This is a genomic window from Mesorhizobium sp. P3_A9, assembly GCF_056402975.1.
Genome location: NZ_JBFUGJ010000007.1, coordinates 1 through 57671, shown reverse-complemented (window position 1 = coordinate 57671; position 57671 = coordinate 1). Strand labels below are relative to the sequence as shown.

54 protein-coding genes (1 of these 54 running past the window's edge) are annotated in these 57671 nt (G+C 63.3%); 37 read left to right on the top strand and 17 right to left on the bottom strand.

Going from position 1 to position 57671, the window contains the following annotated elements:
* The 5 genes in view from AC1DX0_RS02760 to AC1DX0_RS02740 are tightly spaced (at most 18 nt apart) and all read left to right on the top strand, a layout consistent with a single transcriptional unit that may run on beyond the window.
* Positions 1-899, top strand: the 3' portion of a protein-coding gene (locus AC1DX0_RS02760; protein WP_477354209.1) for an ABC transporter substrate-binding protein. Its footprint begins 745 nt before the window's first position; 899 of the gene's 1644 nt are visible here — the last part of the coding sequence; the start codon falls outside the window, past its left edge; the stop codon is at positions 897-899.
* A gap of 18 nt (positions 900-917) precedes the next feature.
* Positions 918-1979, top strand: a complete 1062-nt coding sequence (locus tag AC1DX0_RS02755) for an ABC transporter permease (protein ID WP_477354206.1) — start codon at positions 918-920, stop codon at positions 1977-1979.
* Positions 1976-2896, top strand: coding sequence for a nickel transporter permease (gene nikC / locus AC1DX0_RS02750; RefSeq protein ID WP_477223050.1), 921 nt, complete (start codon positions 1976-1978; stop codon positions 2894-2896). Before AC1DX0_RS02755 ends, nikC begins: the two co-directional genes overlap by 4 nt.
* Positions 2893-3738, top strand: a complete 846-nt coding sequence (locus AC1DX0_RS02745; RefSeq protein WP_477223049.1) for an ABC transporter ATP-binding protein — start codon at positions 2893-2895, stop codon at positions 3736-3738. The genes nikC and AC1DX0_RS02745 overlap by 4 nt, the downstream gene beginning before the upstream one ends.
* Positions 3735-4484 carry an ABC transporter ATP-binding protein gene (locus tag AC1DX0_RS02740; RefSeq protein WP_477223048.1) on the top strand — a complete coding sequence of 250 codons (750 nt, stop codon included), beginning with the start codon at positions 3735-3737 and terminating at the stop codon, positions 4482-4484. Before AC1DX0_RS02745 ends, AC1DX0_RS02740 begins: the two co-directional genes overlap by 4 nt.
* 6 nt (positions 4485-4490) lie before the next feature.
* Here the strand turns inward: AC1DX0_RS02740 and AC1DX0_RS02735 are convergent, their stop codons facing one another.
* The 3 genes from AC1DX0_RS02735 to AC1DX0_RS02725 are packed head-to-tail and all read right to left on the bottom strand — an operon-like array spanning position 4491 to position 9804.
* Complete coding sequence (locus AC1DX0_RS02735) at positions 4491-7592, bottom strand: efflux RND transporter permease subunit (RefSeq protein WP_477354203.1); 3102 nt, start codon at positions 7590-7592, stop codon at positions 4491-4493.
* On the bottom strand, positions 7592-8668 hold the full coding sequence (locus tag AC1DX0_RS02730) for an efflux RND transporter periplasmic adaptor subunit (protein WP_477223046.1): 1077 nt from the start codon (positions 8666-8668) through the stop codon (positions 7592-7594). Before AC1DX0_RS02730 ends, AC1DX0_RS02735 begins: the two co-directional genes overlap by 1 nt.
* Entirely contained in the window at positions 8665-9804 is a 1140-nt protein-coding gene (locus tag AC1DX0_RS02725; RefSeq protein WP_477223045.1) for an efflux RND transporter periplasmic adaptor subunit, read from the bottom strand. Before AC1DX0_RS02725 ends, AC1DX0_RS02730 begins: the two co-directional genes overlap by 4 nt.
* Before the next feature lie 224 nt (positions 9805-10028).
* Between AC1DX0_RS02725 and AC1DX0_RS02720 the strand changes: the two genes are divergently transcribed.
* The gene (locus tag AC1DX0_RS02720) at positions 10029-11306 is read left to right on the top strand and encodes a 4-aminobutyrate--2-oxoglutarate transaminase (RefSeq protein ID WP_477223044.1); all 1278 of its coding nucleotides are present in this window, start codon (positions 10029-10031) and stop codon (positions 11304-11306) included.
* A 160-nt stretch (positions 11307-11466) separates the two neighbouring features.
* Here AC1DX0_RS02720 and AC1DX0_RS02715 read toward each other — a convergent pair whose 3' ends face one another.
* Positions 11467-12720 carry an NAD(P)/FAD-dependent oxidoreductase gene (locus AC1DX0_RS02715; protein ID WP_477223043.1) on the bottom strand — a complete coding sequence of 418 codons (1254 nt, stop codon included), beginning with the start codon at positions 12718-12720 and terminating at the stop codon, positions 11467-11469.
* Positions 12721-13153: 433 nt separating this feature from the next.
* Here AC1DX0_RS02715 and AC1DX0_RS02710 point away from each other — a divergent pair, with 433 nt between their 5' ends.
* The 18 genes from AC1DX0_RS02710 (at position 13154) to trmB (ending at position 30295) form a co-directional block, all read left to right on the top strand.
* Positions 13154-14443 carry an imelysin family protein gene (locus tag AC1DX0_RS02710; RefSeq protein ID WP_477354201.1) on the top strand — a complete coding sequence of 430 codons (1290 nt, stop codon included), beginning with the start codon at positions 13154-13156 and terminating at the stop codon, positions 14441-14443.
* Between the two features lie 113 nt (positions 14444-14556).
* Entirely contained in the window at positions 14557-14868 is a 312-nt protein-coding gene (locus AC1DX0_RS02705) for a (2Fe-2S)-binding protein (RefSeq protein ID WP_477354198.1), read from the top strand.
* Positions 14834-15319, top strand: a complete 486-nt coding sequence (gene bfr / locus AC1DX0_RS02700) for a bacterioferritin (protein ID WP_477223040.1) — start codon at positions 14834-14836, stop codon at positions 15317-15319. The genes AC1DX0_RS02705 and bfr overlap by 35 nt, the downstream gene beginning before the upstream one ends.
* 12 nt (positions 15320-15331) lie before the next feature.
* Positions 15332-16933, top strand: coding sequence for a di-heme oxidoreductase family protein (locus AC1DX0_RS02695; RefSeq protein ID WP_477223039.1), 1602 nt, complete (start codon positions 15332-15334; stop codon positions 16931-16933).
* Entirely contained in the window at positions 16933-18012 is a 1080-nt protein-coding gene (locus AC1DX0_RS02690; protein WP_477223038.1) for an imelysin family protein, read from the top strand. Before AC1DX0_RS02695 ends, AC1DX0_RS02690 begins: the two co-directional genes overlap by 1 nt.
* Positions 18013-18014: 2 nt before the next feature.
* A complete protein-coding gene (locus AC1DX0_RS02685; protein ID WP_477223037.1) occupies positions 18015-19118 on the top strand; it encodes a DUF1513 domain-containing protein in 1104 nt (367 codons plus the stop codon).
* A 94-nt stretch (positions 19119-19212) separates the two neighbouring features.
* A complete protein-coding gene (tsaB, locus tag AC1DX0_RS02680; RefSeq protein ID WP_477354195.1) occupies positions 19213-19890 on the top strand; it encodes a tRNA (adenosine(37)-N6)-threonylcarbamoyltransferase complex dimerization subunit type 1 TsaB in 678 nt (225 codons plus the stop codon).
* Positions 19890-20384: a GNAT family N-acetyltransferase gene (locus tag AC1DX0_RS02675; protein WP_477223035.1), complete on the top strand. Its 495-nt coding sequence runs from the start codon at positions 19890-19892 to the stop codon at positions 20382-20384. The genes tsaB and AC1DX0_RS02675 overlap by 1 nt, the downstream gene beginning before the upstream one ends.
* Before the next feature lie 28 nt (positions 20385-20412).
* Entirely contained in the window at positions 20413-21213 is an 801-nt protein-coding gene (olsA, locus tag AC1DX0_RS02670; protein ID WP_477223034.1) for a lyso-ornithine lipid O-acyltransferase, read from the top strand.
* 74 nt (positions 21214-21287) lie between these two features.
* Positions 21288-22697, top strand: a complete 1410-nt coding sequence (gene miaB / locus AC1DX0_RS02665; RefSeq protein ID WP_477223033.1) for a tRNA (N6-isopentenyl adenosine(37)-C2)-methylthiotransferase MiaB — start codon at positions 21288-21290, stop codon at positions 22695-22697.
* Between the two features lie 83 nt (positions 22698-22780).
* Positions 22781-23773 (top strand): PhoH family protein, encoded by a 993-nt coding sequence (locus AC1DX0_RS02660; protein WP_023766987.1) that lies wholly within the window; start codon positions 22781-22783, stop codon positions 23771-23773.
* An 18-nt stretch (positions 23774-23791) separates the two neighbouring features.
* Positions 23792-24292 (top strand): rRNA maturation RNase YbeY, encoded by a 501-nt coding sequence (gene ybeY / locus AC1DX0_RS02655; protein WP_477223032.1) that lies wholly within the window; start codon positions 23792-23794, stop codon positions 24290-24292.
* Between the two features lie 27 nt (positions 24293-24319).
* A complete protein-coding gene (locus AC1DX0_RS02650; protein ID WP_477223031.1) occupies positions 24320-25414 on the top strand; it encodes a hemolysin family protein in 1095 nt (364 codons plus the stop codon).
* A 16-nt stretch (positions 25415-25430) separates the two neighbouring features.
* Entirely contained in the window at positions 25431-25901 is a 471-nt protein-coding gene (locus AC1DX0_RS02645) for a VOC family protein (RefSeq protein ID WP_477223030.1), read from the top strand.
* A gap of 85 nt (positions 25902-25986) precedes the next feature.
* Positions 25987-27576, top strand: coding sequence for an apolipoprotein N-acyltransferase (gene lnt / locus AC1DX0_RS02640; protein ID WP_477223029.1), 1590 nt, complete (start codon positions 25987-25989; stop codon positions 27574-27576).
* 139 nt (positions 27577-27715) lie between these two features.
* Positions 27716-28135 carry a helix-turn-helix domain-containing protein gene (locus AC1DX0_RS02635; protein WP_027047724.1) on the top strand — a complete coding sequence of 140 codons (420 nt, stop codon included), beginning with the start codon at positions 27716-27718 and terminating at the stop codon, positions 28133-28135.
* A gap of 168 nt (positions 28136-28303) precedes the next feature.
* Positions 28304-29569 carry a methionine adenosyltransferase gene (gene metK, locus AC1DX0_RS02630; protein WP_477223028.1) on the top strand — a complete coding sequence of 422 codons (1266 nt, stop codon included), beginning with the start codon at positions 28304-28306 and terminating at the stop codon, positions 29567-29569.
* Positions 29570-29593: 24 nt separating this feature from the next.
* The gene (trmB, locus tag AC1DX0_RS02625; RefSeq protein ID WP_477354212.1) at positions 29594-30295 is read left to right on the top strand and encodes a tRNA (guanine(46)-N(7))-methyltransferase TrmB; all 702 of its coding nucleotides are present in this window, start codon (positions 29594-29596) and stop codon (positions 30293-30295) included.
* 29 nt (positions 30296-30324) lie between these two features.
* Here trmB and AC1DX0_RS02620 read toward each other — a convergent pair whose 3' ends face one another.
* A complete protein-coding gene (locus AC1DX0_RS02620; protein ID WP_477223027.1) occupies positions 30325-30489 on the bottom strand; it encodes a hypothetical protein in 165 nt (54 codons plus the stop codon).
* A gap of 290 nt (positions 30490-30779) precedes the next feature.
* Here AC1DX0_RS02620 and rimP point away from each other — a divergent pair, with 290 nt between their 5' ends.
* From rimP to AC1DX0_RS02570, 10 genes are all read left to right on the top strand, one after another.
* Positions 30780-31424: a ribosome maturation factor RimP gene (gene rimP, locus AC1DX0_RS02615; protein ID WP_477223171.1), complete on the top strand. Its 645-nt coding sequence runs from the start codon at positions 30780-30782 to the stop codon at positions 31422-31424.
* 48 nt (positions 31425-31472) lie between these two features.
* Complete coding sequence (nusA, locus tag AC1DX0_RS02610; protein WP_477223026.1) at positions 31473-33068, top strand: transcription termination factor NusA; 1596 nt, start codon at positions 31473-31475, stop codon at positions 33066-33068.
* 38 nt (positions 33069-33106) lie between these two features.
* The gene (locus AC1DX0_RS02605; protein WP_477223025.1) at positions 33107-33757 is read left to right on the top strand and encodes an RNA-binding protein; all 651 of its coding nucleotides are present in this window, start codon (positions 33107-33109) and stop codon (positions 33755-33757) included.
* On the top strand, positions 33754-36336 hold the full coding sequence (infB, locus tag AC1DX0_RS02600; protein ID WP_477223024.1) for a translation initiation factor IF-2: 2583 nt from the start codon (positions 33754-33756) through the stop codon (positions 36334-36336). The genes AC1DX0_RS02605 and infB overlap by 4 nt, the downstream gene beginning before the upstream one ends.
* Positions 36337-36446: 110 nt before the next feature.
* Complete coding sequence (gene rbfA / locus AC1DX0_RS02595; RefSeq protein ID WP_477223023.1) at positions 36447-36899, top strand: 30S ribosome-binding factor RbfA; 453 nt, start codon at positions 36447-36449, stop codon at positions 36897-36899.
* Entirely contained in the window at positions 36899-37876 is a 978-nt protein-coding gene (gene truB / locus AC1DX0_RS02590) for a tRNA pseudouridine(55) synthase TruB (protein ID WP_477223022.1), read from the top strand. Before rbfA ends, truB begins: the two co-directional genes overlap by 1 nt.
* Before the next feature lie 44 nt (positions 37877-37920).
* Positions 37921-39015: a magnesium/cobalt transporter CorA gene (gene corA, locus AC1DX0_RS02585; RefSeq protein WP_477354192.1), complete on the top strand. Its 1095-nt coding sequence runs from the start codon at positions 37921-37923 to the stop codon at positions 39013-39015.
* Between the two features lie 183 nt (positions 39016-39198).
* Complete coding sequence (gene rpsO / locus AC1DX0_RS02580) at positions 39199-39468, top strand: 30S ribosomal protein S15 (RefSeq protein WP_006202929.1); 270 nt, start codon at positions 39199-39201, stop codon at positions 39466-39468.
* 280 nt (positions 39469-39748) lie between these two features.
* Positions 39749-41896, top strand: a complete 2148-nt coding sequence (gene pnp, locus AC1DX0_RS02575; protein WP_477354189.1) for a polyribonucleotide nucleotidyltransferase — start codon at positions 39749-39751, stop codon at positions 41894-41896.
* A gap of 70 nt (positions 41897-41966) precedes the next feature.
* Entirely contained in the window at positions 41967-42977 is a 1011-nt protein-coding gene (locus AC1DX0_RS02570; RefSeq protein WP_477223019.1) for a methyltransferase, read from the top strand.
* Positions 42978-42994: 17 nt separating this feature from the next.
* On the opposite strand, the gene AC1DX0_RS02565 is transcribed toward AC1DX0_RS02570, so the two are convergent.
* The 4 genes from AC1DX0_RS02565 to fabA all read right to left on the bottom strand — a co-directional run bounded on the left by AC1DX0_RS02565 (position 42995) and on the right by fabA (position 47325).
* Positions 42995-44539, bottom strand: a complete 1545-nt coding sequence (locus AC1DX0_RS02565; protein ID WP_477354186.1) for a putative bifunctional diguanylate cyclase/phosphodiesterase — start codon at positions 44537-44539, stop codon at positions 42995-42997.
* 164 nt (positions 44540-44703) lie between these two features.
* Complete coding sequence (gene fabI / locus AC1DX0_RS02560; RefSeq protein ID WP_477223017.1) at positions 44704-45507, bottom strand: enoyl-ACP reductase FabI; 804 nt, start codon at positions 45505-45507, stop codon at positions 44704-44706.
* A 32-nt stretch (positions 45508-45539) separates the two neighbouring features.
* Entirely contained in the window at positions 45540-46760 is a 1221-nt protein-coding gene (gene fabB, locus AC1DX0_RS02555) for a beta-ketoacyl-ACP synthase I (RefSeq protein ID WP_477223016.1), read from the bottom strand.
* A gap of 49 nt (positions 46761-46809) precedes the next feature.
* A complete protein-coding gene (fabA, locus tag AC1DX0_RS02550; RefSeq protein ID WP_475453632.1) occupies positions 46810-47325 on the bottom strand; it encodes a 3-hydroxyacyl-[acyl-carrier-protein] dehydratase FabA in 516 nt (171 codons plus the stop codon).
* A 242-nt stretch (positions 47326-47567) separates the two neighbouring features.
* On the opposite strand from fabA, the gene irrA reads away from it, so the two are divergent.
* Positions 47568-48017 (top strand): iron response transcriptional regulator IrrA, encoded by a 450-nt coding sequence (gene irrA, locus AC1DX0_RS02545; protein ID WP_477223015.1) that lies wholly within the window; start codon positions 47568-47570, stop codon positions 48015-48017.
* Positions 48018-48027: 10 nt separating this feature from the next.
* Complete coding sequence (locus AC1DX0_RS02540) at positions 48028-48423, top strand: DUF4260 domain-containing protein (RefSeq protein ID WP_477223014.1); 396 nt, start codon at positions 48028-48030, stop codon at positions 48421-48423.
* Here the strand turns inward: AC1DX0_RS02540 and AC1DX0_RS02535 are convergent.
* On the bottom strand, positions 48396-48956 hold the full coding sequence (locus tag AC1DX0_RS02535; protein WP_477354183.1) for an SH3 domain-containing protein: 561 nt from the start codon (positions 48954-48956) through the stop codon (positions 48396-48398). The genes AC1DX0_RS02540 and AC1DX0_RS02535 overlap by 28 nt on opposite strands.
* A 148-nt stretch (positions 48957-49104) precedes the next feature.
* Here AC1DX0_RS02535 and AC1DX0_RS02530 point away from each other — a divergent pair, with 148 nt between their 5' ends.
* On the top strand, positions 49105-50106 hold the full coding sequence (locus tag AC1DX0_RS02530; RefSeq protein ID WP_477223012.1) for a 2-hydroxyacid dehydrogenase: 1002 nt from the start codon (positions 49105-49107) through the stop codon (positions 50104-50106).
* 37 nt (positions 50107-50143) lie between these two features.
* Here the strand turns inward: AC1DX0_RS02530 and AC1DX0_RS02525 are convergent, their stop codons facing one another.
* The 7 genes from AC1DX0_RS02525 to AC1DX0_RS02495 form a co-directional block, all read right to left on the bottom strand.
* Positions 50144-50620, bottom strand: coding sequence for a GNAT family N-acetyltransferase (locus AC1DX0_RS02525; RefSeq protein ID WP_477223011.1), 477 nt, complete (start codon positions 50618-50620; stop codon positions 50144-50146).
* A gap of 14 nt (positions 50621-50634) precedes the next feature.
* Positions 50635-51387: a molybdopterin-synthase adenylyltransferase MoeB gene (locus AC1DX0_RS02520; RefSeq protein ID WP_477223010.1), complete on the bottom strand. Its 753-nt coding sequence runs from the start codon at positions 51385-51387 to the stop codon at positions 50635-50637.
* Positions 51388-51418: 31 nt separating this feature from the next.
* On the bottom strand, positions 51419-52558 hold the full coding sequence (recF, locus tag AC1DX0_RS02515) for a DNA replication/repair protein RecF (protein ID WP_477223009.1): 1140 nt from the start codon (positions 52556-52558) through the stop codon (positions 51419-51421).
* A gap of 78 nt (positions 52559-52636) precedes the next feature.
* Positions 52637-53755 carry a DNA polymerase III subunit beta gene (dnaN, locus tag AC1DX0_RS02510; protein WP_477354180.1) on the bottom strand — a complete coding sequence of 373 codons (1119 nt, stop codon included), beginning with the start codon at positions 53753-53755 and terminating at the stop codon, positions 52637-52639.
* A gap of 386 nt (positions 53756-54141) precedes the next feature.
* Positions 54142-55686 carry a chromosomal replication initiator protein DnaA gene (gene dnaA, locus AC1DX0_RS02505; protein WP_477223008.1) on the bottom strand — a complete coding sequence of 515 codons (1545 nt, stop codon included), beginning with the start codon at positions 55684-55686 and terminating at the stop codon, positions 54142-54144.
* 857 nt (positions 55687-56543) lie between these two features.
* Positions 56544-56810: a 30S ribosomal protein S20 gene (gene rpsT / locus AC1DX0_RS02500; protein ID WP_027043520.1), complete on the bottom strand. Its 267-nt coding sequence runs from the start codon at positions 56808-56810 to the stop codon at positions 56544-56546.
* Between the two features lie 181 nt (positions 56811-56991).
* On the bottom strand, positions 56992-57671 hold a 680-nt coding region (locus tag AC1DX0_RS02495; protein ID WP_477354177.1), incomplete at its 5' end, for an enoyl-CoA hydratase.

Genomic DNA, 57671 nt, shown 5'->3' with positions numbered 1-57671 from the left:
AGCTCGCCCGCGTCATCTACCGCAACATGAAGGAAAGCTCGGGCCAGCGCCTGGCGCTCGAAGCCGGCGACATCGACGTTGCCCGCAACCTCGAGCCGAACGATCTCGACGCCATTGCCAAGAACGCCGACCTCACCACCACCAGCGCGCCGAAGGGCACGGTCTACTACATCAGCCTCAACCAGAAGAACCCGAACCTCGCCAAGCCCGAGGTACGCCAGGCCTTCAAATATCTGGTCGACTACGATGCTTTGAGCACGACCATCCTCAAGGGCATCGGTGAAATCCACCAGTCCTTCCTGCCCAAGGGCGACCTCGGCACCGTGGACGATAACCCGTTCAAGCTCGATGTCGCCAAGGCCAAGGAACTGCTGGCCAAGGCCGGCCTGCCGGACGGCTTCAGCGTCACCATGGACGTGCGAACGGGACAGCCGACGACAGGCATGGCGGAATCGATCCAGCAGACGCTGGGTCAGGCTGGCATCAAGCTGGAGATCATCCCGGGTGACGGCAAGCAGACGCTGACCAAATACCGCGCCCGCAATCACGACATCTATATCGGCAATTGGGGCCAGGATTAYTTCGAYCCGAACTCSAATGCCCAGACCTTYGCGTCGAAYCCSGACAATTCGGATGCCGGCAAGTCGCAYACGCTCGCCTGGCGCAATAGCTGGGACATTCCGGACCTGACCAAGGAAACGGAAGCGGCCCTGCTGGAGAAGGATTCTGGCAARCGCGCCGACATGTACAAGGATCTSCAGAAGAAGATCCTCGACACCAGCCCCTTCRTCATCATTCACCAGCAGCTGGAAGTGGTTGGCCTGCGCAAGAACCTCAAGGGCCTCGTGCTCGGCCCGAGTTTCGACACCAATTTCGTCGGGTCGGTCTCCAAGGAATAATGCCGACGGACGCGCCGCATGAGCGCGGTTGAAAACGAGAGCGGGCGCGGCAGCGCCCGCGCCGTCGCTATTGCATCGGCGATCGGCCGCTTCCTGGTCATCGCGGTCACGACCTATCTTGGCCTGCTCGCGGTTACCTTCTTCATTGGCCGGGTCATCCCGATCGATCCGGTGCTGGCTGTGCTCGGCGATCGCGCGCCTCTCAATGTCGTCGAACGCACACGTCGCGAGATGGGCCTCGACCTGCCGCTGGTCGAGCAGTTCTACATCTATGTGAAAAATGCCCTGAACGGTGATTTCGGCACCTCGGTGTTGACCACCAATCCGGTCATGACCGACATCCGCCGCRCCTTCCCCGCGACCATCGAGCTGGCGACGCTGGGAACGCTGATCGGTTCGGTGCTCGGCGTGCCGCTCGGCGTGCTGGCAGCGGTAAAACGCGGCAGCGTTATCGACCAGATCGTGCGCATTGTCGGCCTGATCGGCTATTCCGTGCCGATCTTCTGGATCGGGCTTTTGGGGCTCGTCCTGTTCTACGCCAAGCTGMAATGGGTGGCGTTTCCCGGCCGCCTCGACGTCGTCTAYGAATACACGTTCACACCGATCACCGGCTTYTATCTTCTSGATGCGCTGTGGCAGCGCCAGTGGGATGTCTTCTATGACGCCTTYCGCCACATCATTTTGCCGGCAGGSCTGCTGGGCTAYTTCTCGCTGGCTTACATCAGCCGCATGACGCGCTCGTTCATGTTGAACGAGCTGGCGCAGGAATACATCGTCGCCGCGCGCGCCAAGGGCCTGTCGGAAACCCGCATCATCTGGGGTCACGCGCTGCGCAACGCCGCCGTGCCGATGGTCACGGTGATCGCGCTGTCCTACGCCAATCTGCTCGAGGGCTCGGTGCTGACCGAGGTCGTCTTCTCCTGGCCCGGCATCGGCCTCTACATCACCAATTCGCTGCAGAACGCCGACATGAACGCCGTACTCGGCGGCACCATCATCATCGGCTCGGTGTTTATCGGCATCAATCTCCTGTCCGACCTGCTCTACCGCGTGCTCGATCCGAGGACGAAGGTCCGATGAGCGCCGACATCGTCCAATCCCGTCGCGACTGGTTGCTCAGCGAGCGCCCGGCCTCGCGCATGCAGGCAAGGCTCGGCCGCGCCTATGTCGCGTGGCGGCGTTTTTCCGCCAACCGGTTGGCCTTTGTCGGCCTGCTCATCATCATCGCGCTGCTGGTCATCGCCGCCCTTGCCGGCGTGCTGGCGCCTTACTCGCCGACATTCGGCGATCTCAAGAATTCACGGCTGCTGGCGCCAAGCGCCGAGCACTGGTTCGGCACCGACGACCTCGGCCGCGATATCCTGTCGCGCATTCTCTACGGCTCGCGCTGGACGCTTTACGTGGTCATCCTGGTCGCCATCATCGCCGCACCCATCGGCCTGCTGGTCGGCACCGTCGCCGGCTATGCCGGCGGCTGGACCGATGCCATCCTGATGCGCATCACCGACATCGTCCTCGCTTTCCCCAAGCTGATCCTTGCGCTGGCTTTCGTCGCCGCCCTTGGCCCCGGCATCGAGAATGCGGTGCTGGCCATCGCCATCACCTCCTGGCCGCCTTACGCGCGAATTGCCCGCGCTGAAACGCTGACGGTGCGCAATTCCGATTACATCAAGGCGGTGCAATTGATGGGCGCCTCGCCGTTCCGCATCGTGTTGCGCCACATCATGCCGCTCTGCATCTCCTCGCTGATCGTCAGGGTGACGCTCGACATGGCCGGGATCATCCTGACCGCCGCCGGCCTCGGCTTCCTCGGCCTCGGCGCGCAGCCGCCGCTGCCCGAATGGGGCACGATGATCGCGTCGGGCCGCCGCTTCGTGCTCGACCAGTGGTGGGTGGCCGGCGCGCCGGGCTTTGCCATCCTCATCGTCAGCCTCGGCTTCAACCTGCTTGGCGACGGCCTGCGCGACGCGCTCGATCCCCGGAGTGGTGACCAATGAGCAGGGAGACGAAGACACTTCTCGACGTCGACGATCTGCGCGTCACCTTCCCGACGCGCACCGGGTTGATCGAAGCGGTGCGCGGCGTCTCCTTTTCGCTCGGCCGCGAACGCCTCGGCATCGTTGGTGAGTCCGGCTCGGGCAAGTCGCAGACCGGCCGTGCCATCATGGGCGTGACGCCGCCCCAGGCTAGGATATCGGCCAACAAATTGGCCTTCGACGGCATCGACCTGCTCCGCATCTCGCCACGCGAACGCCGGGCGCTGCGGGGCAACCGCATCGCCATGATCCTGCAGGATCCGAAATATTCGCTCGACCCGGTTATGAGCATCGGCCGGCAGATCGTCGAAACGCTGCGTACGCATGAGAAAGTCTCCAAGTCCGAGGCGCGCGAGCGGGCGCTGGCCATGCTGGAAGCAGTGCAGATCCGCGACCCCAAGCGCGTCTACGACCTGCATCCGCACGAAGTCTCCGGCGGCATGGGCCAGCGTGCCATGATCGCCATGATGCTGATCGCCGGACCGGAAATGATGATCGCCGACGAACCGACTTCGGCGCTCGACGTCACGGTGCAACTCGACGTGCTGGGCATCCTCGATAAATTGGTCAGCGATCGTGGCATGGGGCTGATCTTCATCTCGCATGATCTGCGTCTGGTCTCGTCATTCTGCGACCGCGTCATCGTCATGTATGCCGGCAAGGTCGTCGAGCAGCTCAAGGCCTCCGAACTCGGCCAGGCCCAGCATCCCTACACGCGCGGCCTGCTCAACTGCATGCCCAGGATCGGCTTCGAACGCCATCCGCTGCCGGTGCTCGACCGCAAGCCGGAGTGGGCGGCATGACTTCTGCGATTGCCGTCGACGGGCTGGAAGTGATCTTCGACCGCTTTCGCGCGCTGAAAGGCGTCGGCCTCGAGGTCAGGTCAGGCGAATCCTTTGGCCTTGTCGGCGAATCCGGTTCCGGCAAATCGACGCTGCTCAGGGCCATCGCCGGCCTTGCGCCGGTCGCCTCGGGCAGCATCACCGTCAATGGCAAGAAGCTTGGCGCGCGCCGCGACAAGGCCTTTTACCGCGAGGTGCAGATGGTCTTCCAGGACCCGTATGGCTCGCTGCACCCGCGCCAGACCGTCGACCGCCTGCTGCAGGAGCCACTTGCCATCCATGGTTTTGCCGACGGCGAAAAGCGCATCCAGCAGGCGCTTGACGAGGTCGGTCTCGGCAATGGCTTTCGCTTCCGCTACTCGCATCAATTGTCGGGTGGCCAGCGCCAGCGTGTGGCCATTGCCCGCGCGTTGATCCTTGAACCCTCGATCCTGCTGCTCGACGAGCCGACCTCGGCGCTCGATGCCTCGGTGCAGGCGGAAGTGCTCAATCTGCTGGAAGAAGTCCGCCGGCGGCGCAAGCTGACCTTCCTGATGGTCAGCCACGACCTCGCCATCGTCACCCATATGTGCGAGCGGCTGATGGTGATGCAGGGCGGCGAGGCGGTGGAGAACCTCACGGCGGCCCAACTTGTCGCGCACCGCGTGACCGAGGATTATACGCGCAATCTGCTCAGGGCCAGCGAGGGGTTTGTCCGCACGGGTTAAGGGATTTCAGGCTGCCCCACCTTCCTGTACCGTTTCCCCGTGTGCGCCTTCACCATCTTGCACCGGTTTCGGCTCCTTGATCCGGAACCACGTCACATAAAGCGCCGGCAGGAACAGCAGCGTGATCGCTGTACCGGCGATGATACCGCCCATCATGGCATAGGCCATCGGTCCCCAGAACACTTCCCGCGCGATAGGGATCAGCGCGAGGCTGGCGGCGGCCGCCGTCAGCGCGATCGGCCGCATGCGGTGTTCGGTCGCTTCGATGACGGCCGCCCAGCGGTCCTTGCCCTCGCGGACGAGATCCTCGATCTGCACGATCAGGATGACCGAGTTGCGGATCAGGATGCCGATCAGCGCCAGCACGCCGAGGATGGCGACGAAGCCGAGCGGCGCGCCGCTCGGCACCAGGGCCGCCACTACGCCGATCAGGCCGAGCGGCGCCACCGCTACGACCAGGAACAGGCGCTGGAAGCTTTGCAACTGCACCATCAGGATCGTCGCCATGACGAACAGCATCAGCGGCACCACCGCTGCGATCGGTCCCTGGCTCTTGGCGCTTTCCTCGACCGAGCCGGCGGTCTCGACCGAATAGCCCGGCGGCAGCTTGGCGATGAAGGCGCCGACCGATGGCTTCAACTCGTTGACCACGGTAGCCGGCAGCACGTCGCCGACCAGGCCGGCGCGCACGGTGATGGTCGGAATGCGGTCACGCCGCCACACCGTCGGCTGTTCGAGGTCGTAGCGGAAATTGGCCACCGCCGCGAGCGGGATGGCCTCGCCTGTGCTGGTCGGCAGCTGCAAGTTCTGCAGCGTTCCGATCGAGCCGCGCTCAGCCTCGCGCGAACGGGCCACGACATTGATCAGGTAGGTCGCGTCGCGCACCTGGGTGATGGCGGCGCCGCCGACCGTGCTGTTCAGCGCGCTGGCGATGTCGGAGGAGGTGATGCCGAGCTGGCGCGCCTTGTCCTGCAGCACGTCGACCCTCAGCACGCGCTGCGGCTCGTTCCAGTCGAAGGTCGGCGCGGCAAGCTTCGGGTTGGCTGAAATGACACCGGCGAMTTGCTGCGCCAGYTCSCGCACYGTCTGRATGTCGGGRCCGCCGACRCGGTACTGCACGGGRCGGCCGACCGGCGGCCCRAGYTCSAGCGGCTTGACGAARGCRTCGGTGCCGACGAACTCCKCGCGCAGCAGCTTTTCCAAAGCCGGCTTGACCCGGTTGCGCGCCTCGATGCTCTTGGTGACGATCACCGTCTGGCCGAAATAGGGGTTGGCCGGCTGCACGTCATAGGCTAGCACGAAGCGCACCGCGCCCTGGCCGATATAGGACGAGAAATGGTCGATGTCGGGATTGCCGACCAGCGCCCGCTGCTCGAAACGCTCCATCTGGTCGCGTGTCTCGGCGATCGAGGAATTCTGCGGCAGGTTCCAGTCGACGATCAGCTCCGGCCGGTCCGACGGCGGAAAGAACTGCTGCTGGACCAGGCCGAAGCCGGCGATCGAGCCGGCAAACAACAGCACCGTGACGATAATGGTCAGCCAGTGATGGCGCACCGAGCCGACAAGCACGCGCCGGAACACCGCGGTGAAGCGTCCCGGCTGGTCGTGATGCTTTGCCTTCATCGTCGCCGGCAGGATGGTGACACCGAGCAGCGGCGCGAACAGCACCGCCACGATCCATGACACCAGCAGAGACACGGCGATGACGACGAACAGCGTGAAGGTGTATTCGCCGGCAGCGCTCGAATTGAGGCCGATCGGGATGAAGCCGGCGACCGTCACCAGCGTGCCGGTCAGCATCGGAAAGGCGGTCGATGTGTAGACATAGGTCGCTGCCTTGCGCAGATTGTCGCCGACCTCGAGCCGCGCCACCATCATCTCGACCGCGATCATCGCGTCGTCGACCAGCAGCCCGAGCGCGATGATCAGCGCGCCCAGCGAAATACGCTGCAGCGATATGCCGAGATAGGCCATGACCGTGAAGGTGATGGCCAGCACCAGCGGGATCGACAGCGCSACGACGARGCCGGCRCGCAYGCCGAGGYTGATGAASGACACYGCRAGCACGATSGCSACCGCYTCRRMCARMGCSCGSGTRAAGCCSGARACSGCCTCCTCGACGATGACAGGCTGGTCGGCGACCAGATGCACGCCGACGCCGACCGGMAGGTCGGCCAGCACCTTGTTCATCTCCTTGTGCAGCGCCTCGCCGAATTCGAGCAGATTGGCGTTGGGCTTCATGCCGATGGCGAGCCCGATGGCGTCCTGGCCATTGAAGCGGAACAGCGCCGTTGGCGGATCGGCATAGCCGCGCGTGATCGTCGCCACGTCGCTCAGCCGGAAGAAGCGGTCGTTGACGCGCAGATTGATGGCGCGAAGGCTGTCCTCGGAGGTGAACTGGCCACCGACGCGCACGCTGATGCGCTCCGGTCCGGACTGGATGACGCCGGACGGCGTGATCGCGTTCTGCGCCTGCAGGCTTGCCACGATCGCCTGCTGGTTGAGGCCAAGGGCGGCGATCTGGCGGGTCGAGAATTCGAGATAGATGGCTTCGTCCTGCGCGCCGACCAGGTCGACCTTGCCGGCATTCGGCACGGTCAGGATCTTGGTGCGGGCATCCTCGACATAGTCGCGCAGCTGGCGCGGCGTCAGCCCGTCCGATGTGAAGGCGTAGATGTTGCCGTAGACATCGCCGAAGCGGTCATTGAAGAACGGTCCCTGCACGCCTTGCGGAAATTGCGCCTTGATGTCGTTGACCATGTTGCGCACCTGAATCCAGTTCGGCACGACATCGCGCGCCTTGGTGGTGTCCTTCAGGTTGACGAAGATGACGGTCTGGCCGGCGGTGGTGACGGATCTGGTGAAGTCGAGACTGTCGAGCTCCTCGAGCTTCTTCTCGATGCGATCGGTGACCTGTTGCAATGTCTCCTTGACCGACGCGCCCGGCCAGTTGGCCTGGATGATCATCGTCTTGATGGTGAAGTTGGGGTCTTCCTCACGGCCGAGATTGAGGTAGGAGAAGATGCCGGCGACCACGAAGACCAGCATGAAATACCAGACCATGGAGCGGTGGCTGAGTGCCCAGTCGGAGAGATTGAAGCCCTTCATCAGACGCCACCCTCCAGCACTTTGACCTTCTGGCCTTCGCTCAGGCTGTGGACGCCCGCGGTGACGACGCGCATCCCGGCCTCCAGCCCCTCGGTGACGGTGAAGGTGGCGGCGCCCTTGGCGGCCACCTTGATCTCTTTCGCGCTCACGCTCGAGGTTTGTGGGTCGACGATCCACACCTTGTCTGCACCGTTCTTTTCGAGCAGCGCCGAGATGGGCAGTTCGATCGTCGGCGCAACCTTGGTCACGCGGGTCGCCGTCACCGTCGAGCCGAGCCGGAAGGCCTGCGGCGGATCGGTGAGCGTCAGCTTGACACGCCGCGTGCGCGTCGAGCCCTCGGCCTGTGGCGCGATCTCGCGCAGCTTGGCCTCTGTCTGGATCGTCGGCAGCGATTGCAAGATGACCTGGAACGGCGTGCCGGCGGTGAGATCGCCGGTCAGCTGGTCGGGAATATCGACCACCGCTTCGCGCAGATCCGAGCGCGCCACGGTGACCACCGTCTGGCCGGCCGAAACGGTCTGCCCAACCTCGGCGCCGACCGCGGTGACGACGCCGTCGAAATCCGAAAACAGCCTGGCGTAGCCAAGCTGCTCCTGCGATTTGGCAAGCGCGGCCTTGGCCCGCTCGACACTGGCTTCTGCTGCTTTGCGTGCCTGCTGGGCGGTGTCGAAGACGGCCTGCGTGGTGTTGGCGGAGGCAAGCAGCTGGCGCTGGCGCTCCTCGCTCGCGGCGGCGTTGGCGAACTGCGCCTCGGCATTGGAGAGCTCGGCCGTGGCCGCTTGCGCCGCCAACTCCAGCGCGGTCGGGTCGAGTGCGGCGATCGTCGTGCCCTTGCTGACGATGTCGCCGACCTTGACGTCGCGCGAGACGACGCGGCCGAGCAGGCGGAAGGCGAGGTCGGCGCTGACCTGCGGCTCGACCGAGCCGGCAAAGCCATAGATCTGCGTGGTGCGCGGCTCGATCACCACCGACAGCACCGGCCGGATGATCTCCGGTGGCTTTTCCTCGGACTTCGAGCAGGCGGCGAGCGCGCCAAGTGCGAACAGGCCAAGCAGCATGCGCGGCAACCGGTTCATTGGCTCGCCCCCGATATCTCGACCGTCTGGCCGGGACTGAGCAACTGCCCGCCTGCGGTGACGACGCTTTGGCCCTCGTTCAGCCCGCCGGCGATGACGACGGTGCCCGAATCGTAGGCCAGCACCTCGACCGGCGTCGTCGCCACCGCCTTGGTCGAGGGATCGACGATCCAGACAGCCGGTTTGCCGGCGCTGGACGTCAGCGCCTGCCAGGGCAGCAGGATCGCCTTCGCCGGCTTGGCGCTGACCGAGCCGATGACGGCCGCCCCCAGCGGCATGCCGGCCGGCGTGTCGGGAATGCCGATCTTGACCCTGATCGAACCGGAGGCCTGGTCGACCGCCGGCGCGATTTCGCGCACCGTGCCTTTTGCCCGGACCTGCGGGTCCGACAACAGCGTGATCGTCACCGCCGGCGACGGCGGCGTCCTGGCGACCAGCGTCTCCTGCACGTTGAACACCGCGTCGCGGTCGCCGTCCTCGGCGACGGTGAAGACGGTTTGCGCGGCTTGCACTACTTGGCCGGCTTCGACCTGGCGGGCGGTGATGACGCCGGGGGCGCCGGCCTTGAGCTCGGTGAAGGACAGGTTTTGCTGGGCGTTGGCGAATGCGCTCTGCGCGGCGTCGACACTGCCTTGCGCCACCTTCAGCGCCTGGTCGGCGGCGTCATAGTCGCGCCTGGTGGTGAAGCCCTGGGCAAGCAGCGTCTTCTGCCGCTCGAAGGCGGCGGCGGACTGGGTCAGTTGCGCTTGTGCCGCGTCAAGATCGGCTTGTGCGGAGCGCAGATCGGATTGCTGCTCCTGCGGATCGATGCGGGCAAGCACCGCACCCTGGTCGACATGCTGGCCGACATCGACAAGCCGCTCGGCGACGCGGCCGCCGACCCGGAACGACAGATTGTTCAGCGTGCGCGCCGCGATCACCCCGGTCAGCGAGGTTCTCGGCGCATAGTCGGCCATCGCCACCGTTTCGGTGCGCACCATGACCGGCAGTTTCTTGTCCGCCGCTTCCAGCTTCTGGCAGCCGGCGAGCAGCAATGCGGCTGTGCAGACGCACACTGCAGACACGGTTGGAAAAGACAAAAGGCTGGAGGTTCTGACGGATGGCGGCGAGACGGACGATGTCGCGTTCCTGCTCATGGGCTCCCCCAGCCGCGGGTCGCTCGCTGATCGCGATGCCTCGCGGACATCTGGAGGATAGTCGATCTCCGGAAAAAGGAAACCTGTCTCGTACGCGTATCGGATGACTGGCTAAGGAGATCAGGCCCAATCGCCTGCCGATGGTGCCGACTTGAGGAAAACGTGAAATAAGGTCAGAAGACATCTGATCAACGAGAACGGGCGCCGGCCCGATGAGGGATATCATGAAGAATTCAGCCATTTCCGAACGCAAGAACCAGTCGATCTCGCGCGGCGTCGGCATGACCACGCAAATCTACGCCGACCGGGCTGAAAACTCGGAAATCTGGGATGTCGAAGGCCGCCGCTACATCGACTTCTCGTCGGGCATCGCCGTCGTCAACACCGGCCACCGCCATCCCAGGGTGATCGAGGCGGTCAAGGCGCAGCTCGATCGCTTCACCCACACCTGCCACCAGGTGGTGCCCTATGAGAGCTATGTGCGGCTCGCTGAACGGCTGAACGCCATGCTGCCGGGCAAGTTCGAGAAGAAGACGATCTTCGTCACCACCGGCGCCGAGGCGGTCGAAAATGCCATCAAGATCGCCCGCAACGCCACAGGCCGCCAGGCCGTCATCGCCTTCGCCGGCGGCTTCCACGGTCGCACCTTCATGGGTATGGCGCTGACCGGCAAGGTCGTGCCCTACAAGGTCGGTTTCGGCGCCATGCCGGGCGACGTCTATCACGCGCCGTTCCCGGTGCCGCTGCACGGCGTGTCGGTGGCAGACTCGCTGGCCGCGCTCGACAGGCTGTTCAAGGCCGATGTCGACCCGGCCCGCGTCGCCGCCATCATCATCGAGCCGGTCCAGGGCGAGGGCGGCTTCTACGACGCGCCTCGCGAATTCCTGACGGCACTGCGCAAGCTCTGCGACCAGCACGGCATGCTGCTCATCGCCGACGAGGTGCAGACCGGCTTTGCCCGCACCGGCAAGATGTTCGCGATGGATCATCATGAAGTCGCGGCCGACATCACCACCATGGCCAAGAGCCTGGCCGGCGGTTTCCCGCTGTCGGCGGTCACCGGCCGCGCCGAGATCATGGATGCGCCCGGCCCCGGCGGCCTCGGCGGCACCTATGGCGGCAGCCCGATCGGCGTTGCTGCCGCACACGCCGTGCTCGATGTGATCGAGGACGAAAAGCTCTGCGACCGCGCCAACTCGCTGGGCGCAAGGCTGAAGCAGCGCCTGCAGTCGATCCGTGACGACGTGCCCGAGATCGTCGACATAAGGGGTCTCGGCTTCATGAACGCGGTCGAGTTCAACGACGTCAAGAAGGGCCTGCCGTCGGCTGAGATCGCCAATGCCATCCGGTTGAAGGCGCTCGACAAGGGCCTGATCCTGCTGACCTGCGGCGTCTACGGCAACGTCATCCGCTTCCTGGCGCCGATCACCATCCAGGACGAGATCATGAACGAAGCGCTCGACATCCTGGAAAGCTCGATCCGCGAAGTTTGCGCTGCCTGAACTGGAGCTCGCCTTCTCCCCGTCACTATACGGGGAGTTGAGGAATGGTCCGCTAGTGGACGAAAAGCCAATTGCTTGGCTTTTCGAATGACGAACGCCGGCAGGCGGATGAGGGGCAGCGCCGGCGCTCCAGATCGGGATCTTCCCGCAGCCTTGCCAACTATCCCGCAGCGCGGGCAGGTTCATCCTGCTGGAAAGCGGCCAGTGCCGCCTTCAGTCCATCCGGCCCCGCCGCAACAGTTTCCGGCGTCGGCGAGAAGCCGGCGCCGAGCATCTTGCGGCCGAGCATATGGTCGCCGGGGCGGTTGACGGATTCGATGCCGAGCAGCCGGTCGCCGGCATAGTGGTAGATCGAGAACTTGTTGTCGGGCAGGTCGCCCAGCACGACATGGCCGTCGCCGCCGGCGGTCAGCCCGACCATCTGCAGCTTCATGTCGCCAATGTCGGACCAGAACCATGGCACCGCCGAATAGGCATCGGCATGGCCCGTGATGGTGCGGGCGGCAAGCCGCGCCTGGTCGGTGGCGTTCTGCACCGATTCCAGCCGCACGTCGCCGCCGGTGAACCAGTGCCGGTAGGAGGCGGCGTCGCCAATAGCCAGGATTTCCGGCATCGAACTGCGCATCTGGTGGTCGACGCGGATGCCGTTGGCGATGGTGAGGCCGGCTTCCTGCGCCAATTCGACATTGGGCACTGCGCCGATGCCGACAATGACCATGCGCGCCAGCAGCCTTTCGCCTGATGAGGTGATCGCGGCGACGACATGGCCGTTTTCGCCTTCGAGTTTTGAAATCGAGGTGCCAGTCAGGATGCGCACGCCTGTCGCTTCCAGCCTTTGCCGGACATGGCTCGCCACCACCGGTGCCACCGCGCGGCCAAGCAGTCGGTCGACCGCTTCCACCACCGTTACCGTGCGGCCGGCCGACCGCAGTGTCGCGGCGATCTCCAGCCCGATGAAGCCGCCGCCGAGGATGACGACATCTTCGCTCTGCGCGCTCAACTCACGGATCCGCCGCGCATCGGCCAGCGAACGCAGCGACAAAACGCCGGAAAGATCTGAGCCCGGCAGCGGCAGGACGCGTGGGCGCGATCCGGTCGCCAGGATCAGATGGTCGAAGGCAAGCGTGCCGCCGCCGGCGATGTCGACGCGTCGTCCGCCGGCATCGATGCGGTCAATCCGGATGCCCGCCCGGTAGTCGATGGCGTTGCCGGTATAAAAGGCCTCGCCCCGCAAGGGTTGCGGTTTGGCCTCGGCATCCTTGATGAAGGTCTTTGACAGCGGCGGCTTGTGATAGGGTAACTCGTTCTCGTCACTGATGAGGATCACCGGCGCGTCATAGCCGTCCTCGCGCAGACTGGCGGCCGCCTGCACGCCCGCATGACCCGCACCGACAATGACCACGCCGTTCTTCATCGCATTCCAATCCCGATTCGATTCTAGGATGTCTCGCCAACTGGCAATTGTCTGGCGCCGCCGCAAGACGGCGCTTGCGGGTCGCACTCGGAATGGTGGCTGTCAATCATACAGTTCGGCGGCAAAGCCGGTGCAGCCGGGACGTAAAGTTGAGCGTTGTAGTTTAGAATAATTCTAAACTGTTGTTTCGATTGGCTTTTCCCGTAGATTTTCGTTGACTTCCACCAGCGTCGAAGCTTTATGGAAGCCTGCGCGTTAGCGCATCCCTTTGATGTTTGGGCCTTGAACCCGTTCGATTGGAGGCATTTTGGTGTCTTTCTTCCGCGAACCGCGCGATGGCGCGGCAAGTCTTGTGCCTTATGGCATCGATATGGCCTGGCGCCGGTTGCCGTGCGCGCCATTCATAGAATTCCCGAGAAACTGGAGAGCGATAATGACAGCACGATACGGCGGCAGGCTTGCGGCGATTGGTGCCACGGCGCTGCTGACGGCGGCGGTGTTCGTGCTGCCTGCCAAGGCGGAAACCGATGCCAAGCCGGTCATCAAGACCTATTCCGACATGGCGCTTGCCAAATATGAGGACTCGCTGACCACGGCGCAGGCCCTCGACAAGGCGGTAGACGCGCTGTTGGCCAATCCGTCGGCGGAAACGCTCAATGCCGCCCGCGACGCCTGGAAGGCATCGCGCGTGCCCTACCAGCAGACCGAGGTCTACCGCTTCGGCAACAAGATCGTCGACGACTGGGAAGGCAAGGTGAATTCCTGGCCGCTGGACGAAGGCCTGATCGACTATGTCGCCAAGAGCTACGGCACCGAATCCGATGCGAATGCGCTCTATACGGCCAATGTGATCGCCAACAAGGAAATCGAGATCAACGGCAAGAAGGTCGATGCCTCGAAGCTTTCGCCGGAATTTCTCTCCGGCACGCTGCAGGAGGCCGGCGGCATCGAGGCCAATGTCGCCACCGGCTATCACGCCATCGAATTCTTGCTCTGGGGCCAGGAYCTGCACGGCACCGGSCCSGGCGCCGGCGAGCGCCCCTACACCGACTACGACCTCAAGAACTGCACCGGCGGCAATTGCGACCGCCGCGCCGAATATCTGAAGTCSGCCAGCRMSCTTCTGGTTTCCGACCTGCAGGAAATGGTCGGCAACTGGAAGGAAGACGGCGCGGCGCGCAAGAACCTGGTCGATGGCGAGCCGAACACCGCGATCTCGGTCATCTTCACCGGCATGGGCTCGCTCTCCTACGGCGAACTCGCCGGCGAGCGCATGAAGCTCGGCCTGCTGCTGCACGATCCAGAAGAGGAGCACGACTGCTTCTCCGACAACACCTACAATTCCCATCTCTATGACGCGATCGGCATCCGCGCTGCCTACCTGGCCAGCTATACCAGGCTAGACGGCACCATCGTTTCGGGGCCTTCGGTGCATGACATGGTCAAGGTGGCCGATCCGGCGATCGACAAGGAACTGTCCGATAAACTCGATGTCACCGTCGCCAAGATGGAGGCGATCAAGGCGCGGGCACTGGCGGGCGAGGCCTATGACCAGCAGATCGCCGAGGGCAACACGGCAGGTAATGCCACCGTGCAGGCGGCGATCGACGCGCTGATCGACCAGACCAAGTCGATCGAACGCGCCGTTGGCTCGCTGAAACTCAACGCCATTGCCTTCGAGGGATCCGACAGCCTCGACGCACCGGACAAGGTGTTCAAGTAAACGCCGAAACCTGGAGCTTGGTCCGGAGCCTGATAATCGGCTTCGGAATGGGCTCCGGGACCAAAACAAGCCAAACGGCGCGGGAGGCGCCGTCAGCCATCCGAGCGCTATAAATGCTGATCTGCCATTGCAAYATCATCACYGAGAGGGAGATCGAGCAGACGATYRTMGSRCTGCTGGACCARGAYCCSTGGCARCTCATCGTGCCGGCCAAGGTCTATCACRCSATGCARAAGCGCGGCCGCTGTTGCGGCTGCTTCCCAAATGTGGTCGAAACGATCATTCGGGTCACCGARAATTACCACGCCCGCTCGGAGGCGAGCGGCGTGGATGTCGTTTCACATCTGGATCGCGTCAGAGGCCTGCGCGTCCAATACGGGAGCAGAACCCATGAAAGGCGAAATTCAGATCATCGAGCGGCTTAACGAGGCTCTTTTCCTGGAGCTTGGAGCCGTCAATCAATATTGGGTGCATTTCCGTCTGCTGGAGGATTGGGGATACACCAAGCTGGCCAAGAAGGAGCGGGCCGAATCGATCGAGGAGATGCATCACGCCGACAAGCTCATCGCCCGCATCATCTTTCTTGAAGGCCATCCGAACCTGCAGTCCGTGGCGCCGCTGCGCATTGGCCAGAACGTCAAGGAAGTGCTCGAATCCGATCTTGCCGGCGAATATGACGCGCGCACTGCCTACAAGCGTTCGCGCGAAATCTGCCACGAGGTGGGCGATTACGTGACGATGAAACTGTTCGAGGATCTGCTGGCTGACGAGGAAGGTCACATCGACTTCCTCGAGACGCAGCTCGACCTGCTCGCCTCGATCGGCGAGGAGAAGTACGGCCAGCTCAACGCAGACGCGGCCAACGAGGCGGAGTAAAGGCATGCGGGAATGCGGCGCCTGCTAGAATTCCTGCGCCGCTTGCGGCGGGCCGCCGGCTCGCCGCTTCTCCTGAGAAGACCAGCCGGACCGGCTCGTCGGCGTTTTACCATTCTAGCGCTGGCGCTGACATCGTCGGCGCTTGCCGGCGACCTTCAGCCAGCCGGGCTCGCCACCACGCGCAGCGACCTTAATCAAAAAGATCAGGCGCGCGTCATCGCCGTCACCAGGCCGACCACGGATTTCTCCAAACCCGAGGCGTTCGAGCTGATGCAAGGTGGCGCCCGCACCTCGAAGAAGAACGTCGACCGCGACGCCTTCTCGCAATCCTCGGCCAACCTCACCTTCGAGGAAGAGGGCACTTTCAAGCTCGGCAACGCTTTGTTTCGCAAGAACTGGGTCTCGTCGCCATCCTCGACGCAGGCGTCCGACGGGCTTGGTCCGCTGTTCAACGAACGCGCCTGCCAGAACTGCCATCTGAAGGATGGTCGCGGCCGTCCGCCGCAAGGCGATACCGGCACCACCTCGATGTTCCTGCGGCTGGCGCGCGACGCCAGCAACGCCGAGGAGAAAGCAGCCATTGCCAGCCACCAATTGCTCAACTTTCCCGACCCGGTCTATGGCACGCAGTTGCAGGAACTGGCCGTACCCGGTCTGCGCGGCGAAGGTCGGATGCGTGTCGACTATCTCGATCGTAAGGTGGAACTGACGGACGGCACGGTGGTTTCCCTGCGCAAACCCGGCTACGCCGTCACCGATCTTGCCTATGGGCCGCTTGATCCGCGCACCACGCTGTCGCCACGCCTGACGCCGCCGATGATCGGCCTTGGCCTGATCGAGCAGATCGCGCCGGCGGACATTCTGGCCAATGCCGATCCGGACGATCGAAACGGCGATGGCATTTCCGGCAGGCCGAACATAGTGCGCGACAGCCTGAGCGGGGAGCTGATGCTTGGCCGTTTCGGCTGGAAGGCGCAGACAGCATCGATCCGCCAGCAGGCGGCGGACGCCTTTGCCGGCGACATCGGCATCTCGACGCCGGAAGAACCAAAACATTGGGGCGACTGCACCGCGGCGCAAGCAAAATGCCTCGCCATGCCGAATGGCGTCCAGGAGCGGCTCGGCCCGGTCGAGGCACCGCCGCCGGTGATGGATCTCGTCACCTTCTATTCGCAAAACCTGGCCGTGCCGGCACGCCGCGATCTCGCCGCGCCTGATGTGCTCGCCGGCAAGAAGGTCTTCTATGAAATCGGCTGCGTTTCCTGCCACACGCCGAAATTTGTTACCCGCCGCGACGCGCCCAACAAGGCGCAGGCCTTCCAATTGATCTGGCCCTATTCCGACTTCCTGCTGCACGACATGGGTCCCGATCTGGCCGACGGCCAGGCTGTGGGCGATGCGACGGGAAGCGAATGGCGCAGCCCGCCGCTTTGGGGCATCGGCCTCACCGAAACCGTCAACGGCAATTCCTTCTTTCTGCACGATGGCCGCGCGCGCAGCCTGACCGAGGCGATCCTGTGGCATGGTGGCGAGGCGCAAAAGGCGCGCGACCGCTTTGCCGCCGCCAACGCGGCCGAGCGCGATGCGCTGCTCAAATTCCTGGAGTCATTCTAATGCTGAAGCGTTCCGCACTGGTTCTCGTTCTGCCGCTGGTTCTGCTGGGCGTTCTCCCGGCATCGGCGGCGGTGAAAGCCTCCGACATCATCCAGCGGGCGATCGACGGCTTTGTCAGGCCGGCCTATGCCGACCTGCAGCAGCATGCGGAAGCCCTGACGAAGGCGATGCACAAGCTTTGCGAAGCGCCTTCGCAAGGGGAACTCGACGCGGCGCAGGCCGAATTTTCGGCCACGGTCTATGCCTGGTCATCGGCCGAGATCATCGGCTTCGGGCCGATCAAGGAGAACAACCGTCTGGAGCGCACGCTGTTCTGGCCGGATCGCAAGAGCATCGGCCTGAAACAGGTGCAGGCCGCGCTGTCGAACAAGGACGCCGGCGCTACCGATCCGGCACAACTGGCCGGCAAGAGTGTCGCCATGCAGGGGCTCGGCGCGTTGGAATTCGTGCTCTACGGCGACGGCGCCGACGCGCTGGCGGGCAAGGATGATCCCTATCGCTGCGCCTATGGCGCTGCGATTGCCGGCAATATCGAAACCATGGCTGGTGAAGTCAGCGCAGCCTGGAACAAGCCGGACGGTTTTGCCGCACTCTGGGCCAATCCGGGACCGCAGAACGCCCTCTACCGCGACGGCAACGAAGCGGTGACCGAACTGGTCGGCGTCTTCATCAACGAGCTGGAAATGGTGAGGGATGTCCGCCTGAAGGGCTTTTTCGGCGGCAAGCCCGAGGCGGACAAGCCGAAGCAGGCAATCTATTGGCGTTCGCAAAACACCGCCAATTCGCTTGCGGGAAATCTCGCCGGCATCGATGCGCTGTTCCAGGCCTCGAAACTTGGCGATGCCTTGCCTGAAGATGCGCGCTGGATGGCGGAATCGATCCACATCCAGCTGGTCAACGGCGTCGCCACCGCGAAGTCCATTCAGGGTCCGATCGACAAGACGTTGGCGGACCCGGCGATGCGCGAAAAACTCGAGCATTTCGCGCTGATCACCTCCAGCCTGTCGACGCTGATCGGCACCAGGCTGACCGCCGAATTCGGCCTGACCGCTGGCTTCTCCTCGCTGGATGGGGACTGATCTTGAAGACGCCTCTCATCGATCGCCGGGATTTCCTCAGGGCCGCAGGCATCGGCTTTGCTGCCGTGATGGCGCCGTCGGCCTGGGCGAAGACGCTTGCTGTCGACGCCGTTTTCGCCACGGCTTTCGTCAAGCGTGACGGCAGTTTTGGCGCCGCCGTCCTGTCCGAGGCCGGCAAGCTGCTCCATGCGATCGACCTGCCCGATCGCGGCCATGACGTCACCTTCGATCCCGTCTCGAAGCGTTCGGTGGTCTTCGCCCGCCAGCCCGGCACCTTTGCCGTCGTTTTCGATCACACCGGGCGCGACGCCCCGCTGACCATCGCCAGCGTCAGCGGCCGGCATTTCTTCGGCCATGGCGTGTTCTCGCCCGACGGGGCGCTGCTCTATGCCACCGAGAACGATTTCGACAACGCCGCCGGTGTCGTCGGCGTCTACGACGCGCGGGCGAAATTCAAGCGCATCGGCGAATTCCCGACCTACGGCATGGGCCCGCACGAGCTTCTGCTGCTGGGTGACGGCAGGACGATCGCGGTGGCCAATGGCGGCATCGAGACCCATCCCGATTATGGTCGCGCCGAGCTCAACATCGCCACCATGAAGCCGTCCTATGTACTGATCGACCGCGTCTCCGGCGACTTGATCGAAAAGCACGAATTGCCGGCTTCACTGCACCAGCTGTCGATCCGTCACATGGACACTGACCCATCCGGCACCGTCTGGTTCGGCTGCCAATACCGGGGTCCCGGCACCGATCGTCCGCTGCTGGTCGGCCGCGCCACGCGCGGCAAGGAGTTGCAGCTGCTCGACATGCCGCAGGACGTACTGTCCGGCTTCCGCAACTATATCGGCTCGGTTGCCGCCAATCCTTTGGCCGGCACCGTCGCCGTCTCATCGCCGGAAGGCAATTCGCTTGTGGTGATCGATGCGGCCAACGGCCAGGTTCTCTCGAACAGTGCGCTGGTCGAGGTCTGTGGCGTGGCTCCCGACGGAGCTGGCTTCATGGCCACCACCGGCGCCGGCGCGATCATCGAGGGCAGCGGCGCGATGCGGTCCGAGCCGGACTATGTCTGGGACAACCACATGCTGCGCATCGAACAGGTCTGATAGCGCGCTGGGAAGCGAAGCCGCTTAACAAATTATGCTTGCGGTGGCGCGCCGTGGCGGGCACAGGGAGGTGTTTCTCGGAAGCGGTCACCTCATGAAAGTGCTTGCCATCGACTGTGCCGCCAGCCTCTGCGCCGCCTGCGTCTACGACGCGGCGGCTGGGATGGAGCTTGGCCGCTCGGTGCTCGATCTCGGCAAGGGCCATGCCGAGCACCTGATGGCCGTCATCGCCGAGGCGCTGACGGCGGGCGAAACCAACTATGCCGGCCTTGGCGCCATTGCCGTCTCCATCGGTCCCGRTTCCTTCACTGGCCTGCGCGTCGGCGTGTCGACCGCGCGTGGTCTGGCGCTGGCGCTGAAAATTCCTGCGATCGGTGTGACGACGCTCGAAGCGCTCGCGGCTGAAGCTGCAGCGGCATTTCCCGGCCGTGCAGTCCTGGCGGCGCTCGATGCCGGGCGTGACGAAATCCATGCCGCGCTTTACGACAAAGCGTTAGTTTTAACTTACGGACCAGCGGTGACCACATTGCCGGAAGCCACTGTCTTAGCGATCGAGTACGCTGCGGTGCTTGCCGGCACCGCGGCGGTAGAGATCGCCGCATCGGCGGGCCGGGATTTCGATACAGGGCCCCGGACGGCCACCGCCGACATTGCCACATATGCACGTCTGGCCGCCGCCAAAGGCGAGGGCGAAAGGCCGAAACCACTTTATTTGCGCGGCGCGGACGCCAAGCCGCAGGCCGGGTTCATTTTATCAAGGCAACAAAATTAATGCGCATACCTTTTCTCCAATCGCGCCGCCGGGATTATGCGCTCGAGCCGCTCAGGATCACCGACAGCCCGACAGTCTCGTTGCTGCACCGCGAGGACTTCGTCCGCCCGTGGACCGATGGCGAGTTCGCCGCCTTGCTCGAGCAGGACACCGTCTTCGGCTACGCGGCGCGCGAAACCGGGCAGGGCGCCAAGCCGCCAGTMGGCTTCGTGCTGGCGAGGCTGGCTGCCGGCGAAGGCGAAATCCTGACCGTCGCGGTGGCGCGATCGCATCGTCGCCAGGGGCTGGGCTGGCAGTTGATGGATGCGGTACTGCGCGAACTGCATGTGCAGCGCGCCGAAGCGCTATTCCTCGAGGTCGACGAGACCAATGTCGCCGCGATTGCCCTCTATCGTCGGCTGGGCTTCCGCGAAGTCGGCAAGCGCCCGGACTACTACAAGTCGCCCGATCGCGGGCCGACCGGCGCGCTTGTCATGCGCCGGGATCTTCGCTAGCCAGACGCCGGGATAAGGCCAGGACAGTATGATCGGAAGAATCAGGATTTTCCTGGCCCTGGGCCTTGTCGTCGCCGGTTCGCTGGTCCTGGTGCCATTGCAGATACTGTCGATGAAGACCGGCTGGTGGCCGGAAACCGTCATCCTCAAAATCTGGCACAGGCTGATCCTCAGAGCGCTCGGCATGCGCGTCCATATCAAGGGGGCGTTGTCCGACAAACGGCCCCTCCTGGTTGCCGCAAACCACATCTCCTGGACCGACATCATGGTGCTGGGCTCCTTTGCCGATGTGAAATTCATCGCCAGGGCCGATATGGAAGGCTGGCCGCTGATCGGCATGCTGTCCAAGTTGCAGCGCACCGTTTTTATCGAGCGCGAACGCAAGCGTTCCTCGGGAGACCAGGCCAGCGAGATCGCCAGCCGCATGGCCAAGGGCGACGCCATGGTGCTGTTCGCCGAGGGCTCGACCGGTGACGGCAATGCTGTCCTGCCCTTCAAAAGCACACTGTTCGGCGCCGCCTCGATGGCGATTTCGGAGGGTGCTGCCGAGCAGGTGTTCATCCAGCCGGTGGCGATCGCCTACACGCGCCTGCACGGCGTGCCGCTCGGCCGCCGCCATCGGCCGATCTCGGCCTGGATCGGCGACGAGGATTTGATGCCGCATCTGAAAGTGCTGATGGCGGAAGGCGCGCTCGACGTCGAGGTGCATTTCGGCGAGCCGATCGCCTTTGCCAAGGGCTCGAACCGCAAGGAAACGGCCAGGCTGATGGAAAGCCAGGTGCGCGAGATGATGCAGGCGGCACTCGCCGATCCGCGTCCGAGCCGCTAGCCCCGGCATACGCCAGCAGGCGCATGCCGAGAATCGTCTGTTTTTTGTCGCGGAAAGGCGTTAGAAGCCGCCGGATGGACTTGAACACGATTGAAAGCGACGACATCGGCACCGTGGCCGGGCAGCCGGCTGCTGGCGCCACGGCAGCGAAAAAGGTCTTCATCAAGACCTATGGCTGCCAGATGAACGTTTATGATTCACAGCGCATGGGCGATGCGCTGGCAGCCGACGGCTATACCGCGACCGATGCCATCGACGAGGCCGATCTGGTGCTGCTCAACACCTGCCACATCAGGGAAAAGGCGGCGGAAAAGGTCTATTCCGAACTCGGCCGCATCCGCGACATGAAGGCGGAGCGCGCCATTGCCGGCCGCGAACTGCTGATTGGCGTCGCCGGCTGCGTGGCGCAGGCCGAGGGCGCGGAGATCATCCGGCGTTCGCCGGCCGTCGATCTGGTCATCGGGCCGCAGACCTATCACCGTCTGCCCGACGTGCTGGCGAGAGTGCGCAACGGCGAAAAGATCGTCGAGACCGACTACGCCATCGAGGACAAGTTCGACCATCTGCCGCAACCCAAGCGCGCCGAGGTGATCAAGCGCGGCGTCACCGCATTCCTCACCGTGCAGGAAGGCTGCGACAAGTTCTGCACCTTCTGCGTCGTGCCCTACACCAGGGGATCTGAAGTGTCGCGGTCGGTGGCGCAGATCGTCGCCGAGGCCGAGCGCCTGGCCGAAGCCGGCGTGCGCGAGGTGACGCTGCTTGGCCAGAACGTCAATGCCTGGCATGGCAAGGGCGACAACGGCGAGGAATGGGGCCTTGGCCGGCTGCTGTTCAGGCTGGCCGAAATCCCCGGTCTGGCGCGGCTGCGCTACACCACCAGCCATCCGCGCGACATGGACGACGAACTGATCGCTGCCCATCGCGACCTGCCGTCGCTGATGCCTTATCTGCATCTGCCGGTGCAATCGGGGTCCGACCGCATCCTGAAAGCGATGAACCGCAGGCATACGGCCAAGGATTATCTGGCATTGCTCGACCGTATCCGCGCGGCACGGCCCGATATCGCGCTGTCCGGCGATTTCATCGTCGGCTTCCCCGGCGAGACCGAGGCCGATTTCGAGGCGACCATGGATCTTGTGCGCCAGGTGAATTACGCCTCGGCCTTTTCGTTCAAATATTCGCCGCGCCCCGGCACGCCGGGCGCCGACATGCCCGATCACGTGCCGGAAACGGTCAAGGACGAGCGCCTGCAACGCCTGCAGGCATTGCTCTTGAAACAGCAGCAGGATTTCGGTTTGAGCCTGGTCGGCAGCACCATCGACACGCTGATCGAGAAGCCCGGACGGCAGGCAGGCCAGAAGGTCGGCCGCTCACCTTGGCTGCAGCCGGTTATTGTTGATGAAAAGGCCGGCGAAATCGGTGACATTATCCAGGTGCGAATCACGAAGACGGGCTACAATAGCCTGTTCGCCGAATTGGCCTGAYGGYCTCGGCAGATGAGGAGAGACGGTTGAGCGCWGCWGARSTGAAGAAYCTGCCCCCGGTACCGGCATCTGGGGCYTCKGAYATGGCGCACATCGTTCTGACTTTCGACAACAACAAGCTTGCCAGCGCCCTTTACGGTCAGTTCGACGAGAACCTCGCCCGGCTCGAGCAGAAGCTCGGCGTCGATATCCGCTCGCGCGGCAACCAGCTGACCATCAAGGGGTCGGCTTCTGCCGCCGAACAGGCGCGCCGCGCCTTGGACAATCTCTACGGGATTCTGCAGAAGGGCGTCGATATCGGCCAGTCCGACGTCGATGGCGCCGTGCGCATGGCGGTCGCCGCCGACGATCAGCTGACGCTGCCGACGCTGGAGCGCAAGGGCAAGGTCTCCGCCGCCCAGATCGCCACCCGYAAGAAGACGATCTATGCCCGCTCGCTSAACCAGGACGCCTATATGCGGGCGCTGGAGCGGTCGGAACTGGTGTTCGGCATCGGTCCGGCCGGTACCGGCAAGACCTATCTGGCGGTGGCGCATGCGGCGATGCTGCTGGAACGCGGCATGGTCGAGCGGATCATCCTGTCGCGGCCGGCCGTCGAGGCCGGCGAACGCTTGGGCTTCCTGCCCGGCGACATGAAGGAAAAGGTCGATCCGTATCTGCGGCCGCTTTATGACGCGCTCTACGACATGATGCCGGCCGACAAGGTCGAGCGYGCCATTGCCGCCGAGGTGATCGAGATCGCSCCGCTSGCCTTCATGCGCGGCCGCACGCTGGCGCAYGCCGCCGTCATYCTCGACGAGGCGCAGAACACCACGCCGATGCAGATGAAGATGTTCCTGACCCGTCTCGGCGAGAACTCGCGCATGATCGTCACCGGCGATCCGACCCAGATCGACCTGCCTCCGAGCACCAAATCAGGCCTGGTCGAAGCCTTGCGTGTCCTCGACGGCGTGGCCGGCGCGGTCACCGTGCGCTTCAACGATATCGACGTSGTYCGCCAYCCGCTGGTGGCSGAAATCGTCAGGGCCTATGAYCGCGACGCCAAGCTGGCGCGYGGYCTGGGCGCCGAGAATTGATCTTGACGATGCGGCTTCATGCCTGAGGACAAAATATCCGGCGACGGGAATCCTCCCGTCGACATCGATATATCGGTCGAAGCCGGCGACTGGCCCGATGAGGCCAGCCTGACGCGGCTGGTCGACCGCGCGGTTGGCGCCGCTTTTGCCGAGACCGGCTTGACGGGTTCTTCCGAACTCAGCATCGTTTTTTCCGACGACGCCCATATCCGGACCCTCAATGCCGACTGGCGCGGCAAGGACAAACCCACCAACGTCTTGTCTTTCCCGGCTTTTCCACATGTGAAAGGCGGCCCATTGCCACCGATGCTGGGCGATATCGTGCTCGCCGCTGAGACGGTTTCACGCGAAGCGGCACTGGAAGACAAGCCGGTGCAGAACCATATCACCCATCTCGTCATCCACGGCCTGCTGCATTTGCTGGGCCATGATCACGAGACCGACGCCGAGGCCGAGGAGATGGAAGCCATCGAACGCGCAGCCCTTGCAAGGCTTGCCATTCCCGATCCCTACGCGTAACTACATCTGACAATTGACCGGACGACGATGAACGACAAACCAGAAACTGCCGCCCGCCCCGACGCCGGCAGTGCGCCCAAGGCTTCCGATACGTCGGAAGAGGGATCAAGTCCGAGTACCGTTACCCCTGGTGCTGCCAGCACCGGCAGCGCTGCCAGCGAGCATTCGCCTGCCGGCCCCTCCCTGTTCGACCGCGTTTTGGGCCTGTTCAGGCAACGCAACGGCACCAGCCTGCGTGAGGAAATCGCCGGCGCGCTTGCCGAGACGGCCAGTGACGCCGAATCCTTCTCGCCTGGCGAGCGCGCCATGCTCAACAACATCCTGCGGCTGCGCGAAGTGCGCGTCGAGGATGTCATGGTGCCGCGCGCCGACATCGAGGCGGTCGAGATCACCACGACGCTCGGCGATCTCCTGGGCACCTTCGAACAGTCCGGCCATTCCCGCATGCCGGTCTATTCCGAGACGCTCGACGATCCGCGCGGCATGGTCCATATCCGCGACGTACTGGCCCACATCACCAAGCTCGCGCGCGTCAAGAAGGGCCGCGCGACCAGGAAGACGCCTGTCGTCACGCAGCTGGATCTCGCTCAGGTCGACCTCGCACGCACCATCGGCGAGCTCAATCTGATCCGCCAGGTTCTGTTCGTACCGCCATCGATGCTGGCCTCCGACCTGATGGGCCGCATGCAGACCACGCGCACGCAGATGGCGCTGGTCATCGATGAATATGGCGGCACCGACGGGCTTGTTTCGCTCGAAGACATTGTCGAGATGGTCGTCGGCGACATCGAGGACGAGCATGACGACGATGAGCCGATGATCACCCAGGCCGGTGACGGCATTTTCATCGTTGACGGCAAGGCCGAGATCGACGAAGTCGCCAAGATGATCGGCGAGGACTTCGCTGCCGGCGAACATGGCGAATATGTCGACACGATCGGCGGCATGATCTTCAACACGCTSGGCCGCGTGCCGGCGCGYGGCGAGGTGGTGCARGCCATWCCMGGCTTCGAGTTCCAYGTGCTCGACGCMGAYCCGCGCCGCGTCAARCGSGTGCGCATCGTGCAGAGCCAGAARGGCGAGCGYCGCCGGCGTGCCACGGCGCGCACCGAGCAGGCGTGAGTTTTCCGCTCGCTCGATGACGATCGACGACCCGTTCAAGCACGCAAGTCTGGGGTCCGGTGTCTTCTACAGGGATCCTCGTGCCGCGCTGGCGTGGCTGGAAGCGGCTTTCGGCTTCGAGCGCAGCATGGTGGTCAGTGATGCCGAGGGAAAGCTCGTCCATGCCGAGATGCGGTTTGGCGATTGCACTATCATCGTCGATTCCGAATGGAGTGAGTATGTCGCGAGCCCGGCTTCGGTCTCGGGCAAGAACACGCAATCGGTCTATGTCAGGCTCAAGGACGGCCTGGATGCGCATTGCGAACAGGCGAGGGCGGCCGGCGCAGACATAATCCAGGAGCCCGCGGACCAGTTCTACGGCGAACGCCAGTATCGGGCCCGCGATCCCGAGGGCCATGTCTGGACCTTCACCCAGCCCATCCGTTCCGTCTCCCGCGAAGAGGCCGAGCGGTTGAGCGGTCTGCGCATTGACGGCTGGCACCGTTAGCGCGGCGGCTGACAGGCCGGCGTTTGGAGCGCGGGCCGCGGCCTGATAAATCTTGCGTCCTGATTCGCGCGACTCGGAAGTATGCATGGAGCGCCTGGCCGGCCGGATAATTCTGCTTTGGGGTTGGCGGCGCGCACTCGTGGCGTTTCTTGCAGGCGCCCTGGCGGTGCTTGGCCAGGCGCCCTACGATTTTTTCGCCGCCTGCTTCATCTCGTTTCCGCTGCTGGTCTGGCTGCTCGACGGCGCGACCGGCGAGGCCTCCGGCAGCCTGTTCCGGCGCCTGCGGCCGGCCTTCGCCGTCGGCTGGTGGTTTGGTTTCGGCTACTTTCTCGCCGGTCTCTGGTGGATCGGCTCCGCGCTGCTGGTCGAGGCCGACGACTTTGCCTGGGCGCTGCCCTTTGCCGTGATCGGCATTCCCTTCGCGCTCGCCTTTTTCTACGGCTTCGCAACCATGGTCGCCCGGCTGCTGTGGAGCAGCGATATCGGCCGCATCGCCGCCCTTGCCTTCGGCTTCGGGCTGACCGAGTGGCTGCGCGGCTTCCTGTTCACCGGTTTTCCCTGGAATGCCATCGGCTACGCCGCGATGCCGGTACCCCTGATGATGCAGAGCGTGTCGGTGACCGGCATGATCGGCATGAACGTGCTTGCCGTGTTCCTCTTTTCGCTGCCGGCGCTGCTGGCGGCGCGCCGGCACCGTCGCCTGGGCGCCGCACTGTTCGTCCTGCTTGCATCAGCCCATGTCGGCTTCGGCTATGTCAGGCTTACCGCTCCTGAAAAGCCGGCGGAGCGCAGCCTGGATGTCCGCATCGTCCAGCCGGCCGTCGACCTCAGTGAAAAATGGGACGCCTCGGTGCGCGACCGCATCTTCGCCACTTTGCTCGGCCTGTCCGCCAAGGCGCCTGACCCGGGTCACGGCAAGCCACAGCTCATTATCTGGCCGGAAACCTCGGTGCCGTTCCTCTTCACCGAGCGCCCGGACGCATTGACGGCGCTGGGTGACATGCTGGCCGACGGTCAGATGCTGATCGCCGGCGTCGTTCGCGAGGAAGGCAGGTCCGCGGCCGCCGACAGCCGCTATTACAATTCCGTCGTGGCGATCAACGACAAGGGCGAAATCGCTGACGCCGTCGACAAGGTCCATCTGGTGCCGTTCGGCGAGTACCTGCCTTTCGCCGACCTTCTCAACCGTTTCGGCATTGCACAGCTTGTCGCCGGTCCGGTGACGTTCGCCGCCGGCAACGAGCGCCACGCCATCACGCTGCCGGGCGGCATCCGCGCCCTTCCATTTATCTGTTATGAGGTGATCTTTCCCGATCTTGTGGCAGTTGACGCTACGTCAGCGCAGCTTATTGTGAACGTTACCAATGATGCCTGGTTCGGGGACACACCGGGACCGTATCAGCATTTCAGGCAGGCCCAGATTCGTGCGGTGGAGAACGGATTGCCCTTGCTGCGTGCTGCCAACAACGGCATCTCGGCCGTCGTCGATCCACACGGTCGCATCGTCGATGCGCTGGCGATCAATGCGCGCGGAGCCATCGATGTGAAGGTGCCGATTGCCGGACAGACGGTCGTTTCCTCGGGCCAGCGGCGCATTAACGGAATGCTGATCATGTTGCTGTTTGCGCTCATGGGGGCGCTGTTGAACGTAAGGCAAAGGCTACGGGTGAATTGACAGTCGACACATTAGAAACTCATACTGTATCGCCTGAAAATTTCTCGAAGCCGGTGGATCGTACTGTTGGGGCAGTCGCCTCCGGCCTTTTTTGGGCGAGAAAAAAATCACAAAGCCGAAAAAATTCGGCGAGGAAAAAATGACAGAAGAAAACAAGAAGAAACCGAATCCCATCGACATCCACGTTGGAAGTCGCATCCGGCTTCGGCGCAACATGCTCGGAATGAGCCAGGAAAAGCTGGGTGAGAATCTCGGCATCACATTTCAACAAATCCAGAAATACGAAAAGGGCACCAACCGCGTCGGCGCCAGCCGGCTGCAGGCGATAGCCTCCATACTCGGCGTGCCCGTCGCCTTCTTCTTCGAGGATGCGCCTGGCCAGGAAGCGGTGGCCGGCCGTGGCTTTTCGGAGGACGCATCGATGGCTTTCGCCGTTGAGTTCTGCGGCAGTCCCGAAGGCCTTCAGCTCAACCGGGCCTTCGTCAAGATCGCCGACGTCAAGGTGCGTCGCAGGATCATCGACCTGGTGAAGTCGCTCGCCGCGGACGATCTCGACTGACCCTCAATGCGCCTCGAACCGGCGGCATTCGCCGCCGGTGGCACAAGATATCGACATCGACAGTCGTGCCAGAATGGCGGCAACGCTTGACGAGCGGCGCTTTGCCCCGCTAACACGTGGCGCGCCAAAATCGGCAGCCTGCCGATCGTTTTTCAAGAGGGGACACCCGTGACGCGGCAGAACTACTTCTTTACCTCGGAATCCGTTGCCGAGGGCCATCCCGACAAAGTCTGTGACCGGATCTCCGACGAAATTGTCGATCTGGTCTACCGCGAAGCCAAGAAGACCGGCATGGACCCATGGAAAGTCCGTGTCGCCTGCGAGACGCTCGCCACCACCAACCGTGTCGTCATCGCCGGCGAAGTGCGCGTCCCCGAGACGCTGCTGAAGAAGGACAAGGCCGGCAATATCCTCAAGGAYGCGGCCGGACATTCGATCATCAACCCAGCCAAGTTCAAGTCGGTCGCCCGCAAGGCGATTCGCGAGATCGGCTACGAACAGGCCGGTTTCCACTGGAAGACCGCCAAGATCGAGGTTCTCCTGCACGGCCAGTCGCCCGACATCGGCCAGGGCGTCGACAACGCCGCCGACCGCCAGGGCGAGGAAGGTGCCGGCGACCAGGGCATCATGTTCGGTTACGCCTGCCGCGAGACGCCGGACCTGATGCCGGCGCCGATCTACTACAGCCACAAGATCCTGGAACTTCTGGCCGCCGCCCGTCACGAAAACAATGGCGAGGCCGGCAAGCTCGGCCCGGACGCGAAGAGCCAGGTTACTGTCCGCTACATTGACGGCAAGGCCGCCGAGGCAACGCAGATCGTGCTGTCGACTCAGCATCTCGACGCCACGTGGGATTCAAACAAGGTCCGCAAGGTCGTCGAACCCTACATCCGCGAGGCACTTGGCGACCTCAAGATTGCCGACGATTGCATGTGGTACATCAACCCGACCGGTAAGTTCGTCATCGGCGGTCCGGACGGCGACGCCGGCCTTACCGGCCGCAAGATCATCGTCGACACCTATGGTGGCGCGGCACCGCATGGCGGCGGCGCGTTCTCCGGCAAGGACACCACCAAGGTCGACCGTTCGGCGGCCTACGCGGCGCGCTATCTGGCCAAGAATGTCGTGGCGGCGAAACTTGCCGACCGCTGCACCATCCAGCTTTCCTACGCCATCGGCGTTGCCCAGCCTTTGTCGGTCTATGTCGACCTGCACGGCACCGGCAAGGTCGACGAGGCAAAGCTCGAGGATGCGCTGCGCACCGTGATGGACCTGTCGCCGTCAGGCATCCGCCGCCATCTCGACCTCAACAAGCCGATCTACGCCAAGACGTCGTCTTACGGCCATTTCGGCCGCAAGGCTGGCCGTGACGGGTCTTTCTCCTGGGAAAAGACCGATCTCGCCAAGGCGCTCAAGGATGCTGTCGCGGCCTGAGTGCCACGACAGACCTGCCACCAGATGAGCCCGCAAGACAGGCCAARCCGTGCGASCGAAGCTTTTTTCGGTCGCCGGCGCGGCAAGMCCRTYCGCCCGCAGCAGGCAGCGGCCCTGGAAAGCGGGCTCGACGCCTATCGGCTCGATCTGACGGCCGAAGCGCCGTCGAATCTGCGCACTCTGTTTGAAACTGACGTTTCGGCTGTCCGACTCGAGATCGGCTTTGGCGGCGGCGAACATCTTCTGCACCGGGCGATCGAGGCGCCGACGATAGGCTTCATCGGTGTCGAACCCTTCGTCAACGGCATGGCCAAGATGATGATGGCGGTGCGAGCAAGGCCACTGGCCAATCTCAGGGTCCATGACGATGACGCCACCCGGCTGCTCGACTGGCTGCCGCCGGCCTCGCTCGACGGCATTGACCTTCTCTATCCCGATCCGTGGCCGAAGAAGAAGCACTGGAAGCGGCGCTTCGTCAGCCCGGTCAATCTCGACCGTTTCGCGCGCGTCCTGAAGCCGGGTTCAAAATTCCGCTTCGCGTCCGATATCGACACCTATGTGAACTGGACCTTGCTGCATTGCCGGGCGCATGGTGCCTTCGCATGGCAGGCATCTGGGGCTGCCGACTGGCACGGCCCTTACGAGGGCTGGCCAGGTACGCGTTACGAGGCGAAGGCCATCCGCGAGGGCCGTCGGCCGGCCTATCTGACCTTTGTCAGGAAATAGGCGCCGTCACGACGCCTCTCGCGAAGTTTTCAGAAACGGCCAATCCTATTGAAGATGGCTGGGTCCATGCCGAGCGCGCGCAAATCGTCAGCGCGCGGCTTACGGCCGGCTTCCACGGCGCGCGATGCGGCGATAGCGCTGCCGAATGTGGTGAAGAGATTGCCCAAGGCGGAAAATAGTCTGCGGTTGCTCATGATCTTGTCCTTTCGCGCGCCACCGCGCGCCACTTCTGTTCGTGTCGTGGCTAATAAATAAGAGCGCACCGCAGGCTGTCACAGGGGGATTGCCGCATGGGCGCCATGCGCCTGGAGCAAGGCTGATGCTGTCAGGGCTTTTGCCGGCCCGGCACGGCGGGCTTGAAACACCGGCCGTGTTCGTCTATATCAGCCTCAAATTCTTGGTCGGTATGACGAAGAGTGGGTCCACCCGGTCCCGCTCTTTTTTATTACCTGCCGATAGGTTCGAAACGAACGACAGGTACTTGATGACTGCAACGGCAAGCGAAGGTGACGACCGCATCATCCGCGAAAGCGGCATCGATGCGCGCATTGCGCTGATCGTCCAGCCGGTGCTGCGCGGCATCGGCTTTCGCCTGGTGCGCGTGCATCTGTCCGGCCAGAACGGGCTGACGCTGCAGATCATGGCCGAGCGCGACGACGGCACCATGACAGTCGAGGATTGCGAAGAGGTCAGCCGCGCGGTATCGCCGGCGCTCGATGTCGATGATCCGATCGAAAAGGCCTATCATCTCGAAGTGTCTTCGCCCGGCATCGACCGGCCGTTGGTGCGCAAATCGGATTTTGTAACCTGGACCGGTCATCTGGTGAAGATGGAAACATCGGTCGTCGTCGCCGATCGCAAGCGCTTCAAGGGCAAGATCGCCGAGGCCGGTGAAAACGACGTGCTGATCGAGCGCGACAAGGCGGCCTATGGCGAGGAGCCGACGGTGCGCGTTCCCTATGACGCGATCGCCGATGTGCGGCTGATCCTTACCGACGACCTCATCCGTGAGGCGTTGTCGAAGGACAACCGGGAACGCAAGGAAGCCAAGAAACGCCGCGGCGAGCCTGATGATGCCCCCGAGGGTGCTGAAGGCGGCGCGGAAGACGAAATCGAACAGGAACTATGATTGAGCGGCCGGGCGTAAAAGCTCGGCAACAAGCTCGGGAGAAATAAGATGGTTGTTAGCGCCAACAGACTTGAACTGCTGCAGATTGCCGATGCGGTCGCGCGTGAAAAGTCGATCGACAAGTCGATCGTCATCGCCGCCATGGCCGATGCGATCCAGAAGGCGGCGCGCTCGCGTTATGGCCAGGAAACCAACATCCGCGCCGACATCAACCCGAACACCGGCGAGATGAAGCTGCAGCGGCTGATGGAAGTGGTCGAAAAGGTCGACGACTACGCCACGCAGATCGCCATTTCCTCGGCCCGCGAGCGCAATCCCGACGCCCAGCTTGGCGACTTCATCGCCGAACAGCTGCCGCCGATGGATTTCGGCCGCATCGCCGCCCAGTCGGCCAAGCAGGTCATCGTGCAGAAGGTGCGCGAGGCCGAGCGTGACCGCCAGTACGACGAATACAAGGATCGCATCGGCGAGATCGTCAACGGCACCGTCAAGCGCGTCGAATACGGCAACGTCATTGTCGACCTCGGCCGTGGCGAGGCGATCATCCGCCGTGACGAGCTGATTCCGCGTGAGAACTACAAGTATGGCGACCGCGTCCGCGCCTATGTCTACGACGTGCGTCGCGAGCAGCGCGGCCCGCAGATCTTCCTGTCGCGCACCCATCCGCAGTTCATGGCCAAGCTCTTCACCATGGAAGTGCCGGAAATCTATGACGGCATCATCGAGATCAAGTCGGTTGCCCGCGATCCGGGCTCGCGCGCCAAGATCGCCGTCATCTCGCGGGACAGTTCGATCGATCCGGTCGGCGCCTGCGTCGGTATGCGCGGCAGCCGCGTCCAGGCCGTCGTCGGCGAATTGCAGGGCGAGAAGATCGACATCATTCCGTGGTCGCCTTCGGCTGCCTCTTTCATCGTCAACGCGCTGCAGCCGGCGGAAGTCGCCAAGGTCGTGCTCGACGAGGACGCCGAGCGCATCGAGGTGGTGGTTCCCGACGATCAGCTGTCGCTGGCCATCGGCCGCCGCGGCCAGAACGTGCGTCTCGCCTCGCAGCTCACCGGCTGGGACATCGACATCCTGACCGAAGCCGAGGAATCCGAGCGCCGCCAGAAGGAATTCGTCGAGCGCTCGGCGCTGTTCATGGAAGCCCTCGACGTCGACGAGATGGTCGGCCAGGTGCTGGCCTCCGAAGGCTTCACCAGCGTTGAGGAAGTCGCCTATGTCGACTCTGGTGAGATCGCCTCGATCGACGGCTTCGACGAAGATACCGCTTCGGAAATCCAGACCCGCGCCCGCGAATATCTGGAGAAGATCGAGGCCGAGCACGACGACAAGCGCAAGGCGCTCGGCGTCGCGGACGAGCTGCGCGAAATCCCCGGCATCACCACCGCCATGCTGGTGACGCTCGGCGAGGACGGCGTGAAGACGATCGAGGATTTCGCCGGCTATGCCGCTGATGACCTGACCGGCTGGAAGGAACGCAAGGACGGCGAGACCAAGGTATTCCCGGGCGTGCTCGCCAATCACGGCGTGTCGCGCGCCGATGCCGAGCAGATGGTTCTCAATGCCCGCCTCAAGGCCGGCTGGATCACCGAAGACGAGCTTGCGGCCGAAGAAGTGTCGGCTGACGAAGCCGTCGGTGCGTGAGGTGAAACCGCATCGCACCGAACCCGCCCCTGGACGAGATGAACGATCGCACCTGCATCGTTACACGCAAGCAGGCCGAACCGGATGAATTGATCCGGTTCGTCGTCGGCCCGGATTCGGCCGTCGTTCCCGATCTCAAGAGAAATCTGCCCGGCCGTGGTTGCTGGGTGAGCGCTGACCGCCTACATATTGACAAGGCGGCGGCCAAGAACCTTTTTGCCCGCGCCTTCAAGGCACAGGTGGTTGTGCCGCCGGATCTTGGCGGCATGGTCGATGGGCTGCTTTCCAGATCCGCTCTGGGCATGCTGGGTCTCGCCCGCAAGGCAGGCGCGATTTCTCTTGGTGCTACCAAGGTAGAGAGTGCGGTGCGCGGCGGGCTGGCGCTTTTTGTGCTCCACGCAACCGAAGCGTCAGACGACGGCGTGCGCAAGATCAGCCAGGCGCGACGGGCGACTGTCCATCTCGGCGGCCCTTCCATCCTTGCCTACAAACTTTTCTCCGAGGCCGAGTTGAGCTTGGCATTGGGGGGCACAAATGTGATACATGCTGCCGTTCTCGCGGGAGACGCGGGCAAGGCGGTCCAGAAGCGCATGGTTGCGCTCGACCGATATCGGGGCGGTACCCCGGACGATTTGGCAATGCTTGCGGCTGTTGCTGACGAAGATGATGCCGCAGAGGATATGGAATGAGCGATACGAAATCGGGTGACGACAATACGCTGAGTGTGACGCCGAAGAAGACCTTGACGCTGAAGCGCCCCGGCATGGAGCAGGGCACTGTGCGTCAGAACTTCTCGCACGGCCGCACCAAGCAGGTCGTCGTCGAAACCAAGAAGCGCAAATTTTCGATGCCCGGCGACAAGCCGGAGCCGGTCGCTGCTCCCGTCTTCACACCGAAGCCGGTGGTTGTGGCCGCGCCTGTCGTACAGGAAGCGCCCAAGGCACCTCCTCCGCCTCCTCCGCCGCCACCACCAGCCCCGGTCGAACGTGGCGGTATGGTGCTGAACGAGCTGTCGCGCAGCGAAATGGAAGCGCGCCGCAGGGCGCTTGAGGGCTCGAAGGTCCGCGAGGTCGAAGACCGCCAGCGCGCCGCCGAAGATGCCAAGCGCCGCGCCGATGACGAAGAGCGCCGCAAGCGCGAACGCGAGGACTCCGCGCGCCGCCAGGCCGAGGAAGAGGCACGGTTGCAGACCGAGGCCGAATCCCGCCGCCGCGCCGAGGAAGAGGCGCGCCGCCGGGCGCCGCAAGCCGCTGAATTGGCAACCGCCGATGACGAGGAAGAGGTCAAGCCGAAGCGGGCCGTAGCCGGTGCGCCAGTGCGCCGTCTGGTCACGCCCGAAGTGGCGCGTCCGGCCAAGCCGACCAAAAGCGAGGAAGACCGCCGCCGTGGCAAGCTGACGCTGAATTCCGCGCTATCCGACGAGGATGCGCGGGCCCGTTCGCTGTCGTCGATGCGTCGTCGCCAGGAAAAATTCAAACGCGCGATGCACAATGAGCCGCGCGAGAAAGTCATGCGCGAAGTGATCCTGCCGGAGACCATCACCATCCAGGAACTGGCGCAGCGCATGTCCGAGCGTGCGGTCGATCTGGTGAAGTACTTCATGAAGCAGGGCCAGATCCTGAAGCCGGGCGACGTCATCGACGCCGACACGGCCGAGCTGGTCGCCACCGAGTTCGGCCATACGGTCCGCCGCGTCGCCGAGTCCGACATCGAGGAAGGCCTGTTCAACATCGCCGACAACACCGAGGACCTGGTGTCGCGTCCGCCTGTCGTGACCATCATGGGCCATGTCGAYCACGGCAAGACCTCGCTGCTCGAYGCSATCCGCAATGCCAATGTCGTCTCCGGCGAGGCCGGCGGCATCACCCAGCATATCGGYGCCTAYCAGGTCGAGAAGAATGGTCACAAGATCACCTTCATCGACACGCCCGGCCACGCYGCCTTCACGGCGATGCGCGCCCGCGGCGCCCAGGCCACCGACATYGCCATCCTGGTGGTGGCGGCCGACGACAGCGTCATGCCGCAGACGATCGAATCGATCAGCCATGCCAAGGCGGCCGGCGTTCCGATCATCGTSGCSATCAACAARATCGACAAGCAYGACGCCGAYCCGCAGAAGGTTCGCTCSGARCTGCTGCGCCATGARGTCTTCGTCGAATCKATGGGCGGTGARGTGCTGGACGTCGAAGTGTCGGCGACCAAGGGTACCAATCTCGACAAGCTGCTCGAGGCGATCCTGCTGCAGGCCGAAATCCTCGACCTGAAGGCCAATCCAGATCGTACCGCCGAAGGCGTCGTCATCGAGGCGCAGCTCGACAAGGGCCGTGGCCCCGTTGCCACCGTGCTGGTGCAGACCGGCACGCTGATGCCCGGCGACATCCTTGTTGCCGGCAACGAATGGGGCCGGGTGCGCGCGCTGGTCAACGATCGCGGCGAACAGATCAAGGAAGCGCCGCCGGCAATGCCGGTCGAGGTGCTCGGCCTTCAGGGAACCCCGCAGGCTGGCGACCGCTTCGCCGTGGTCAACAACGAGGCCCGCGCTCGCGAGATCACCGAGTATCGCCAGCGTCTGGCACGCGAGAAGGCTGTGGCCAAGCATGCCGGCCAGCGCGGCTCGCTCGAACAGATGATGTCGCAGCTGCAGACGAGCGGGCTGAAGGAATTCCCGCTGGTCATCAAGGGTGACGTGCAGGGTTCGATCGAAGCCATCAACGCCGCGTTGGACAAGCTCGGCACCGACGAGGTGCGTGCGCGCATCGTCCATGCCGGCGCCGGCGCCATCACCGAAAGCGATGTCTCGCTGGCTGAAACGTCGGGTGCGGCGATCATCGGCTTTAACGTTCGCGCCAACGTGCAGGCACGTGCCGCGGCCGCGGCCGCGGGCATCGAGATCCGCTATTACTCGATCATCTACAACCTCGTGGATGATGTGAAAGCGGCTCTGTCGGGCCTGCTGTCGCCGGAGCGTCGCGAGACCTTCATCGGCAATGCCGAGATCCTCGAGATCTTCGACATCACCAAGGTCGGCAAGATCGCCGGCTGCCGTGTCACCGAAGGCAAGGTCGAGCGTGGCGCGGGCGTGCGCCTGATCCGCGACAACGTCGTCATCCACGAAGGCACGCTGAAGACGCTCAAGCGCTTCAAGGACGAAGTTTCGGAAGTCCCCGGCGGCCAGGAGTGCGGCATGGCCTTCCAGAACTACGAGGACATGCGCGTCGGTGACGTCATCGAGTGCTTCCGCGTCGAGATGGTGACCCGGACACTCTGAGTTCGAGTAACTTGTCTGTCTCGGGCGGTGGTCGAAAGACCGCCGCCCATCACATTTGAGACATGCGGCACGGTCCCATCCCGCGCCCCACGCTTTCAGGATTGAGAAAAATGCCCCGTCCAACCACATCCAGCCCATCCCAGCGTATGCTGCGCGTTGCCGAACAGGTGCGCCATGCGCTCTCCGAAACCTTGCAGCGCGGTGAGATCATCGATCCGCTGATCGAGAACACCGTGGTTTCGGTCTCGGAGGTGCGCATGTCACCCGACCTCAGGGTCGCAACCGCTTTCGTCTCGCCACTTGGTGCCAAGGACGCCGAGGCGGTGATCGAGGCGCTGAACAAGCATGCGAAATTCGTCCGTGGCCGTGTCTCCGGCGCACTGCGGCAGATGAAGTTCATGCCGGAGTTCCGCTTCAAGCTCGACACATCCTTCGACAATTTCGCCAGGATCAACGATCTCCTGAAGTCGCCCGAGGTGGCGCGTGATCTGGGTGCCGAAGGCCAGAACAACGACGACAAGGCCAAAGACGACAAGGCCAAAGATACCAAGGACGTGGAATAATGGGGCGTCGCGGCAAGAAAAAGGGCCGGCCGATCTCCGGCTGGGTGGTGCTGGACAAGCCGGTCGGCATGGGCTCGACCGAGGCCGTGTCCAAGATCAAATGGCTGTTCCAGGCGGAAAAGGCCGGCCATGCCGGTACGCTCGATCCGCTGGCGTCCGGCATGCTGCCGATCGCGCTCGGCGAAGCGACCAAGACCGTGCCCTATGTGCAAGACGGCGCCAAGATCTATCGCTTCACCGTTGCCTGGGGCCAGGAGCGCTCCACCGACGATCTTGAAGGGCCGGTGACGAAGAGTTCCGACCTGCGTCCGGCGGAAGCCGAGATCAAGGCGCTGCTGCCGAAATACACCGGCGTCATCATGCAGACGCCGCCGCAATTCTCGGCCATCAAGATCGCTGGCGAACGCGCCTATGACCTCGCCCGCGAAGGCGAGACGGTCGACATTCCCGCGCGCGAGATCGAGATCGGGCGTCTGGACATCATCGAGCACCACGCCGACGACACCGTTTTCGAGGTCGAATGCGGCAAGGGCACCTATGTGCGCTCGCTGGCCCGCGACATGGGCCGCGACCTCGGCTGCTTCGGCCATATTTCCAACCTGCGCCGGGTCGAGGTCGAGCCGTTCACGCCTGAGGATTTCGTCACCATCGCCGAACTCGAGGCTGCTCGCTTCGGCGTGCAAGGTGAGGAGAAGCCTGAGTCTGCCGACGATGCTGATACAATTGAAGTGCCCATAGACTTCGGCGCGATTGACGCGCTTCTTGTCGATACCTCAGCGGCTCTCGACTGCCTGCCGCAGATCGCCATCAGCGATGATGCGGCGACAAAGATCCGCCTCGGCAATCCGGTCATTATCCGTGGTCGCGACGCGCCCGTGGAGGCCGAGGAAGCCTGCGCGACCGCCCGCGGCAAGCTGGTTGCTATTGGCGCCATCGAGCAAGGCATGTTCAAGCCGAAGCGGGTCTTTGCCGGCTGACAGCTCTCGGCTACCTTCACGTCGACTCTACGCTCGAGGGACACATGGCAAAGGCCGAGGCGGTGAAGAAGCGGGCGCCGGTGAAGACGCGGCGGCCACCGGTCGGCGCTTCGCCGGGTACGCTGATCGCCGATCCGGCGGCGCGGCGCAGCGAGCTCAGGCTGACGCTGATTTCGCCGGAAAAATTCGAGACCATCGACAATGCCAGCATCGATGACCTCAACACCCATTGTGACAGCTGGCCGGTCGTCTGGCTGGATTGCACGGGCCTCGCCAACATCCAGCTGATCGAGGAGATCGGCCGGATCTTCAGCCTGCATCCGCTGGCGCTGGAAGATGTCGTCAAYACCGGCCAGCGGCCGAAGGTMGATTTCTTCGARGACCAYGCCTTCGTCGTCRTSMGKATGATCGACGACGTCAMSGYGCAYCGCTAYGARCAGATCGCSGTGTTCTTCGGCAAGAATTTCGTCGTCACCTTCCAGGAGCGCGAAGGCGATCCCTTCGATCCCGTGCGCAAGCGCATTGCCGCCTCCCTGCCCAACCGGTTGCGTTCGCGCGGTGCCGATTATCTTGCCTACGCGCTGATCGATGCCATCGTCGACAGCTACTTCCCGCCGATCGAGACGGCAAGCGATGAGGTCGATGGCATCGAGGACGAGATGCTGACCACGCCGCACAAGCATCAGATGCGGCAGCTGCACGAATTGCGACGCGACGCCAATGTGTTGAAAGGTGTGCTGTGGCCGATGCGCGATGCGCTGGCGACGCTGATCCGCAACGATGTGCCCTATGTGAAGCCTGAAACGAAAATCTTCTTCAACGACACGCTCGACCATGCGCTGCGGCTGATCGAGCTGGTCGAGAACCAGCGCGACATGCTGACCGGCCTGATCGAAATGCATCTGTCGCTGAGCCAGGCGCGCACCAACGACGTTATCTCCTACCTGACCATCGTCTCGGTGATCTTCATGCCGCTCACCTTCCTGGTTGGCATATGGGGCATGAATTTCGACCCTGAGAGTTCGCCGTGGAATATGCCGGAACTGAAGGCCTATTATGGCTATCCGGCTTCGCTGCTGTTCATGCTGGCCGTTGCTGTCGGGCTGATCGTCTTCTTCAAGCGGAAGAAGTGGCTATAAAAGCGAAAAACTTGCCGGTTTGGCGCGAAAAGCCGGCTTCGTGAATTGGGCTGGTGTTTTGCCGGGAATTGCACTATATGCGCCGCAGCATAGCGCCAAGACGCTTTTGCTTGCACCGGCCCCTGCTGGACGACATCCCGGCTGAGGGCGACCCGTTTCCTCAAACAGATAAGGAAAAACACGATGTCGATTACTGCCGAGCGCAAACAGGAATTGATGGGTGAATTCGCAACCGCCAAGGGCGATACCGGGTCTCCGGAAGTCCAGGTGGCCATCCTTTCCGAGCGCATCAAGAACCTGACCGACCACTTCAAGGACCACAAGAAGGATAACCATTCCCGCCGTGGTCTGCTCGCTCTCGTCTCCCAGCGCCGCAGCCTGCTTGATTATCTCAAGCGCAAGGATGACGCGCGCTACCAGACGTTGATCGAGAAGCTCGGTCTGCGCCGTTGACGAATTGACCGGCGGGCTTTCTTCGGAGAGCCCGCCGGTCGCGCATTCTGCCAGTCGAATAGATTGGCCAGACCCGGTTTCGAGCGCGCAGAGGGCCACTCGAAACCGCCCATGGACGGTCATGGGGCAGGATTGCAGGACGCTCGTGCGCTTAGCCCGCGCCGAAATTTACCCGAGCTTCCCGTTGTCTTGCCCGTGGCTGCCCGAGAAAGGAAGCCAGGGAAAGGGCATCCGCGCACCGTGAAACGGCGCGGCCCTTTCCGCTTATTAAGGACAAGATATGTTCAATCACCACAAAGTGGAAATCGAATGGGGCGGYCGYCCGCTCATYCTCGAAACCGGCAAGATCGCGCGYCAGGCTGACGGCGCTGTGCTCGCCACCTACGGCGAGACCAAGGTTCTGGCCACCGTCGTTTCGATGAAGGAGCCCAAGCCGGGCCTCGATTTCTTTCCGCTGACCGTCAATTACCAGGAAAAGACCTATGCCGCCGGCAAGATCCCGGGCGGCTATTTCAAGCGTGAAGGCCGTCCGAGCGAAAAGGAAACGCTGGTTTCCCGCCTCATCGACCGCCCGATCCGTCCGCTCTTCGCCGCTGGCTACAAGAACGACACCCAGATCGTCGTTACCGTCGTCCAGCACGATCTCGAAAATGACCCGGACATCCTGTCGATCGTTGCCACCTCGGCCGCTTTGACCCTGTCGGGCGTTCCCTTCATGGGTCCGATCGGCGGCGCGCGCGTCGGCTACATCAACGGCGAATACGTGCTCAATCCGCATGTCGACGAGATGCAGGAATCCAAGCTCGACCTCGTCGTCGCCGGCACCGCCGACGCCGTGCTGATGGTCGAGTCCGAAGCCAAGGAACTTGGCGAAGAGTTGATGCTCGGCGCCGTCATGTTCGGCCACAGGGGCTTCCAGCCGGTGATCGACGCCATCATCAAGCTGGCTGAAGTTGCCGCCAAGGAACCGCGCGACTTCACCGCGCCGGACTATTCCGCGCTTGAAGCCGAGATGCTGAAGATCGTCGGCGACGAGCTCAGCGCTGCCTACAAGAACGTCGACAAGCAGAAGCGCTACGCCGCCGTCGACGCCGTCAAGGCGAAGGTCAAGGCCGCGTTTGCTCCGGCCGAAGGCGAAGACGCCAAGTACACCTCCGAACAGATTGGCTCCGTGTTCAAGGAACTGCAGGCCAAGGTCGTGCGCTGGAACATCCTCGACACCGGCTCGCGCATCGATGGTCGCGACCTGAGCACCGTTCGCAAGATCGTCTCCGAAGTCGGCGTYCTGCCGCGCACCCAYGGTTCGGCGCTGTTCACCCGCGGCGARACCCAGGCGCTGGTCGTTGCCACGCTSGGYACCGGCGAGGACGAGCAGTATGTCGATTCGCTGACCGGCATGTACAAGGAGAAGTTCCTCCTTCACTACAACTTCCCTCCCTACTCCGTYGGTGAGACCGGCCGCATGGGTTCGCCGGGCCGCCGCGAAATCGGCCAYGGCAAGCTCGCCTGGCGCGCTATCCGCCCGATGCTGCCGAGCGCTGACCAGTTCCCCTACACGCTGCGCGTCGTCTCGGAGATCACCGAGTCCAACGGTTCGTCGTCGATGGCCACGGTCTGCGGCACTTCGCTGGCGCTGATGGATGCCGGCGTGCCGCTGGCGAAGCCCGTYGCCGGTATCGCCATGGGCCTGATCAAGGAAGGCGAGCGCTTCGCCGTGCTCTCCGACATCCTTGGCGATGAGGATCATCTCGGCGACATGGACTTCAAGGTCGCCGGCACCGAAGGTGGCATCACCTCCCTGCAGATGGAYATCAAGATCGAKGGCATCACCGAAGAGATCATGAAGATCGCGCTTGGCCAGGCCAAGGACGGTCGTCTCCATATCCTCGGTGAAATGGCGCATGCCCTGACCGGCGCCCGCCCCGAACTCGGTGAGTTCGCACCGCGCATCGAGGTCATGCACATCCCGACCGACAAGATCCGCGACGTCATCGGTTCGGGCGGCAAGGTCATCCGCGAGATCGTCGAGAAGACCGGCGCCAAGATCAACATCGAGGACGACGGCACGGTCAAGATCGCTTCGTCGAACGCCAAGGAGATCGAGGCGGCGAAGAAGTGGATCCACACCATCGTTGCCGAGCCGGAAGTCGGCGAGATCTACGAAGGCACGGTCGTCAAGACCGCCGACTTCGGCGCCTTCGTCAACTTCTTCGGTCCGCGCGACGGCCTCGTCCACATCTCGCAGCTTGCCAACGACCGGGTCGCCAAGACCTCCGACGTCGTCAAGGAAGGCGACAAGGTCTGGGTCAAGCTGATGGGCTTCGACGAGCGCGGCAAGGTCCGCCTGTCGATGAAGGTCGTCGACCAGGCCACCGGTAAGGAACTCGCCCGCGACAAGAAGACCGAAGGCGAAGAAAACGCCGCCTGAGTGGTCTGACAGAAAAATCGAAACGGGCGCGGCTTAGGTCGCGCCCGTTTTCGTTTGGAAGGTAGAGGGAATGTCCGCTGAGGCGCTGAAGACGCTTTTCCATCCGTTCGAGGCCGAGGCTCTTGCCTTGCCGCGAAAGGGCGAGCGCGTTCTCTTTCTCGGCGCCGAGCCAGGCTTTCGCCTGCCTGAAGGCTTCGAGGCCGAGCTCCACCTAGTACAGGGCTTCCGGCCGTACTTTCGCCCGCTGCAGGCATCTGGTTTCGCTGTCACGCCGCAAGTGGAAGGCGGCAGCTTTGATATGGCGCTTGTGTTTGCCGGCCGTCATCGTGGCCAGAACGAGTTGCGTATTGCCGACGCCCTCGAGCGCGTGGCGCCGGGCGGACTGGTTGTCATTGCCGGCGGCAAGGACGATGGCATTGCCAGTCTGCGCAGGCGCGTCGACGAGCTTGTGCCGCTCGACGGCCATATGCCGAAATATCACGGCATCGCCTTCTGGCTGCGGCGCCCGGTGGATATGCAAGCTGCCGCGGCAGTTCGCGCCGCCAATCCCGGGCAACTGGTCGATGGCCGATTCCACACCGCACCTGGCATGTTCTCCTTCGATCGCGTCGATGCGGGTTCGAAACTGCTGGTCGACAATTTGCCCGGTGACCTGCGCGGCAGTGCGGCCGATTTCTGCGCCGGCTGGGGTTATGTGGCGGCTGAGATGGCCGCCCGTTCGTCAGGCCTGTCGACGCTCGATCTTTATGAGGCCGATTTCGCTGCGCTGGAGGCGGCCAAAGGCAACCTCGCCAACAGCGTGGCGCAAGGCTTCTTCTGGACGGATCTGCTCGCCGAGCCGGTCGAGCGCCGATACGACGTCATCGCCATGAACCCGCCCTTTCACCGCAGCCGTGCGGCGGAGCCGGAGATCGGTGCCGGCATGATCCGCGCGGCAGCCAAGGCGTTGAAGCCCGGTGGCAGGCTGTTCATGGTCGCCAACCGCCAGCTTCCCTACGAGCCCGTGCTGTCGGCCGCCTTTGCCAGCCATGCTGAACTCGCCCGCGACGGTATGTTCAAGGTGTTTTCCGCGCGGCGCTGAAACGATGCGTATCGCGTTCAGTGCAGATTGGCCACGCGTCTGACCTCGTCGGTGGCATATCCGTCGCCGGCGCTGAACTTGAGCGGCGCCGGACGGCCGAACAGGTAGCCCTGCACCACCTCGCAGCCGGCGGCGCGCAGCAAAGTCGCCTGGTTCTCGGTCTCGACGCCTTCGGCAATGATGCTGACGCCGAGTGCCCGCGAAAGCCCGACAATGGTCGACACGACGGCGCCGGAGCTGGAATCGGTATCCATGCGGCTGACGAAGGAGCGATCGATCTTCAGCTTGCCGAACGAGAAATCGATCAGGTAGCTCAGATTGGAATAGCCGGTGCCGAAATCGTCGACGGCAACGGAGATGCCCATGTCGGCAAGCTCTTTCAGGATAGCGGCAGCGCGGTCGCGGTCCTGCATCATCGCCGTCTCGGTCACTTCCAGCTCCAGCCGTGATGGCTTGATGCCGGTGGCCCGCATTGTGTCACGCACGATGCCGACGAAATCCTTGGTCATGAACTGAACCGGCGAGATGTTGACGGCGACGAAGCAGTCGTCCGGCAAATGGCGGGCGTCGCTGCAAGCCTTGCGCAGAACCCATTCGCCGATAGGGTTGATCATCCCCGTTTCTTCGGCGATCTGGATGAATTCCATGGGCGGGATCATGCCGCGTTCGGGATGGTTCCAGCGGATCAGCGCCTCGTAGCCGACGATACGGCCGGTCGGCAGGTCGAGTTGCGGCTGATAATGGAGGTCGAAGTCTCCTCGCTCGAAGGCGGTGTGCAGTTCGGATTCGACCCATTGGCGATAATCGGCAACGCGCCCCATCTCGCTGTCGAACACCGCCCAGTTGCCSACCCCGCTGGCGCGCGCATTCTGCAGCGCCAGGTTGGATCGGCGCAGGATAAGGACCGGATCGACGCCATCCTTGGGCATGGCCACGATACCCACCGACAGASCCACCGATTGCTGATGGCTGCTGAGTTCATAGGGCTCCGTCATCTCGTCGATGAGCCTTTCGACCATGCTTTCCAGCGTTCCCTGGATCTGATGATCCGGGAGCAGCACGGCGAACTCGCCGGCGCCGATGCGCCCGATCAGGGCGCGTGCGGGCACACAGCCCTGCAGCCGTTTGGTGAAGGCGCGGATCAGCTCATCACCCTGGCTGTAGCCGATCGCATCGTTGATGTGCTTGAAGCGGTCGATGTCGATGTCGATCAGGAACATCGGTTCCCCGGTTCGGCTTGTCGCGCACGCCGCCTCGGCGATCTTGCCGACCATCGCCGGACGCGCCAGCAGTCCGGTCAGCTTGTCGAAATGGGTTTCGTTGAAGACGAAATCCGCYGATTCATCGACGCCGGCGAAGAACGACATCGCCGCCACCGACGCCGCCAGCGCGCAAAGCGCAGCCATGATGGCGACCATCATGTCGGCTGATATGCCGGCAAAACCACTGCCGAGGCCAAGCTTCAGGCCCCAGATGCCGAGGATGAAACTGCCTATGCCCGAGCTCGCTATCGTGAGCAGTCGGAACACCGGTGTTCGCTTCGGGTTGCTGACGGCAGACATTCAAAGGTCCCCAGATTGCCGGACTCTATAGCGGAAATCTTCTTAAAATGAGTTTCCGCGAATGCATCCAATTTTACTGGAGAAGACTATTTTTTTACTGGAAATGGGCCATTTCTCCGAAACAATTGCCCAAAGCGCGTCGCCTTGGTCCGTTTCAGGGCCGATTAACCATCTGTCTGCTTCAACTCATCGAGCGTCGGCATCGAGACGATGTGATAGCCGGAATCGACATAGTGGATTTCGCCGGTGACGCCGGAAGCGAGATCGGACAGCAGATAGAGCGCCGAGCCGCCGACCTCGTCGATGGTCACGGTACGGCGCAGCGGCGAGTTGCGCTGCTGGTAGGAGAACATGTGGCGGGCGTCCGAAATGCCGGCGCCGGCCAGCGTGCGCACCGGCCCTGCCGAGATGCCGTTCACCCGGATGCCGCGCGGACCGTAGTCGTTGGCGAGATAGCGCACACTGGCTTCGAGGCCGGCCTTGGCGACGCCCATGACATTGTAGTTCGGCATGACGCGGACCGAACCGGCATAGGTCAGGGTGATCATCGAGCCGCCCTGCGTCATCAGTGCCGCTGCATTGCGGGCCACTTCGGTGAAGGAGTAGCAGGAGATCACCATGGTACGGACGAAATTGTCCCGGCTGGTGTCGGCGTAAAGGCCCTTCAACTCATTCTTGTCGGAAAAGCCGATGGCATGGACGACGAAGTCCAGTCCGCCCCAGGCGTTGCCCAGCGTTTCGAACGTGGCGGCGACCGAAGCGCTGTCCTCGACATCGCAGGGCACGACCAGCGAGGCGCCGAGCTTGTCGGCGAGCGGCTTGACCCGGCGGCCGAAGGCCTCGCCCTGGTAGGTAAAGGCGAGCTCCGCCCCATGTTCGGACAATTTCTGGGCGATGCCCCAGGCGATCGAATGATCGTTGGCGACACCCATGACAAGCCCGCGCTTGCCCTTCATCAGTCCGTCCATGGCTGGCAAATCCTTTTAGAAAAAACGCTGGCCTATGCGGAATAGCGCTGGAAAACGAGCGTTGCGTTGGTGCCACCGAAACCGAAGGAATTCGACAGGACGGTGTCGATCTTGGCGTTGTCGATGCGCTTGCGCACGATCGGCATGCCCTCGAATTCGGGGTCGAGGGTCTCGATATGGGCGCTTTCGCCGATGAAGCCGCCTTGCATCATCAGGATCGAATAGATGGATTCCTGCACGCCGGCCGCGCCCAGCGAGTGGCCGGTCAGCGATTTCGTCGAGGTGATGAACGGCATTTTCTCGCCGAACACCTCGCGGATGGCGCCCATTTCCTTGGAATCCCCCACCGGTGTCGAGGTGCCGTGGGTGTTGATGTAATCGACCGGCGTGGAGACGGTTGCCAGCGCCTGGCGCATGCAGCGGACCGCGCCTTCGCCGGAAGGCGCTACCATGTCGTGGCCGTCAGAGGTCGCGCCGTAGCCGACGATCTCGGCGTAAATCTTGGCGCCGCGTGCCTTGGCGTGCTCGAGTTCTTCCAGGATGAGCACACCCGCGCCGCCGGCAATGACGAAGCCGTCGCGATTGGCGTCATAGGCGCGGGAAGCGGCGGAAGCCCTGTCGTTGAACTTGGACGACATGGCGCCCATGGCGTCGAACAGGTCCGACATCGTCCAGTCGAGGTCTTCGTGGCCGCCGGCAAACATCACATCCTGCTTGCCCCATTGGATGAGCTCATAGGCGTTGCCGATGCAATGCGCCGAGGTCGAGCAGGCCGACGAGATCGAATAGTTGACGCCGTGGATCTTGAACCATGTGGCCAGCGTTGCCGACGCGGTCGACGACATCGCCTTCGGCACGGCAAAGGGGCCGATACGCTTGGGGCTGCCGTTCTTCAGCGTCGTTTCGGCCGCCTCGACGATGGTGCGGGTGGAAGGGCCACCCGAACCCATGACGATGCCGGTGCGCTCATTGGTGATGTCGCTTTCGCTCAAGGCGGCATCGGCGATCGCCTGGTCCATGGCGACGTGGTTCCAGGCAGCACCCTGGCTCAGGAAGCGCATCGCGCGGCGATCGATCATGGCGGACGGGTCGAGCGTCGGAGCGCCCCAGACCTGGCAACGGAAGCCGTGCTCGGCGAAGGAATCGGAAAAGCTGATGCCGGATCTGGCGTCATGCAGCGAGGTCTGCACCTCGTTGGCATTGTTGCCGATCGACGACACGATGCCGAGGCCTGTGACTACGACACGTCTCATTCGCAACTCCTTCCAGGGATACTGGCCAGTGGGTCGACCAGGGCTGTGGTCAAGCGACCGCCGACTGCTTGGACAGACCGACCTTCAGGTCCGTCGCCGCATATATGGGCTCGCCATCCGCCTTCATCCAGCCATCGGCGATGCCCAGAACCAGCCGGCCACGCATAACGCGCTTGAAATCCACGCCATACTCGACCTTCTTGACCGATGGCGTGACCATGCCCTTGAACCTGACCTCACCGGTCGACAACGCCATGCCTTTACCGGGTTCGCCAAGCCAGCCGAGATAGAAACCAGTCAACTGCCACAAGGCGTCCAGACCGAGGCATCCTGGCATGATCGGATTGCCGATGAAATGGCAGGCAAAGAACCACAGGTCCGGCTTGATGTCGAACTCCGCGCGGATGAAACCCTTGTCGAAGGCGCCGCCGGTCTCGCTGATCTCGGTGATGCGGTCGAACATCAGCATGGGCGGGTAGGGCAGTTGGGCATTGCCCTCTCCGAACAGCTCGCCGCGGGCACAGGCCAGCAATTCTTCGTAGTCGTAGCTGGATTTACCCGCCATCAATCTCGTCCCCATATCGTCCGGGCGGTAGCGCGCCCTTGTCGTTGGTGTCCTAACACAATCTGTTTCAGGCCGGAAACCGGCGTTTGCGCTTAACCCGCCAGTCTGCCCGGGTCAATGCGCGCTATTGATCGCATTCGGACGACAGAATATATGTCAACAGGGGTCCGGGTTCGGCAGACATTCATTTTTTTGCCATTCTGGGCGTGTCTTGAAGCGGGACTGTGAGCTTGGAAGACCAGATGGACCGGGGCTGCCGGAAGGAAAATGTCGCTGTGGACAAGCGGGTACGTGAAGCCGGCCTGAGGCCGACGCGGCAGCGCATCGCGCTGGCCGACCTGCTTTTTGCCAAAGGCGATCGCCATTTGTCGGCCGAGGAACTGCACGAGGAGGCGCTGGCTGCCGGCGTGCCGGTGTCGCTCGCCACCGTCTACAACGCGCTCCACCAGTTCACCCAGGCTGGACTGTTGCGCATCCTCGCCGTCGAGGGCGCCAAGACTTATTTCGACACCAACACCTCCGACCACCACCATTTCTACATCGAAGGCGAAAACCGGATTTTCGACATCGCCAATGGCCCGGTGACGGTCACCAACCTGCCGGAGCCGCCCGAGGGCATGGAAATCGCCAATGTCGACATTGTGGTGAGGCTGAGGCCCAAGCGCCAGGAACGGCCGGCGGCGTCAGAATAATCGGCCGGAAATGAAACCCCTCGATCTGATAGTCAGGCTCGAATGGGCTGCTGTGGCGGCCGCCGCTATTGTCTTCTACGCTTGGTCGGGCGTTTCCTGGTGGCCCTTCGCAGTGCTCATCCTTGCGCCGGATCTGTCGATGTTTGGCTACCTCGTCGGGCCGCGCATCGGTGCCATCGCCTACAACGCCCTGCACATCCTGATACTACCGGTGCTGCTGCTGCTCGTCGGGTACTTGTCCGGTCATGCGGCGGCAATCGCGGTCGCGCTGATCTGGATCGCCCACATCGCCATCGACCGTGCGCTGGGCTATGGCCTGAAGCTGTCAACCGGTTTTCAGGACACAAACCTCGGCCGAATCGGGCGAGCGCAACGACCTCAGTCCTTGACCCGCTCGCCGGGATAGGCGCCCCAGACCGCCGACTGGGCGAGCCAGCCGGTATGCCCGTCGAGCGTCATTTCGCACCACTGGCCGTCGCAGGCCTTGATCGTGCCCATGACGCCCGGCTCGACGATCGCCACCACGCTGGCATCTTTGTCGGGGCTTCTGAGCATATTGATCTGGGCGCCCTTGCCGCGTTGCCATGGTGCGATGATCGCGGTGCGCCGGCCCGACAGCAGCGACTGGTTGATCCAGCCTTCCGAACCGTCGGCATCGCGCACGCGSCGCCACGTGTCGAATTCCTGGATGATCTCCATCGGCAGGCCGGCCTTCATATACATCCAGTCGACCGAATAATTGGCACCCGGGCCGACGCGCGAGTTGACGCGGCCGGATTTAAGGCTGACGAATCGCGGCAATGGCAGGCCGCTCGGCCCGAGCGTGATGGCGCTCTGGGCGGGTGCGGCCGCGCTCTGTGCCGCGGCCAGCGGGGAATAGAGGAGAGCGCCGAGAAWTGCTGCGCTGAGGGYCAGGCGAAGTGGCGCGAAACCAGACACTTTCGTTCCTTTCGGCGCTTGCCTCTCGGCCTCGGCGCCCCTTTTTCTTTGTCTTCGGCGGCACCGCTTGTTACATGGGTAAATCGGCTACCGCGACCGGCTTTCAGTTTCGCCGGTCTTGGTTAAAGAGGTCTCAACGAGGGAAACAATGGTAGGCAAAAAGAAGCCTCTCGTGGTCATCACGCGAAAGCTGCCCGACCCGGTCGAGACCCGCATGCGCGAGCTGTTCGACGCCAGGCTGAATGTCGAGGACAGGCCGATGACGCAGCCGGAGCTGGTTGCCGCGGTCAAGGAAGCCGACGTKCTGGTGCCGACAGTGACCGACCAGATCGACGCGGCGCTGATCGCCCAGGCCGGCGACAACCTCAAGCTGATCGCCAATTTCGGCAATGGCGTCGACAAGATCGACGTGGCGGCGGCGGCCAAGAGGGGCATCACCGTCACCAACACGCCCAATGTGCTCACCGAAGACACCGCCGACATGACCATGGCGCTGATGCTGGCTGTACCGCGCCGGCTGGCGGAAGGCGCCAATGTGCTCACCGGCGACAAGAAATGGGCCGGCTGGTCGCCGACCTGGATGCTTGGCCGGCGCATCTGGGGCAAGCGGCTCGGCATTGTCGGCATGGGCCGCATCGGCACCGCCGTTGCCAGGCGGGCCAAGGCCTTCGGCCTTTCCATCCACTACCACAACCGCCATCGCGTGCTGCCGGCGGTCGAGGACGGGCTGGAGGCGACCTATTGGGAGAGCCTCGACCAGATGCTGGCCCGCATGGACATCATCTCGGTCAATTGTCCGTCGACGCCCGCGACTTTTCATTTGCTGTCGGCCCGGCGCTTGGCCCTGCTTCAGCCCACCGCCTATGTGGTCAACACCGCGCGCGGAGACATCATCGACGAAGAGGCGCTGGTCAAGCTGATCCAGGACGGCAAGATCGCCGGCGCCGGCCTCGACGTCTACGAGCACGAGCCGGCGCTCAATGCCAAGCTGCTCAAGCTCGCCGCCAGGAACAAGGTCGTGCTGTTGCCGCATATGGGCTCGGCGACGCTCGAGGGCCGCATCGACATGGGCGAGAAGGTCATCATCAACATCAGGGCGTTCGTTGACGGCCACCGCCCGCCGGACCGTGTGCTGCCGCTGAGGACCTGACGGTATCGGCGCTTGCCATTGTTGGGTAAGCAAAAACTTACGAAATAGATTTGCGCATGGTGATCGAGGTTGGCCTGGCGTAGCCTTCATGTGCCGTTCGCTCGGTCTCGTGGAAACCGAGGCGGGCAAAGGCGGCATGATTGGCGGTGAGCTCGATGCGTGTCTGAAGCTCCAGCGCCGCCTTACCGCGGTCGAGCGCGAGATCTTCGACCGCCCGCATCAGCCGCCGGCCGATGCCTTGCCCCTGGCGGTCCGGGGAGACGGCGAGTTTGCCGACATAAAGATCGTCGGCCCTTTCAAGAGCAAAGACGCAGCCGACGATCCTGCCGCCGTCGAGGGCCGCGAAGCCGTTCTCCCGCCCGGCCTTGTCGCGCAGTCCATCGACGGTGAGCAGATGGGTCGAGGACGGCGGGTCGATGACGCCGTCCATGAAGGCGAAGGCCTGCATGATCAGGGCAAGCACCTCGTCCCAGCGGTCGAAACCGGCCGGGATGCGGTCGATGGAGAGGGTCATGGTCCGCTCCAAGATCAGCGCCTGCTGTAGCGGATCGTTTCGAAGCGCGCGGAGAGCGCATCGTAGAGCAGCAGCCGCCCGACCAGCGGCTCGCCGATGCCGGTGATCAGCTTGATCGCCTCCATCGCCTGTAGCGTGCCGACGACGCCGGTCAGCGCGCCAAGCACACCGGCCTCGGCGCAGGACGGTACAAGGCCCGGCGGCGGGGCTTCGGGGAAGAGATCGCGATAGCCAGGGTTCGGCTTGCCATCCTTGCCGGCCTCGAAAGGCTTCAGCACCGTCACCGAACCATCGAAACGGCCGACGGCGGCATGCACCAGGGGTTTGCGCTCGTTCGCGCAGGCGTCGGCCACCGTATAACGGGTCTCGAAATTGTCGGAACCGTCGACGGTGATGTCATAGCGGGCGATGAGGGCAGGGGCGTTGTCCGCGCTCAGCCGGAACGTGTGCGTCTCGACCACGGTGTTGGGATTGATACGGGTGATTGCCGCCTTGGCGCTGTCGGTTTTCAGCATGCCGACCGTATCCGTGCCGTGGATGACCTGGCGCTGCAAATTGGAGAGCGACACGGTGTCGTCATCAACGATGCCAAGCGTGCCGACGCCGGCCGCCGCAAGATATTCGAGCACCGGTGCGCCCAGCCCGCCGGCGCCGATCACCAAGACCCGCGCTTGCTTGAGCTTCTGTTGGCCCGCGCCGCCGACTTCGGGCAGCACGATGTGGCGGGCATAGCGTTCGATCTCGTCGGCGGTGAGCGCGGTGGTCATGTCAGGACCATATAGCGGCTGAAAAACCTTGTCAGGCGTCTTCGGTTGGCCCAACCGTGCCATGGTCGACGGTCAGGAATTGCGCACGGCCCTTGAGGCTGGAAAACAGCGCGGCATCGGTTCCCGTCATGAAAGCCTGGCAGTTCAACTCCTCCAGGATCGAAAACAGCGCCGCCCGCCGCCCGCCGTCGAGATGGGCGGCGATCTCGTCGAGCAGCAGGATCGGCGTCATGCCGGACATCTCGCCGGTCAGCCGGGCATGCGACAGGACGATGCCGACCAGCAATGCCTTCTGCTCGCCGGTCGAACAGAGTTCTGCCGGCATTGCCTTGGGCCTGTGCCGCACCAGGAGATCGGAACGGTGCGGGCCTTCAAGCGTTCGTCCCGCGGCACGATCACGATCACGGCCACCGGCAAGAGCCCGGCGGAACCGCTCCTCGACGTCGACCGCCGGCGCGGTGGAAACCTCGGTTTCCAGATCGCCCGAAAGGCTGATATCGGCCTGCGGGAACGGTCCCGTGTCGGGCAGCCTGTCGATCATGGCGGCGAGCAGGCGCACCAGTTCGGCGCGCGCCGCCGCAATGGCGACGCCGGTTTCGGCCATCTGTGTCTCGATCGCTTCGAACCAGCTGATATCCCGCGAGCCCTCGGTAAGCAGGCGATTACGGCCGCGCATCGCCTTCTCGTAGTCGAGCGCCCGCTGGCCGTGGCCGGGGTCGATCGCCAGCACCAGCCGGTCGAGAAAGCGCCGGCGGTCAGCAGCCGGTCCGGTGAACAGCGCATCCATGGCCGGCGTCAGCCACACCACGCGCAGCCATTCCAGCATGTCTTCGGCCGAGCGGGCCGTCGCGCCATTGATGCGAACCCGCCTGCCGCCTTCGCCCTCGCCGACCGAAATGCCCGTGCCGATCTCGATCTGGCCGTCGGGCCCGTCGAGCCGGGCGTGCAGGGCAAAGCCGCCGTCGCCGCCTTCGCGTGCGACATCGGCGTAAGGCGCGCGGCGCAGGCCGCGCCCCGGCGTTAGAAAGGAAATTGCTTCGAGGAGGTTGGTCTTGCCGGCACCATTGTCGCCGGAAAACACCACGGCGCCCGGATCGAGATCGATCGTCAGCGTCGCATAGTTGCGGAAATTAGTAAGTGTAAGCTTACTTATATGGGTTTGTGCCGGCAACCGCTATCCGCCTGTAGAAGTCGCCATTGTTTCCGCTGCCGGCCCGTCGCAGAGCCGGATCGATGATGCCGTGCCGGGCTATACCCGCATCGGCATCAGCACGTAAAGCGCGGTCTCGTCGGCCATGTCGTGGATCAGCGTCGGCGAACCGGCATCGGCCAACATGAATTTGGCTTCCGTGCCGGTCAACTGAGCGGCAACGTCGAGCAGGTATTTGGCGTTGAAGCCGATTTCGATCGGGTCGGACGAATAGTCGGCCGCCAGTTCCTCGGTGGCGCTGCCCGAATCCGGGTTGTTGACCGCAAGCGTCACCTGGCCTTCGCTGATCGAAAGCTTCACCGCGCGGCCRCGTTCGGAGGAAATGGTCGAGACACGGTCGACCGCGGCGGCAAAGCTCTGGCGGTCGATGATCAGCTTCTTGTCGTTGCCGGTCGGAATGACCCGCTGATAATCGGGGAAGGTGCCGTCGATCAGCTTCGAGGTCAGGACCACGCTGCCGATGGTGAAGCGGATCTTGGTGTCCGACAGCTCCGTGGTCACGGCGACATCAGGGTCGTCGACCAGCTTCTGCAGCTCGCTCACCGTCTTGCGCGGAATGATGATGCCCGGCATGCCCTCGGACCCCGCCGGCGCGTCGATTTCGGCGCGCGCCAGGCGGTGGCCGTCRGTSGCCACCGAGCGCAGCTTCAGCTTGCCGCCGRCCTCATGCGTGTGCAGGTAGATGCCRTTGAGATAATAGCGCGTCTCTTCGGTGGAAATGGCGAACTGCGTCTTCTCGATCAGCCCCCTCAGGGCAACCGAGTCGAGCCGGAAGATATGCGAGAAGGATCCGGCCGAAAGCTCGGGAAAGTCGGATTGCGGCAGGCACTGCAGCCGAAAGCTCGAGCGGCCCGACGTCACCGTCATGGCGTTGCCGTCCTCGTCCGTCTTCAGCATCACCTCGGCGCCGTCCGCGAGTTTGCGCACGATGTCGTAGAGCAGATGCGCCGGAACCGTCGTCGCCCCGCCGCGCTCCACCTTGGCTGGCGTCGCTTCCGTCACCTCCAGGTCAAGGTCGGTCGCCTTCATTTCGAGGCTGGCGCCCTCGGCGCTGAGCAGCACGTTGGACAGGATCGGTATCGTGTTGCGCCGTTCGACCACACGGTGGACGTGGTTGAGCGACTTCAGGAGATTTGACCGTTCCAGGATAACACGCATGACGAAACAGGCTCGCTTGAAAGGATGAGCGGGTCTCCGGCTGGCGGCGCCCCGCGAAAGGTCTGAACAGGCTCAGAATCTGCGTAAACTGACAGGAAAAAGCCAGCAAACGCAAGCCCGCGCCACCGGTTCGGTCCGGCTGCGCGGGCTTTCTGGGGATAAAGGCCTGGATGACCGCCAGCCAGTGTGCTGAATCCCGAATCCAGATCGTCGCCAGGCTCTGTTTTGACGCAATTCCCAAGGGAAAGCGCTACGCGCTTGCCCCGGGAAAAACCGTTCACACTTTTCTTGGAATTGCTCCAGGCCTCGAGCCCATGTCAGGGGCGCTGCCGGGCAGGCAAGCCATTGAATTCCAGTGCGGTTCTGGCTTGCCCGTTCCGGACCGGTCAGGCCTGGTCGTTGATCAGCCGCCGCAGCAGCTCAAGTTCCTGCGCCAGCGTGTTGTCGTTGCCGGAAAGGTCCTCGATCTTGCGCACGGCGTGCAGCACCGTGGTGTGATCGCGGCCACCGAAGCGCCGTCCGATTTCGGGCAGGGAGCGCGGCGTCATCACCTTCGACAGGTACATGGCGACCTGCCGTGGCTTGACGATTGTGCGCGTGCGCCGGTTGGACAGCAATTCGGTCTTCGACACGTTGTAGTGGCGCGCCACGATGCGCTGGATGTCCTCGATGCGGACCCGCTTCGGCTCGCCGGTGCGATAGATRTGGCCGAGGATCTCGTCGATRCGGTCGATGGTGATCTGCGGCTCGAACGACTGGCGAAACAGCAGCTGGTTGAACGCGCCCTCCAGTTCTCGTCCGCTGCCGGTCACGGTGCGGGCGACGTGGTTGAGGATTTCGTCGGAAATATCCAGCGATGCGTCGTCGACCCTGGCCGTGGCCAGGCGTAGTTTGAGCATGCCGAGGCGCATGGAGAAATCAGGCGCCGACATTTCGAGCGCGACGCCGCCATTGAGGCGCGAGCGGACACGCGGCTCGAGCGATTCCAGCTCGGACGGCGGCCGGTCGGCGGCGACAACSACTTGCTTGGCGCTGTCGAGCAGCATGTTGATCAAATGGCAGAATTCATGCTGGATCGACTTGCCCTGCAGGAACTGCATGTCGTCGATGATCAAGAGGTCGATGTCGCGCAGCTGCTCCTTGAGCGTCAGCGCGTTGTTGTCGCGGATCGCGGTGGCGAAGCGCCACATGAAATACTCCGCGGTGAGATAGACGACGCGGGATTTCGGGTTCTGCTTCAGCGATTCCGCCGCGATGGCCTGCAGCAGGTGGGTCTTGCCGAGCCCGACGGTCGCATGCAGGAAAAGCGGATTGAAGCGCACAGCGCTCGATTGCGATTCCGCCACGGCCTTGGCGGCGGCGAAGGCTACCCGGTTCGACGGGCCTTCGATGAAGGAGCCGAACGTGTAGCGGGGATCAAGCGGCGATCCCAGCACGTTGTGGCGGAACTCGGTCTCGACCGCGGCACCTGGGCGCGGCACGGGAGGCCGTTCCACCCTGCCGGGGCTCACAGTGCCGGCGGCCAGCGCCGTTTGCGTCTGCCGTGTCATCTTGCGTGCCGGCGTCAATTCCGGTTCGACAGGGCTGCGCCCCTGGCGGGTGGCCGTGCGCACCACGATCTCGATCTTGAGGAGATCGGCATCCTCCTGCTTCCACAGTTCGGAGATGAGGTCGAGATAGTGGCCGTTGATCCACGAGCGCAGGAACGCGGTGGGCACCGAGATGCGGACAATGCCCTTGGACGCCTCCGCGACCTTCATGCGGCCGAACCAGCTCGAATAGACTTCAGCCCCCAGACGCGCCTTCAACTGGATCTTGACCCGGTCGAACTTCTGTTCCGCGTCGCTGGAGACCGCCATCTCGTTTGCTCCGATCAAAGTTCCAGGAAATGGGAGGTCGCCCGTAAGCTCCCTTTCGATGCCGCTCTGCATGATCGAGTTCCTTGCTTTTCTGTACCTGTTTTCCGCTGGGGATGCGCCTCCTGCATCCGTTTTCCAGCGACTATGTCTTCGCTACGATGCCCGTTGCCGCCGCCGGCAATGAACGTCGCCCACTATTCGGAGGGAACCGGTGCCGGCCCATGGAAGCCAGTCCGCGTTGGGTATGTCAGGGCAATACAACACCGTCCGGCGAAAGAGCGCCGGCGCGCCGTCTACCTGCCATGTCTAGTTACGCCAGTCCCCTTACCCACATCAAAAAAGACAAACCAATCCCGTTCACGGACTTGATCCGCGTTGCAAATCCGGCCAATTTACGCTGGCTGATTCGGACTGGGTTAAGGGCCACGGGCCCGTCCCTCTTGATGACCCAACATTACCGAAATCGCTGTGGATAGGGCAAGGCCACCCCTAACTGATTTTTAAGGAATCTGGTTACCTCGGGCTGGTTCGAGCCGCATGCCGCAACGGCATATTTTGACAAAGCCATTGTGATTCAAACTCTTTTCCGGCGAATATGAAAAAGTCGGGCCGGCGCGAAATATTCTGAAATAATTCGCTTGACAGCCAGTTGCCCTCCCGTCCCTTCGAGACGTTGTGGACAAGCTGTGGATGACCATAGCTAACTATCTGAAAAATATCGCTTATTTTTGATAGTTAAGAATTTTGAAGCCGCCATTTTTCAACGCTGTCAACCATCAGCAGGCAGGCATGTGCCGGCAAAGCATTTCGAATACTGGAATCCGCTTTGGGCACCGTTTCCGAGCATTCTTTTTAAGTACTTGCCGGCAAACGAAAAAACCCGGCACGACTGGCCGGGTTTTAAAGAAGCTTAGTCTGTAAAGGCGATGTTAGGCCGACAGCACCTTGAGGCGCGCGGCCAGACGCGACACCTTGCGGGACGCGGTGTTCTTGTGGATCACGCCCTTGGTCGCGGCACGCATCAATTCCGGCTCGGCGACCTTGAAAGCGGCCTGTGCGGCAGCCTTGTCGCCGGAGGCGAGCGCCTCCTCGACCTGGCGGACGTAGGTGCGCACGCGCGAGCGGCGGTTCTTGTTGATCGCCGCGCGGCGGACAATCTTACGCGTTGCCTTTTTGGCCGAGGATGTGTTGGCCATGATGCCTCTCTTCTGATCTGGTCGGCGCATGCGGCATGCCGCAGGGCGCAAAAAACAAACGGGCAGCCACAGGGCCGCCTCGGTTGGTGCGGCTTATAGTTCAGCTTTTCCGGCGCGTCAACGCTGCCTGGCGTTCTTTTTGGCCGACGCCACGGGGTTTCGATCGCTAGCCGGCAACGCTCTAGCGATTGGTGAAATTCGGCTTCCGCTTCTCGGCGAAGGCCGCCATGCCTTCCTTCTGGTCTTCGAGCGCGAAAAGCGAGTGGAACAGGCGGCGTTCGAACCGCAATCCCTCGGCCAGCGTCGTCTCGTAGGAACGGTTGACGGCTTCCTTCGTCATCATCACCGATGGCAGCGAGAAATCGGCGATCTTGGCCGCCGCCTTGATAGCCTCCTCGACAAGCTCGGCTGCGGGCACGACCCGTGACACCAGCCCCGAGCGTTCGGCTTCCGCTGCATCCATCATTCGTCCGGTCAGGCACATGTCCATCGCCTTCGACTTGCCGACGAACCGGGTCAGGCGTTGCGACCCGCCCATGCCGGGAATGACGCCGAGCGTGATTTCTGGCTGGCCGAATTTGGCGGTGTCGGCGGCAATGATGAAGTCGCACATCATTGCCAGCTCGCATCCGCCGCCCAGCGCATAGCCGGCCACCGCGGCAATGATCGGCTTTCGTGTGCGTGTGAACTCCTCCCAACCTGCGAAGAAGTCCTGGCTGTAGGCGTCGACATAGGAGATAGCCTGCATCTCCTTGATGTCGGCGCCAGCGGCAAAGGCCTTGTCGGAACCGGTAAGAACCATGGCGCCGATACCAGGATCGGCGCCGAAACCGTTCACGGCTGCGACGAGTTCGGCAAGGA

Coding starts and splice junctions, on each gene's coding strand:
- lnt (WP_477223029.1), top strand. CDS start 25,987: ATGGAGCGCCTGGCCGGCCGGATAATTCTGCTTTGGGGTTGGCGGCGC.
- AC1DX0_RS02620 (WP_477223027.1), bottom strand. CDS start 30,489: ATGAGCAACCGCAGACTATTTTCCGCCTTGGGCAATCTCTTCACCACA.
- truB (WP_477223022.1), top strand. CDS start 36,899: ATGGGGCGTCGCGGCAAGAAAAAGGGCCGGCCGATCTCCGGCTGGGTG.
- AC1DX0_RS02520 (WP_477223010.1), bottom strand. CDS start 51,387: ATGACCACCGCGCTCACCGCCGACGAGATCGAACGCTATGCCCGCCAC.
- AC1DX0_RS02570 (WP_477223019.1), top strand. CDS start 41,967: ATGTCCGCTGAGGCGCTGAAGACGCTTTTCCATCCGTTCGAGGCCGAG.
- AC1DX0_RS02720 (WP_477223044.1), top strand. CDS start 10,029: ATGAAGAATTCAGCCATTTCCGAACGCAAGAACCAGTCGATCTCGCGC.
- rpsT (WP_027043520.1), bottom strand. CDS start 56,810: ATGGCCAACACATCCTCGGCCAAAAAGGCAACGCGTAAGATTGTCCGC.
- fabA (WP_475453632.1), bottom strand. CDS start 47,325: ATGGCGGGTAAATCCAGCTACGACTACGAAGAATTGCTGGCCTGTGCC.
- AC1DX0_RS02605 (WP_477223025.1), top strand. CDS start 33,107: ATGAACGATCGCACCTGCATCGTTACACGCAAGCAGGCCGAACCGGAT.
- AC1DX0_RS02540 (WP_477223014.1), top strand. CDS start 48,028: ATGAAACCCCTCGATCTGATAGTCAGGCTCGAATGGGCTGCTGTGGCG.
- AC1DX0_RS02715 (WP_477223043.1), bottom strand. CDS start 12,720: ATGAAGAACGGCGTGGTCATTGTCGGTGCGGGTCATGCGGGCGTGCAG.
- fabB (WP_477223016.1), bottom strand. CDS start 46,760: ATGAGACGTGTCGTAGTCACAGGCCTCGGCATCGTGTCGTCGATCGGC.
- AC1DX0_RS02690 (WP_477223038.1), top strand. CDS start 16,933: ATGCTGAAGCGTTCCGCACTGGTTCTCGTTCTGCCGCTGGTTCTGCTG.
- rpsO (WP_006202929.1), top strand. CDS start 39,199: ATGTCGATTACTGCCGAGCGCAAACAGGAATTGATGGGTGAATTCGCA.
- AC1DX0_RS02645 (WP_477223030.1), top strand. CDS start 25,431: ATGACGATCGACGACCCGTTCAAGCACGCAAGTCTGGGGTCCGGTGTC.
- AC1DX0_RS02730 (WP_477223046.1), bottom strand. CDS start 8,668: ATGAACCGGTTGCCGCGCATGCTGCTTGGCCTGTTCGCACTTGGCGCG.
- nikC (WP_477223050.1), top strand. CDS start 1,976: ATGAGCGCCGACATCGTCCAATCCCGTCGCGACTGGTTGCTCAGCGAG.
- AC1DX0_RS02635 (WP_027047724.1), top strand. CDS start 27,716: ATGACAGAAGAAAACAAGAAGAAACCGAATCCCATCGACATCCACGTT.
- rbfA (WP_477223023.1), top strand. CDS start 36,447: ATGCCCCGTCCAACCACATCCAGCCCATCCCAGCGTATGCTGCGCGTT.
- AC1DX0_RS02725 (WP_477223045.1), bottom strand. CDS start 9,804: ATGAGCAGGAACGCGACATCGTCCGTCTCGCCGCCATCCGTCAGAACC.
- AC1DX0_RS02745 (WP_477223049.1), top strand. CDS start 2,893: ATGAGCAGGGAGACGAAGACACTTCTCGACGTCGACGATCTGCGCGTC.
- irrA (WP_477223015.1), top strand. CDS start 47,568: ATGGACCGGGGCTGCCGGAAGGAAAATGTCGCTGTGGACAAGCGGGTA.
- bfr (WP_477223040.1), top strand. CDS start 14,834: ATGAAAGGCGAAATTCAGATCATCGAGCGGCTTAACGAGGCTCTTTTC.
- miaB (WP_477223033.1), top strand. CDS start 21,288: ATGGACTTGAACACGATTGAAAGCGACGACATCGGCACCGTGGCCGGG.
- fabI (WP_477223017.1), bottom strand. CDS start 45,507: ATGGACGGACTGATGAAGGGCAAGCGCGGGCTTGTCATGGGTGTCGCC.
- ybeY (WP_477223032.1), top strand. CDS start 23,792: ATGCCTGAGGACAAAATATCCGGCGACGGGAATCCTCCCGTCGACATC.
- rimP (WP_477223171.1), top strand. CDS start 30,780: ATGACTGCAACGGCAAGCGAAGGTGACGACCGCATCATCCGCGAAAGC.
- olsA (WP_477223034.1), top strand. CDS start 20,413: ATGATCGGAAGAATCAGGATTTTCCTGGCCCTGGGCCTTGTCGTCGCC.
- AC1DX0_RS02695 (WP_477223039.1), top strand. CDS start 15,332: ATGCGGCGCCTGCTAGAATTCCTGCGCCGCTTGCGGCGGGCCGCCGGC.
- nusA (WP_477223026.1), top strand. CDS start 31,473: ATGGTTGTTAGCGCCAACAGACTTGAACTGCTGCAGATTGCCGATGCG.
- AC1DX0_RS02740 (WP_477223048.1), top strand. CDS start 3,735: ATGACTTCTGCGATTGCCGTCGACGGGCTGGAAGTGATCTTCGACCGC.
- AC1DX0_RS02525 (WP_477223011.1), bottom strand. CDS start 50,620: ATGACCCTCTCCATCGACCGCATCCCGGCCGGTTTCGACCGCTGGGAC.